At 65.9% G+C, this 55,175-nt stretch carries 53 protein-coding genes and 2 tRNA genes (1 of these 55 running past the window's edge); 16 read left to right on the forward strand and 39 right to left on the reverse strand.

What is annotated here, in order from left to right; translation table 11 throughout:
* Window positions 1-2: 2 nt before the first annotated feature.
* Both ACI0FO_RS13740 and ACI0FO_RS13745 read right to left on the reverse strand, forming a co-directional pair.
* A tRNA-Phe gene (locus ACI0FO_RS13740) sits at window positions 3-75 on the reverse strand.
* A gap of 105 nt (window positions 76-180) precedes the next feature.
* A tRNA-Phe gene (locus ACI0FO_RS13745) sits at window positions 181-256 on the reverse strand.
* A 307-nt stretch (window positions 257-563) separates the two neighbouring features.
* Here ACI0FO_RS13745 and hemA point away from each other — a divergent pair.
* The 5 genes from hemA (at window position 564) to ACI0FO_RS13770 (ending at window position 4,879) form a co-directional block, all read left to right on the forward strand.
* A complete protein-coding gene (gene hemA, locus ACI0FO_RS13750; RefSeq protein ID WP_006216078.1) occupies window positions 564-1,838 on the forward strand; it encodes a glutamyl-tRNA reductase in 1,275 nt (424 codons plus the stop codon).
* A gap of 84 nt (window positions 1,839-1,922) precedes the next feature.
* Window positions 1,923-3,005 (forward strand): peptide chain release factor 1, encoded by a 1,083-nt coding sequence (gene prfA, locus ACI0FO_RS13755; RefSeq protein ID WP_416027417.1) that lies wholly within the window; start codon window positions 1,923-1,925, stop codon window positions 3,003-3,005.
* 10 nt (window positions 3,006-3,015) lie between these two features.
* On the forward strand, window positions 3,016-3,849 hold the full coding sequence (gene prmC / locus ACI0FO_RS13760; protein WP_416027418.1) for a peptide chain release factor N(5)-glutamine methyltransferase: 834 nt from the start codon (window positions 3,016-3,018) through the stop codon (window positions 3,847-3,849).
* A gap of 132 nt (window positions 3,850-3,981) precedes the next feature.
* Entirely contained in the window at window positions 3,982-4,308 is a 327-nt protein-coding gene (gene grxD / locus ACI0FO_RS13765) for a Grx4 family monothiol glutaredoxin (RefSeq protein ID WP_006227137.1), read from the forward strand.
* A 7-nt stretch (window positions 4,309-4,315) separates the two neighbouring features.
* A complete protein-coding gene (locus ACI0FO_RS13770; RefSeq protein ID WP_416027420.1) occupies window positions 4,316-4,879 on the forward strand; it encodes a UbiX family flavin prenyltransferase in 564 nt (187 codons plus the stop codon).
* 106 nt (window positions 4,880-4,985) lie between these two features.
* Here the strand turns inward: ACI0FO_RS13770 and ACI0FO_RS13775 are convergent, their stop codons facing one another.
* From ACI0FO_RS13775 to ACI0FO_RS13790, 4 genes are read right to left on the reverse strand one after another with little or no spacing between them, the layout of a single operon-like run.
* Complete coding sequence (locus ACI0FO_RS13775; RefSeq protein ID WP_416027422.1) at window positions 4,986-5,801, reverse strand: SDR family NAD(P)-dependent oxidoreductase; 816 nt, start codon at window positions 5,799-5,801, stop codon at window positions 4,986-4,988.
* Window positions 5,798-6,589, reverse strand: a complete 792-nt coding sequence (locus tag ACI0FO_RS13780) for a citryl-CoA lyase (RefSeq protein WP_416027424.1) — start codon at window positions 6,587-6,589, stop codon at window positions 5,798-5,800. The genes ACI0FO_RS13775 and ACI0FO_RS13780 overlap by 4 nt, the downstream gene beginning before the upstream one ends.
* Window positions 6,586-8,121 carry a class I adenylate-forming enzyme family protein gene (locus tag ACI0FO_RS13785; RefSeq protein WP_416027426.1) on the reverse strand — a complete coding sequence of 512 codons (1,536 nt, stop codon included), beginning with the start codon at window positions 8,119-8,121 and terminating at the stop codon, window positions 6,586-6,588. Before ACI0FO_RS13785 ends, ACI0FO_RS13780 begins: the two co-directional genes overlap by 4 nt.
* 27 nt (window positions 8,122-8,148) lie before the next feature.
* Window positions 8,149-9,138, reverse strand: a complete 990-nt coding sequence (locus ACI0FO_RS13790; RefSeq protein ID WP_416027428.1) for a Bug family tripartite tricarboxylate transporter substrate binding protein — start codon at window positions 9,136-9,138, stop codon at window positions 8,149-8,151.
* Between the two features lie 102 nt (window positions 9,139-9,240).
* On the opposite strand from ACI0FO_RS13790, the gene ACI0FO_RS13795 reads away from it, so the two are divergent.
* Window positions 9,241-10,047 carry an IclR family transcriptional regulator gene (locus tag ACI0FO_RS13795; RefSeq protein WP_416027430.1) on the forward strand — a complete coding sequence of 269 codons (807 nt, stop codon included), beginning with the start codon at window positions 9,241-9,243 and terminating at the stop codon, window positions 10,045-10,047.
* Here the strand turns inward: ACI0FO_RS13795 and ACI0FO_RS13800 are convergent.
* From ACI0FO_RS13800 to ACI0FO_RS13815, 4 genes are all read right to left on the reverse strand, one after another.
* Window positions 9,995-10,540 (reverse strand): DUF934 domain-containing protein, encoded by a 546-nt coding sequence (locus tag ACI0FO_RS13800; RefSeq protein WP_416027432.1) that lies wholly within the window; start codon window positions 10,538-10,540, stop codon window positions 9,995-9,997. The two genes, ACI0FO_RS13795 and ACI0FO_RS13800, sit on opposite strands and share 53 nt — an antisense overlap.
* Complete coding sequence (locus ACI0FO_RS13805; protein WP_416028092.1) at window positions 10,533-12,275, reverse strand: nitrite/sulfite reductase; 1,743 nt, start codon at window positions 12,273-12,275, stop codon at window positions 10,533-10,535. The genes ACI0FO_RS13800 and ACI0FO_RS13805 overlap by 8 nt, the downstream gene beginning before the upstream one ends.
* 629 nt (window positions 12,276-12,904) lie before the next feature.
* Window positions 12,905-13,096 (reverse strand): DUF2970 domain-containing protein, encoded by a 192-nt coding sequence (locus ACI0FO_RS13810; protein ID WP_183015691.1) that lies wholly within the window; start codon window positions 13,094-13,096, stop codon window positions 12,905-12,907.
* Window positions 13,097-13,171: 75 nt separating this feature from the next.
* Window positions 13,172-14,107, reverse strand: coding sequence for a LysR family transcriptional regulator (locus ACI0FO_RS13815; protein ID WP_105558726.1), 936 nt, complete (start codon window positions 14,105-14,107; stop codon window positions 13,172-13,174).
* 256 nt (window positions 14,108-14,363) lie between these two features.
* Between ACI0FO_RS13815 and ACI0FO_RS13820 the strand changes: the two genes are divergently transcribed.
* Window positions 14,364-15,701 carry a DUF3100 domain-containing protein gene (locus ACI0FO_RS13820; protein WP_416027435.1) on the forward strand — a complete coding sequence of 446 codons (1,338 nt, stop codon included), beginning with the start codon at window positions 14,364-14,366 and terminating at the stop codon, window positions 15,699-15,701.
* A gap of 109 nt (window positions 15,702-15,810) precedes the next feature.
* Here ACI0FO_RS13820 and ACI0FO_RS13825 read toward each other — a convergent pair whose 3' ends face one another.
* The 11 genes from ACI0FO_RS13825 to ACI0FO_RS13875 form a co-directional block, all read right to left on the reverse strand.
* The gene (locus tag ACI0FO_RS13825) at window positions 15,811-16,398 is read right to left on the reverse strand and encodes a hypothetical protein (protein WP_416027437.1); all 588 of its coding nucleotides are present in this window, start codon (window positions 16,396-16,398) and stop codon (window positions 15,811-15,813) included.
* Between the two features lie 291 nt (window positions 16,399-16,689).
* Window positions 16,690-17,289: a glutathione S-transferase gene (locus tag ACI0FO_RS13830; protein ID WP_416027439.1), complete on the reverse strand. Its 600-nt coding sequence runs from the start codon at window positions 17,287-17,289 to the stop codon at window positions 16,690-16,692.
* A gap of 26 nt (window positions 17,290-17,315) precedes the next feature.
* Window positions 17,316-19,022 (reverse strand): FAD-binding protein, encoded by a 1,707-nt coding sequence (locus ACI0FO_RS13835; RefSeq protein ID WP_416027441.1) that lies wholly within the window; start codon window positions 19,020-19,022, stop codon window positions 17,316-17,318.
* A gap of 5 nt (window positions 19,023-19,027) precedes the next feature.
* Complete coding sequence (locus ACI0FO_RS13840; RefSeq protein ID WP_416027443.1) at window positions 19,028-19,756, reverse strand: SDR family NAD(P)-dependent oxidoreductase; 729 nt, start codon at window positions 19,754-19,756, stop codon at window positions 19,028-19,030.
* Between the two features lie 9 nt (window positions 19,757-19,765).
* Entirely contained in the window at window positions 19,766-20,521 is a 756-nt protein-coding gene (locus ACI0FO_RS13845) for an SDR family NAD(P)-dependent oxidoreductase (RefSeq protein WP_416027445.1), read from the reverse strand.
* Between the two features lie 20 nt (window positions 20,522-20,541).
* Complete coding sequence (locus tag ACI0FO_RS13850; protein ID WP_416027447.1) at window positions 20,542-21,261, reverse strand: ABC transporter ATP-binding protein; 720 nt, start codon at window positions 21,259-21,261, stop codon at window positions 20,542-20,544.
* Window positions 21,254-22,018, reverse strand: coding sequence for an ABC transporter ATP-binding protein (locus tag ACI0FO_RS13855; protein ID WP_416027449.1), 765 nt, complete (start codon window positions 22,016-22,018; stop codon window positions 21,254-21,256). The genes ACI0FO_RS13850 and ACI0FO_RS13855 overlap by 8 nt, the downstream gene beginning before the upstream one ends.
* Window positions 22,015-23,019 (reverse strand): branched-chain amino acid ABC transporter permease, encoded by a 1,005-nt coding sequence (locus tag ACI0FO_RS13860; protein WP_416027451.1) that lies wholly within the window; start codon window positions 23,017-23,019, stop codon window positions 22,015-22,017. The genes ACI0FO_RS13855 and ACI0FO_RS13860 overlap by 4 nt, the downstream gene beginning before the upstream one ends.
* Complete coding sequence (locus tag ACI0FO_RS13865) at window positions 23,016-23,918, reverse strand: branched-chain amino acid ABC transporter permease (RefSeq protein WP_416027453.1); 903 nt, start codon at window positions 23,916-23,918, stop codon at window positions 23,016-23,018. The genes ACI0FO_RS13860 and ACI0FO_RS13865 overlap by 4 nt, the downstream gene beginning before the upstream one ends.
* A 67-nt stretch (window positions 23,919-23,985) precedes the next feature.
* Window positions 23,986-25,200: an ABC transporter substrate-binding protein gene (locus ACI0FO_RS13870; RefSeq protein ID WP_416027454.1), complete on the reverse strand. Its 1,215-nt coding sequence runs from the start codon at window positions 25,198-25,200 to the stop codon at window positions 23,986-23,988.
* A gap of 81 nt (window positions 25,201-25,281) precedes the next feature.
* Complete coding sequence (locus ACI0FO_RS13875; RefSeq protein WP_416027456.1) at window positions 25,282-26,076, reverse strand: SDR family NAD(P)-dependent oxidoreductase; 795 nt, start codon at window positions 26,074-26,076, stop codon at window positions 25,282-25,284.
* Between the two features lie 203 nt (window positions 26,077-26,279).
* On the opposite strand from ACI0FO_RS13875, the gene ACI0FO_RS13880 reads away from it, so the two are divergent.
* Window positions 26,280-26,957, forward strand: coding sequence for a GntR family transcriptional regulator (locus tag ACI0FO_RS13880; RefSeq protein WP_105558713.1), 678 nt, complete (start codon window positions 26,280-26,282; stop codon window positions 26,955-26,957).
* Between the two features lie 24 nt (window positions 26,958-26,981).
* On the opposite strand, the gene ACI0FO_RS13885 is transcribed toward ACI0FO_RS13880, so the two are convergent.
* Window positions 26,982-27,632, reverse strand: a complete 651-nt coding sequence (locus ACI0FO_RS13885; RefSeq protein WP_416027457.1) for a carbonic anhydrase — start codon at window positions 27,630-27,632, stop codon at window positions 26,982-26,984.
* 208 nt (window positions 27,633-27,840) lie between these two features.
* Window positions 27,841-28,179 carry an FxLYD domain-containing protein gene (locus ACI0FO_RS13890; RefSeq protein ID WP_105558711.1) on the reverse strand — a complete coding sequence of 113 codons (339 nt, stop codon included), beginning with the start codon at window positions 28,177-28,179 and terminating at the stop codon, window positions 27,841-27,843.
* A gap of 395 nt (window positions 28,180-28,574) precedes the next feature.
* On the opposite strand from ACI0FO_RS13890, the gene ACI0FO_RS13895 reads away from it, so the two are divergent.
* On the forward strand, window positions 28,575-28,907 hold the full coding sequence (locus ACI0FO_RS13895; protein WP_105558710.1) for a PsiF family protein: 333 nt from the start codon (window positions 28,575-28,577) through the stop codon (window positions 28,905-28,907).
* A 346-nt stretch (window positions 28,908-29,253) separates the two neighbouring features.
* Here the strand turns inward: ACI0FO_RS13895 and ACI0FO_RS13900 are convergent, their stop codons facing one another.
* Genes ACI0FO_RS13900 through ACI0FO_RS13925 form a run of 6 tightly spaced genes read right to left on the reverse strand, consistent with a single transcriptional unit; the run spans window position 29,254 to window position 33,061 of the window.
* Window positions 29,254-30,294 carry a cyclase family protein gene (locus ACI0FO_RS13900; RefSeq protein WP_416027460.1) on the reverse strand — a complete coding sequence of 347 codons (1,041 nt, stop codon included), beginning with the start codon at window positions 30,292-30,294 and terminating at the stop codon, window positions 29,254-29,256.
* Between the two features lie 4 nt (window positions 30,295-30,298).
* Window positions 30,299-31,078 carry a 3-oxoadipate enol-lactonase gene (gene pcaD, locus ACI0FO_RS13905; RefSeq protein ID WP_416027462.1) on the reverse strand — a complete coding sequence of 260 codons (780 nt, stop codon included), beginning with the start codon at window positions 31,076-31,078 and terminating at the stop codon, window positions 30,299-30,301.
* Between the two features lie 52 nt (window positions 31,079-31,130).
* Window positions 31,131-31,427: a YciI family protein gene (locus ACI0FO_RS13910; RefSeq protein ID WP_006216052.1), complete on the reverse strand. Its 297-nt coding sequence runs from the start codon at window positions 31,425-31,427 to the stop codon at window positions 31,131-31,133.
* 12 nt (window positions 31,428-31,439) lie between these two features.
* Window positions 31,440-31,715 carry a muconolactone Delta-isomerase gene (gene catC / locus ACI0FO_RS13915; RefSeq protein ID WP_006227165.1) on the reverse strand — a complete coding sequence of 92 codons (276 nt, stop codon included), beginning with the start codon at window positions 31,713-31,715 and terminating at the stop codon, window positions 31,440-31,442.
* Window positions 31,716-31,730: 15 nt separating this feature from the next.
* Window positions 31,731-32,375, reverse strand: coding sequence for a 3-oxoacid CoA-transferase subunit B (locus ACI0FO_RS13920; RefSeq protein ID WP_054427033.1), 645 nt, complete (start codon window positions 32,373-32,375; stop codon window positions 31,731-31,733).
* Window positions 32,372-33,061, reverse strand: a complete 690-nt coding sequence (locus ACI0FO_RS13925; protein WP_105558706.1) for a 3-oxoacid CoA-transferase subunit A — start codon at window positions 33,059-33,061, stop codon at window positions 32,372-32,374. The genes ACI0FO_RS13920 and ACI0FO_RS13925 overlap by 4 nt, the downstream gene beginning before the upstream one ends.
* A gap of 194 nt (window positions 33,062-33,255) precedes the next feature.
* On the opposite strand from ACI0FO_RS13925, the gene ACI0FO_RS13930 reads away from it, so the two are divergent.
* Window positions 33,256-34,038 carry an IclR family transcriptional regulator gene (locus ACI0FO_RS13930; protein ID WP_416027465.1) on the forward strand — a complete coding sequence of 261 codons (783 nt, stop codon included), beginning with the start codon at window positions 33,256-33,258 and terminating at the stop codon, window positions 34,036-34,038.
* Window positions 34,039-34,091: 53 nt separating this feature from the next.
* Here ACI0FO_RS13930 and ACI0FO_RS13935 read toward each other — a convergent pair whose 3' ends face one another.
* From ACI0FO_RS13935 to ppc, 4 genes are all read right to left on the reverse strand, one after another.
* Window positions 34,092-34,820 carry an SDR family NAD(P)-dependent oxidoreductase gene (locus ACI0FO_RS13935; protein ID WP_046803263.1) on the reverse strand — a complete coding sequence of 243 codons (729 nt, stop codon included), beginning with the start codon at window positions 34,818-34,820 and terminating at the stop codon, window positions 34,092-34,094.
* Window positions 34,821-34,959: 139 nt separating this feature from the next.
* Complete coding sequence (locus ACI0FO_RS13940) at window positions 34,960-36,300, reverse strand: short-chain fatty acid transporter (RefSeq protein ID WP_105558703.1); 1,341 nt, start codon at window positions 36,298-36,300, stop codon at window positions 34,960-34,962.
* A gap of 176 nt (window positions 36,301-36,476) precedes the next feature.
* Complete coding sequence (locus ACI0FO_RS13945) at window positions 36,477-37,412, reverse strand: 3-hydroxyacyl-CoA dehydrogenase family protein (RefSeq protein WP_416027467.1); 936 nt, start codon at window positions 37,410-37,412, stop codon at window positions 36,477-36,479.
* A 568-nt stretch (window positions 37,413-37,980) separates the two neighbouring features.
* Complete coding sequence (ppc, locus tag ACI0FO_RS13950) at window positions 37,981-40,830, reverse strand: phosphoenolpyruvate carboxylase (protein WP_416027469.1); 2,850 nt, start codon at window positions 40,828-40,830, stop codon at window positions 37,981-37,983.
* A gap of 174 nt (window positions 40,831-41,004) precedes the next feature.
* Between ppc and queC the strand changes: the two genes are divergently transcribed.
* Together queC and ACI0FO_RS13960 are read left to right on the forward strand one after the other, a co-directional pair.
* Window positions 41,005-41,715 carry a 7-cyano-7-deazaguanine synthase QueC gene (queC, locus tag ACI0FO_RS13955; protein WP_416027470.1) on the forward strand — a complete coding sequence of 237 codons (711 nt, stop codon included), beginning with the start codon at window positions 41,005-41,007 and terminating at the stop codon, window positions 41,713-41,715.
* 161 nt (window positions 41,716-41,876) lie between these two features.
* Window positions 41,877-43,556 (forward strand): EAL domain-containing protein, encoded by a 1,680-nt coding sequence (locus ACI0FO_RS13960; RefSeq protein ID WP_416027472.1) that lies wholly within the window; start codon window positions 41,877-41,879, stop codon window positions 43,554-43,556.
* Here the strand turns inward: ACI0FO_RS13960 and ACI0FO_RS13965 are convergent.
* Complete coding sequence (locus ACI0FO_RS13965) at window positions 43,534-44,715, reverse strand: MFS transporter (RefSeq protein ID WP_416027474.1); 1,182 nt, start codon at window positions 44,713-44,715, stop codon at window positions 43,534-43,536. The genes ACI0FO_RS13960 and ACI0FO_RS13965 overlap by 23 nt on opposite strands.
* On the reverse strand, window positions 44,712-45,257 hold the full coding sequence (locus ACI0FO_RS13970) for a GNAT family N-acetyltransferase (protein ID WP_416027476.1): 546 nt from the start codon (window positions 45,255-45,257) through the stop codon (window positions 44,712-44,714). Before ACI0FO_RS13970 ends, ACI0FO_RS13965 begins: the two co-directional genes overlap by 4 nt.
* Window positions 45,258-45,373: 116 nt before the next feature.
* Between ACI0FO_RS13970 and ACI0FO_RS13975 the strand changes: the two genes are divergently transcribed.
* On the forward strand, window positions 45,374-46,264 hold the full coding sequence (locus tag ACI0FO_RS13975; protein WP_416028094.1) for a LysR family transcriptional regulator: 891 nt from the start codon (window positions 45,374-45,376) through the stop codon (window positions 46,262-46,264).
* On the opposite strand, the gene ACI0FO_RS13980 is transcribed toward ACI0FO_RS13975, so the two are convergent.
* Window positions 46,212-47,249 (reverse strand): 2-isopropylmalate synthase, encoded by a 1,038-nt coding sequence (locus ACI0FO_RS13980; RefSeq protein ID WP_416027478.1) that lies wholly within the window; start codon window positions 47,247-47,249, stop codon window positions 46,212-46,214. The two genes, ACI0FO_RS13975 and ACI0FO_RS13980, sit on opposite strands and share 53 nt — an antisense overlap.
* Before the next feature lie 347 nt (window positions 47,250-47,596).
* On the opposite strand from ACI0FO_RS13980, the gene ACI0FO_RS13985 reads away from it, so the two are divergent.
* The 3 genes from ACI0FO_RS13985 to ACI0FO_RS13995 all read left to right on the forward strand — a co-directional run bounded on the left by ACI0FO_RS13985 (window position 47,597) and on the right by ACI0FO_RS13995 (window position 51,988).
* Window positions 47,597-48,421: an AraC family transcriptional regulator gene (locus ACI0FO_RS13985; RefSeq protein ID WP_416027480.1), complete on the forward strand. Its 825-nt coding sequence runs from the start codon at window positions 47,597-47,599 to the stop codon at window positions 48,419-48,421.
* Window positions 48,422-48,522: 101 nt separating this feature from the next.
* Window positions 48,523-50,391, forward strand: coding sequence for a dihydroxy-acid dehydratase (ilvD, locus tag ACI0FO_RS13990; protein WP_416027482.1), 1,869 nt, complete (start codon window positions 48,523-48,525; stop codon window positions 50,389-50,391).
* Window positions 50,392-51,106: 715 nt separating this feature from the next.
* Window positions 51,107-51,988: a LysR substrate-binding domain-containing protein gene (locus tag ACI0FO_RS13995; protein ID WP_416027484.1), complete on the forward strand. Its 882-nt coding sequence runs from the start codon at window positions 51,107-51,109 to the stop codon at window positions 51,986-51,988.
* A 211-nt stretch (window positions 51,989-52,199) separates the two neighbouring features.
* Here ACI0FO_RS13995 and lpdA read toward each other — a convergent pair whose 3' ends face one another.
* The 3 genes in view from lpdA to ACI0FO_RS14010 are tightly spaced (at most 10 nt apart) and all read right to left on the reverse strand, a layout consistent with a single transcriptional unit that may run on beyond the window.
* The gene (gene lpdA, locus ACI0FO_RS14000; RefSeq protein ID WP_416027486.1) at window positions 52,200-53,597 is read right to left on the reverse strand and encodes a dihydrolipoyl dehydrogenase; all 1,398 of its coding nucleotides are present in this window, start codon (window positions 53,595-53,597) and stop codon (window positions 52,200-52,202) included.
* Between the two features lie 8 nt (window positions 53,598-53,605).
* Window positions 53,606-54,904, reverse strand: a complete 1,299-nt coding sequence (locus ACI0FO_RS14005; RefSeq protein ID WP_416027488.1) for a pyruvate dehydrogenase complex dihydrolipoamide acetyltransferase — start codon at window positions 54,902-54,904, stop codon at window positions 53,606-53,608.
* 10 nt (window positions 54,905-54,914) lie between these two features.
* Window positions 54,915-55,175 carry the 3' portion of a VOC family protein gene (locus ACI0FO_RS14010; protein WP_416027490.1) on the reverse strand. Its footprint extends 231 nt past the window's final position, so 261 of the gene's 492 nt are visible here — the last part of the coding sequence; its start codon lies off the right edge, out of view — the gene reads right to left on this strand; the stop codon is at window positions 54,915-54,917.

Genomic DNA, 55,175 nt, shown 5'->3' on the forward strand with positions numbered 1-55,175 from the left:
GGTGGCCTGGGGCGGAATCGAACCACCGACACAAGGATTTTCAATCCTCTGCTCTACCGACTGAGCTACCAGGCCAATACCTGAACAGGTACGCTTTGCAAAAAGCCCAGCGCGGGGCTGGGCTTTTTTTGGGGTTTGGTATTGGCTGCCTGTTGGCTACCGCAACCCCAATAATTCTTTTGGTGGCCTGGGGCGGAATCGAACCACCGACACAAGGATTTTCAATCCTCTGCTCTACCGACTGAGCTACCAGGCCAACGAAGTCCGCAACTATACACAAATTTCGGGCCGTGCGCCAGCCAGCGCGGAAAAATCCTCCATCCCTTTTGGCAGGCGCACTTGCGCCAAGTGTTGGGTGAATGGCACGGATGGGTGCGGCGCAGGGTCGCGGCAGGGGGGCAGATTGGCCTGGGGATAACCCGCAGGGGTATAATCTTGAACGGTCTGCTGTTACGAGCAGGGGCATGTTGCAGGTTCGCCTTTCGCACTCTTTCGCACCTATTTGCACGTAACGCATTGTTCTTGGTGGCAGTTCTCTTGGTGGCAGTTCTTCACGCTAACTCATGTCGGTAGCTGTCCTTGCCTTCGGTCTGAATCACACGTCCGCGCCGGTTTCGGTCCGCGAACGCGTGTCCATGCCCGTCGATCTGGTCAAGCCCGCACTGGAAGGCCTGCGTTCGGCCTTTGGCGGCTCGGTCCGCGAAGCCGCCATCCTGTCCACCTGTAACCGCACCGAAATCTACTGCGCCGCTGACGGCCACGTCGCCGATCAACTGCCCGCCTGGCTGGCTGAACACAACCGCCTGGACGCCGGCACGCTGCGCCCGCACCTGTACCGCCATCATCAAGACGACGCCGTCCGTCACGCCTTCCGCGTGGCCAGCGGGCTGGATTCCATGGTGCTGGGCGAAACCCAGATCGTGGGCCAGATGAAAGACGCCGTGCGCGCCGCCGGCGAAGCCGGATCGCTGGGCACCTTGCTGCATCAGATGTTCCAGCGCACCTTTTCGGTCGCCAAGGAAGTGCGGTCGCAAACCGCCATCGGTGCGCAGTCGGTGTCCATGGCCGCCGCCGCTGTCCGCCTGGCCGAACGCGTGTTCGGTAATCTGGACCAGGCCCGCACGCTGTTCATCGGCGCGGGCGAAATGATTGAATTGTGCGCCACGCACTTCGCCGCGCAACGCCCGCGCAGCATGGTCGTGGCCAACCGCACCGCCGAACGCGCCGAAATCCTGGCCAATCGCTTTTCGGCCAGCACCATGAAGCTGTCCGACCTGACCGAACGGCTGTCGGAATTCGACGTCATCGTGTCCTGTACGGCAAGCTCCTTGCCCATCCTCGGGCTGGGGATGGTGGAACGGGCCACGCGCCTGCGCCGCCACCGCCCGATGGTCATGATCGACCTGGCCGTGCCGCGCGATATCGAACCTGAAGTCGGCCGCCTGGACGACGTCTACCTGTACTCGGTGGACGACCTGGGCCGCCTGGTGCAAACCGGCACCGACGCGCGCCGCGCCGCCGTCGTGCAGGCCGAAGCCATTATCGAAACCCGCGTCCAGGGCTTCATGCACTGGATGCAATCCCGCGAAGTGGTGCCCGTCATCCGCGACCTGCACCAGGCCGCCGAAGACGTCCGCGCCGCCGAACTGGAACGCGCGCGCCGGTTGCTGGCGCGCGGCGAATCGCCCGAAGCCGTGTTGGAACAGCTGGCGCACGGGCTGACGCAAAAATACCTGCACGGCCCGCTGGCGGCGTTGAACCGCAGCGAAGGCGACGACCGCAAGCAGTTGCTTGCCTGGATGCCGCGCCTGTTTCCCGGCCGCGACTCCCGCCGTTAGCGAATCTGTCCCACGCCCCGCCTCCTGGCGGGCGTTCGTGTTGTGGGCGCCCGCGATTCCTGTCTTTTCTTTGGTCATTCCCCCATGAAATCTTCCATGCGCAGCCGGCTGGAGCATCTGTGTCACCGCCTGACCGAGGTGGACGCGTTGCTGGCCCAACCGGAAACCGCGTCCGATATGGACCGTTTCCGCAAGCTTTCGCGCGAACGCGCCGAACTGGAGCCTGTCGTCGAAGCCTTCACGGCTTTTGCCCGGACCGAGGAAGACCTGGCGACGGCCCAGGAAATGCTGTCCGATCCCGACATGAAGGCCATGGCGGAAGACGAGATCAAATCGGGTCGCGGCAAGCTGGAAAGCCTGGAAAGCGCATTGCAACTGTTGCTGCTGCCGCGCGACCCCAATGACGGCCGCAGCGTGTTCCTGGAAATCCGCGCGGGCACCGGCGGCGACGAAAGCGCGCTGTTCTCGGGCGATCTGCTGCGCATGTACACGCGCTACGCGGAAACGCGCGGCTGGCGCGTCGAACTGATGTCGGAAAGCCCCTCGGAACTGGGCGGCTACAAGGAAGTGATCGCGCGCATCGACGGCGACGGCGCCTATGGCCGCCTGAAGTTCGAATCCGGCGCGCATCGCGTGCAGCGCGTGCCCGCGACCGAAGCGCAGGGCCGCATTCACACGTCGGCCTGCACCGTGGCCATCATGGCGGAAGCCGACGCGATGTCGGAAATCGTCATCAACCCCAGCGACCTGCGCATCGACACGTTCCGCGCCAGCGGCGCCGGCGGCCAGCACATCAACAAGACCGATTCGGCCGTGCGCATCACTCACTTGCCCACGGGCCTGGTGGTGGAATGCCAGGACGACCGTTCGCAGCACCGCAACAAGGACAAGGCCATGCAGGTGCTGGCCGCGCGCCTGAAAGACAAGGAAACCCGCGAACGGCAAAGCAAGGAAGCCGCCGAGCGCAAGAGCCTGATCGGCACGGGCGACCGTTCCGAGCGCATCCGCACCTATAACTTCCCGCAGGGCCGCGTGACGGACCACCGCATCAACCTGACGCTGTACAAGCTGCAGCAGATCATGGAAGGCGATCTGGAAGAGCTGACCGGCGCGCTGATCGCCGAACACCAGGCCGAGCAGCTGGCGGCCCTGGGCGACGACATCTAAGGCGCGCGCCATGACCACGCCCCAGCTCAACAGTCTGCTGGCCGACACCCGGCTGCCGCGCCTGGAAGTGCGCATGCTGCTGGAGCACGTGCTGGGCAAACCGCGCGCGTGGCTGCTGGCGCACGACACCGATCCGCTGGATCCCGCGGTGGCGGCGGCCTACGAGGCATTGCTGGCGAGGCGTCTGGCCGGCGAGCCCATGGCCTATCTGCTGGGCCACCGCGAGTTCATGGGTCACCGGTTCCGCGTGACGCCCGATGTGCTGATCCCGCGTCCGGATACCGAGGTGCTGGTGGAGACCGCGCTGGAATGCGTGGCTGGCGTGGCGGGCCCCGCCGTGCTGGACCTGGGCACGGGCAGCGGAGCCATCGCGATATCGATCGCGCTGGCCCGCCGCGATGCGCGGGTGATGGCCTCGGACGTCAGCGCGGCCGCGCTGGCGGTGGCCGCCGGCAACGCCTGGGACCTGACCGCGTCGGTGCGTTTCGTGGAAGGCAGCTGGTACGGCGCCGTGCCTGCGGGCGAGGGCTTCGACCTGATCGTGTCGAACCCGCCCTATGTGGCCAGCGACGATCCGCACCTGGACCAGGGCGACCTGCGTTTCGAGCCGCGCGGCGCGCTGACCGACGGCGCGGGCGGGCTGGAAGACCTGGGCCGCATCGTGGCGGGGGCTGGCCGGCACCTGAAACCGGGCGGCTCGCTGTGGCTGGAGCACGGCTGGGACCAGGCGCAGGCGGTGCGTGGCCTGCTGGCCGAGGCCGGCTTTGAAGACGTGCGCAGCCGGCAAGACCTGGCCGGAATCGAACGGATTTCGGGCGGGCGCTGGCGGTCCGCCGGACGTTGATCCGCGCGCTCTGTTACAGATTCTGCCCCTGAATTTCCGGCATAGGCCGGCGCCGCATCCGGGTAATCCGGGCGGTTTCGCCGGCTGTACCTATAATTGGCGTATTCCGTTATGCCTGTCCAAGAGACCACCATGAGCGACGTTCAAGAATTCATCCGCGAAACCGTGACCCAGCACCCTGTCGTGCTGTTCATGAAGGGCACCGCCCAATTCCCGCAATGCGGCTTTTCCGGCAAGGCCATCCAGATCCTGAAGGGCTGTGGCGTGAAGAAGCTGGTTACCGTCAATGTGCTGGAAGACGACGAAGTCCGCCAGGGCATCAAGGAATTCTCCAGCTGGCCCACCATCCCGCAGCTGTACGTGGCGGGCGAGTTCATCGGCGGCTCGGACATCATGAACGAGATGAACGAATCCGGTGAACTGAAGACGCTGCTGGAGCAATCCGGCGCCACGGCCTAAGCCGCCCATGCGGCGACTGGTCATCGGCATCACGGGCGCCACCGGCGCGCTCTACGCGGTGCGCATGTTGCAAGCGCTGCGCGGCGTGGACGATGTCGCGACGCATCTGGTGGTGTCGGCATCCGGCGTGCTGAACATCAAGCATGAATTGGATGTCGGCCGCCACGACATCTACGCGCTGGCTGACCACGTGCACTCCGTGCGCGATGTGGGCGCCACGCTGGCCAGCGGCGCGTTCCAGACGGCGGGCATGGTGATCGTGCCCTGCTCGATGCGCACGTTGGCGGCCGTGGCCCACGGCCTGTCCGATAACCTCATCACGCGCGCCGCCGACGTCACCTTGAAGGAACGCCGGCGCCTGGTGCTGATGGTGCGCGAAACGCCCTTCAACCTGGCGCATCTGCGCAACATGACGGCCGTGACCGAAATGGGCGGCATTGTGTTTCCGCCGCTGCCCGCTTTCTACCACCGGCCGGCTTCCATCGAAGAAATGGTGGACCACACGGTGGCGCGGGTGCTGGAACTGTTCGACATCGTGGTGCCCGGCCCGCACTGGGAAGGCATGAAGTAGGGATCCCGCGGGATCCCTGTTGCGCCGCTTTGCTGCGCCAGGCCCCAAGGTTCGGGCCCGAGCGTCAGGCCCGATGCGCCAGGCCCGATGCGTCAGACCCGATGCGTCAGGCGTATTTTCCGGTCAATCCGCCGTCCACGACCAGTTCGGTGCCGGTGATATAGGACGCCTCGTCCGAGGCCAAAAACGCCACGGCATTCGCGACCTCCCAGGGGGTGCCCATCCGGCCCATCGGCACTTGCTTGTCGCGCGCGGCCAGGGCCGCGTGAAGGTCGTTCGGGTCGAACATCCGCGCCACGTTTTTCGCCACGCGCGGCGTGTCGATCAAGCCCGGGATGACGGTATTCACGCGGATGCCGTCGGCGGCGTATTGCTGCGCCGCCATGCGCGCGAAGTGAATCACGGCGGCCTTGCTGACGCTGTACGCCAGGTGCGGATAGCCGGTGTACCGGATGCCCGCGATGGACGACACCGTGACGATGGCGCCGCCACCCTGCGCGCGCATCAGCGGCGCGAGCAAGCGCGTGGCGATGAGCAGGCTGGTCACGTTCACTTGCTGGATGCGGTCCCAATCTTCCAGCGAGATCTCTTCCGGCCCACCCACTTTGCCGATGCCGGCGTTGGCTTGCAGGATGTCGATGCGCCCGTAGCGGCGCAGCGCGGCATCCACCGCGGCCTGCATCGCGTCGGGATCGGCCACGTCCGCCTGCACTGGCAAGGCGCTGCCGCCCGCCCGTTCCACTTCATGCGCGGCGTCTTCCGCGGCGGCCAGATGGGCGTCCAGCGCCACGATGGCCGCGCCTTGCCGCGCCAGGGTCACGCAGCTGGCCTTGCCGATGCTCCAGCCGGCGGCCGACGCGCCGGCGCCGGCCACCAGGGCGATCTTGCCCGCCAGGCGCGTGTCGGCAGCGGCCGCCGTCATGCGGATTCCCCGCCGTCTTGTTGATGGGTCTTGCCCTTGCCCACGTATGGGATGGCGTGGTCGATGGTTTCCCAGATATAGCGGCCCGACGGGCTCTGCTGTTCTTCCGCCACGTGCGACACCAGCCCGGCCGCGCGTGAGATCACGGCGAAGCCACGCATCAGGTCGGTCGGCACGCCGATCTCGCTAAGCAGCGCCGCCACCGCGCCCGTGGCGTTGATGGTGATGTGTTTGCCATAGATCTCGTCCACGGCCGCGGCCAGCAGACGCAGGGCCTTCACCGACGCGCCGTCCAGGTCCGGCTCGGCTTCGGCCAGCGCCAGCAGCTTGATCGAACGCGGGTCATCGGGCTTGTGCAGGTGGTGCCCGAAGCCGGGCAGCGCGCGGCGCTGTTCGCGGAATTCGCGCGCGATGGCCAGCGCTTCCGTCCGGCCATCCGCCGCCTGCTTGATGCGGTCCAGCAGCCGTGAGCAGTTTTCCATGGTGCCGACGAACTGGCTGCCCACCGCCATCAGGCCCGAGGCCACCGCGCCTTGCAGGTTTTCCGGCGCGCTCATGTAGATCAGGCGCGTGGCGATGGCGCTGGGCGTCATGCCGTGCTCCATCAGCGTCACCAGCACGGCGTCCACGATGCGCATGTCCACCGGGCGCGCGTCGCGGCCCAGGATCTGCATGATCATGACTTCGGTAAAGGTCTTCTTGCCGATCAGGTCTTCAACCAGGTCGACGTCGCGGTACGACATCCCGGTCAGGTGATGCGCGCAGAGGCGGGTTTCGGGGGTGTTCATGGCGTCTCCTTTTGCGCGGCGTCGCGCACGGCGTTTTTCAGGACCTTGCCGACGCTGGAGCGCGGCAGGCTGTCATGGATGTGGAATTGCTTGGGCGTAGCCACCGGGCCCAGCAAGGCGCGCACGTGGGCCTTGAGCGCATCAGCGTCGGCTTGCGCACCGGGGTGGAACTGCACGGCGGCGTGGACGGCTTCGCCCCACTTGTCGTCCGGCAGCCCGAACACCGAGCATTCATACACGGCGGGGTGCGAGGACAGCGCGTTTTCGACGTCGACGGGATAGACGTTGAAACCGCCGGTGATGATGACGTCGCGCAGGCGATCCTTCAGGAACAGGTAGCCGCGCGCATCGATCAGGCCGGTGTCGCCGGTATGCAGCCAGCCGTCGACCAGCGTTTCAGCGGTCTTTTCCGGAAGGCGCCAATAACCCGTCATCGTCAGGTCGCCCTGCACCACGACTTCGCCGATTTCGCCGCGCGGCAGCAGCGCGCCGTCGGGGCCCATGATGGCCACGTCCGACAGCCAGGTCGCGCGGCCGACCGACGCGCGGTTCTGCGGCGCTTCCAGGTCGGCGGGGCGCAGCACGGTGGCGATCTGCGGCGCCTCGGTCTGCCCGTAGGTCGTGCCCAGCACGGGCCCGAAGAAGTCGCGCGCGCGGTCGATTTTTTCAGGCGGCATCGGCGCGCCGCCGTAGATCAGGTTGCGCAAGGCGGGAAAGTCCGCGCGCGACACGCCATCCTGCGCCATGATCATGTAGATCAGGGTGGGCGGCATGAAGCTCAACGTGCCGCCGCGCTCGCGGAACGCTGCCGTGATGGTCGCGGGGGTGACGGTGTCCAGCAGCAGGTGCGCGCCGCCGCAGGCCAGCACGGGCAATAGGTACGTGCCCGTGCCGTGGGTGATGGGGGCCGACACCACGTAGCGGTCGTCGCGGGTCAGCGCCCAGCTGGCGATCTGGTTGATGATGCCGGCGTTCCAGGCGCGGTAGGGCTGCATCACGCCCTTGGGCAGGCCCGTCGTGCCGCCCGTGAACTTGATGGCTTGCGTGGCGTCGCGGGACAGCGAGTGGCGCACCGGCTCCTGGCCGGCGTGTTGCCGCAGCAAGGCGTCCAGGCGCAGACCGCCGCCGTCATCGCCGCCACTGGGTGGGATTGCGCCAGCCGCTTCCAGGTTGATCCGCGCGCTGTCCGACGGCGGCGCCAAGGGCTCGCCAGCGTGGTCGACGATGACGATGGAAGGTTCGGTGGCATCCAGGATGCGCCCGATCTCGCGCGCGGTGCTGCGATAGTTCAGCGGCACCCAGATTTTGCCGCTGGCCAGCACGGCCAGCAGCGCCAGGATATGCCGCGCCGAGTTGCCGGCGCAGATGGCGACCCGGGTCTGCGGGTTGGGGTCCAAGCCTTGCAGCGCGGCGGCCAACGCCCGCGTGTCGGCCGCCAGCTGCGCATAGGTGACGGCGCCCTCGGGGCCATCCAGCGCGACGCGTTCGGGATACTGCTCGGCCGCGCGGAAAAAGAAATCGATCGGGTACACCTGTGCTCCTTGGGGTATTGGCAGGCCTTAGTTGGCCTTGAGGTCGGCGCGCTTGACGACGGCGCCCCATTTGCCGATTTCGCTGTCGATCTTTTTCGCGAAAGTCTCCGGCGTATTGGGCTGGGCGGGCGTATAGAAGCCTGACTGCTGGTAGGAGGCCTGCAGCGCCGGGTTGGCCAGGGCCTGGTTCAGCGCTTCGTTCAAGCGCGCGATGACAGGCGCGGGCGTGCCGGCGGGCGCCACCAGGCCAAACCACGATTCCACGTCGAAGCCGGGCAGGCCGGATTCGGCCAACGTGGGCACGTCGGGCGTGGACGGCAGCCGCTGGAGCGATGTGACGCCAATGGCGCGCAGCTTGCCGGCCTGCACGTGAGGCAGCGACGACGGCAGGTTGTCGAACATGGAATCCACCTGGCCGCCCAGCAGGTCGGCCACGGCGGGGCCGCTGCCGCGGTACGGCACATGCAGGATGTCGGTGCCCGTCTCCATCTTGAACAGTTCGCACGACAGGTGGATGGACGAGCCGCTGCCAGACGATGCGCACGTCAGCTTGCCGGGATGCTGCTTGGCGTAGGCGATGTACTCCTGCACGGTCTTGACCGGCACCTTGGGATTGACGGCCAGGATGTTGGGAATGGTCGCCACCAGGCCGACGGGCTTGAAGTCTTTGATGAAGTCGTAGTTCAGCTGGCTGTACAGCGTGCGGTTGATCGTGTTGGCGATGGACCCCATGTACAGCGTGTAGCCGTCGGGCGTGGCGCGTGACACGATTTCCGCCCCGATGTTGCTGTTGGCGCCGGTCTTGTTTTCGACCACGAACGTCTGGCCCAGCGCTTCCGACAGCGACTTGGCCATCAGGCGGGCGACGATGTCGGTGGCGCCGCCTGCGGCGTAGCCCACGACAAGAGTCACGGGCCGTTCGGGATACGGCTTGGCCGCAAGGGCAGGGGTGCCGAGGGTCAGCGCGCCGCCCAGGGCCGTCGCCAGGGCCGCCAGCCGTCTGGTAAGTGTCTTCATTGTTGTCTCCGTCCTGTTTGTCTAATATTTGGACAGATCTTTGTCTGCCCGATTTCATATTGGGCTTTGATAGCGCGGTCATCAACGCAACGTGTCCAAAATATGAACAAGCCGGATTTGGAAGCATCGGGGCCCGTCGTGTTGCGACGCGGCCTGCGGGTGCTGGGCGTACTGCGCCAGGCGGGGGCTGCGGGCCTGCATGTGGTGGACATCGCGCGTGCGGCGGGCATGCAGCGGTCCACTGCCTATCGCTACCTGGATGTGCTGGTGGCAGAGGGGTATGCGCTGCGCGAGTCCGAGGCGCCGCGTTGGCGCATCGCGGAACTGGGTGTGATGATGGCGGGCGATCCGCACGCGCAGGCGGTGCGCGGGCTGCGTCCGGTGCTGCGCCAGATCAGCGATGTGACCGGCGATTCCGCGTTCCTCATCTGCCGGGCGGCGAACGATTCGTTATGCCTGCACCGTGAAGTGGGCAACTATCCGGTGCAGGTGCTGGCGGTGACGGTCGGGCACCGTCAACCGCTGGGCGTGGGGGCGGCGGGGCTGGCGCTGCTGGCGGCGTTGCCGCCGGCCGAAGCCGATGAGGTCGTGGCGCAAAACGAGCAGGCGCTGCGCGCCTACGGCGGCATGACCGGCGTGCAGATGCGGCGGCTGGTCGAGAACACGCGGGATCGGGGGTGGTCGGTGGTGGGCAACGCCGCGGTGCCTGGGGTGCTGGGCGTAGGCGTGGCGTTATGCGACGCGGGCGGCTACCCGCGCCTGGCGGTCAGCGTGTCCAGCCTGATCGACCGGATGCAGGCGCCGCGCCAGCGCAGCATCGCGGAATTGATCCGCGGCCAGCTGGCGCAGGACGAGGTCAGGCGGCTGCCGGGGGCGGCGCCCGGTACGTCTTCTGGTAGTGCACGGTGAAGGTGTTGAACGCGTCCAGCGCCTTCTTCGGGTCGTGTCCGGCCTTGACCAGGAAGCTGTTGAAGCCCACGCGCGCTTGATAGTGGATGGTGTCGATCATCACGTCGCCGACCGCGCGCAGTTCGCCCGTCCATTGGTATTGCGTGCGCAGCAGCTGGGCCAGCGAATAGCCGCGGCCGTCGGTGTAGTTGGGAAAGTCCACCGCGATGAAGGCGATGCCGGCAGGGTCCAACGTGCCGTCGGGCTCGGCCAGGTCGCGCAGGTCGGCATCGGGTTCCAGCCGCACGGCGACGGGATGCCGGTGGCGGCGCAAGGTCGCGCGGGAGGCTTTCCAGACAGAAAGGGGCACGATCCAGCCAGGTTCGTCGCTAGGCACCTGGCCTTCGGCGGCGACTTCCGGTTCGGGAACGAACGGCCGCGCCGTGTCGGCTTGCAGGCGGCCGTCAAGGATCAGGTGCGGGCCGGGAGCGTCGTGGGCGTACAGGTCAGGCATGGGCGGGCTCGGCGCTTTGTGTGGGTTTGGCGAAGGCGGGATCGGCGTAGACGTCTTGCTTGAAGGGGTCGATGCCGACGCGGTCCACCACGTCGATGAAGCGTTCGATTTCGCTGTCGCGCAGGCCCAGATAGGTGCGGATCAGGCGGTCGACCACGCCGGGTACCTGGTCGCGGGCGAACGACGGCCCGATGATGCGGCCCACGGCGGCACCGCCGCCGCGCGTGGATTCCAGGTCGGGAAGGGGCTTGGCGGCGCCGTTCTGGCGGCCCCCCAGCGTGACCTGATACCACTCTTCGCCTGCCTTATCGACACCCAGGATGCCGATGTGCCCCACATGATGGTGGCCGCACGAATTGATGCAGCCCGAGATGTTCAAGTCCAGTTCGCCGATCTCGAACAGGTAATCCAGGTCGTCGAATTGGCGCTGGATGGCTTCGGCGACGGGGATGGACACTGCATTGGCCAGGGCGCAGAAGTCCCCGCCCGGACAGGCGATGATGTTGGTCAACAGGCCAATGTTGGGCGTGGCCAGGTTCAGCGCTTCCAGCTTTTGCCAAAGCTCGTGCAACTGCGCGCGGCGCACGTCGGCCAAGATCAGGTTCTGCTCGTGCGAGACGCGAAGTTCGCCGAAGCCATAGGCGTCGGCCAGGTCGGCCACGGCGTCCATCTGGTCGGCCGTGATGTCGCCGGGCGGCACGCCGGTGGGCTTGAGCGAAACGGTGACGGCGGCGTAGCCCGCGACTTTGTGCGCGTGCACGTTGGTGCGCAGCCAGCGCGCAAAGCGCTTGTCGCCGGCGGCAAGCGCGTCGGTGTTGTCGGCGTCGGTGGCGGCGGCAGCGTCGTATTTCGGCCAGACGAAGCGCGCCTTGATGCTGTCGACGAATTCCTGGGTGATGGTGTCGGGGCCGCCCTTGATGAGCTGCCACTGTTCATCGACCTGCTGTGCGTAGACTTCGGGCGTCAGGTCCTTGACCAGGATCTTGATGCGCGCCTTGTACTTGTTGTCGCGGCGGCCGTGCAGGTTGTAGACCCGCAGCGCGGCCTGCATGTAGGTCAGCAGGTCTTGCCATTCGACGAAGGGGTTGATCAGTTTGCCGACGATGGGCGTGCGGCCCATTCCGCCGCCCACCCAGACGCGGAAGCCCAGCTTGCCGTCGCGTTCAACGGCTTGCAGGCCGATGTCGTGCACGCCGACCGCCGCGCGGTCTTGCACGGCGCCGCTGACGGCGATCTTGAACTTGCGCGGCAGGAAGGCGAATTCCGGGTGCAGCGTGGACCATTGGCGGATGATCTCGCACCAGACGAGCGGGTCGACCAGTTCGTCCGGCGCGACGCCGGCGAAGTGGTCGGTCGTGGTGTTGCGGATGCAGTTGCCGCTGGTCTGGATGGCGTGCATCTGGACGGTGGCGAGTTCCGCCAGGATGTCCGGCACATCTTCCAACTTGGGCCAGTTGAACTGGATGTTCTGGCGGGTGCTGAAGTGCCCGTAGCCGCGGTCCCACTTGCGCGCGATATGCGCCAGCGTGCGCAGTTGGCGCGACGCCAGCATGCCATAGGGGATGGCCACGCGCAGCATGGGCGCGTGGCGTTGGATGTACAGGCCGTTCTGCAGGCGCAGAACGCGGAATTCATCTTCGGTAAGCTGGCCGTCGAGGAAGCGGCGCGTCTGGTCGGCAAACTGCGCCACACGCTGCTCGACAAGCTGCTGGTCGACGGGGTCATACACGTACATGTCTACTGCCCTTGAAGTCTTCTCGGTCTGAGTCCCTTCAAGCCCGGCGCCGTGCGGCGGGAAAAGGGGATTCATAACCGTAACAGGCAGCAGACAAGACCGTCTAAGTCATTCTCGTAATAAGGAAATAAGGCCCCCACGCTGCGCACGCTTCGCGCGCTTGCTGCCCCCCGAGGGGGCGCTTCCCCCTTGGGGCGGCCCGGCGGGGGGAAGATGCCCCCACGCTGCGCACGCTTCGCGCGCTTGCTGCCCCCCCGAGGGGGCGCTTCCCCCCTTGGGGCGGCCCGGCTGGGGGAAGGAGGCCTCGCGCTACGGGCACTGCATAAGCTCAGCAGGGGACGTAGGATGGGTGGAGCGCGAGAATTCTTAAGCAAGAATATTGTTGCCTAGCGCGCGCAACCCATCAAGCGGCGGTGATTTCTTGGCAACTTCAGCTACAACGCAACCGCAGCTTGATGGGTTGCGCGCGCTAAAGGCGTTCTTTCTAATAGAGCCCTACTCGCGCTCCACCCATCCTACGTTCTAGCGGGGGGCGCACCACACCGGGGCGCGGAACGCCGGGGCGCAGCACACCGGTGCCGAGAACGCATTTTTCCGGTCGTGGGTTGTAGTGCGAATCGCGCTCGGCGCTATAGCGCCGCATTCACTGCCCAGCGCGCGACGAAGACCAGGATGATCACCAGGCAGGCGGCCAGTAGCAGGCCGGTGGCGATCAGGGGGCCGGGTTTGTTGTGGGCGATGTCGGCCTGGTAGCCGCGACCGCGGCGGACGCCGAAAAAACCCCAGAGCACGGAGCGGACCGTGCGCAGGAAACTAAGCATATGCGCCTCCTGGCGGAGAAAGGGGAGTGGGCACTGTAGGCTGTGCCGTCCGTGCCAAACAGAGGCAGATCCGCGTCAACCGACCATATCAGATGACGGCGCTCCGGGCGCGCCGATGCCCCGGACGATATGGTCCAAAAGTTCGCGGGCGGCGGGCGAGATATGGCGTCCCGCGCGGCTCAGCACATGCAGGCTGCCCTGGTTCAGGATCGGGTTGGCCAGCGGCAGGCTGGCCAGCCGTTGCGCCCGCATGTCCGCAGTGACGGCGATGGGCGGCGTCAGCGCATAGCCGATGCCGGCCGCGGCGAACTGCCATAGCGCCTTGAAGGAAGACGTGGTGAGCACATTGCGCAATCGCACCTGTTCGCTGATCTCGGCGGCCTGTATATGTTGGCGCACGCCAAACCCCTCCTGCATGGACGCGCCCGGATGGTCAGCCAGATCGGTCAGCAGCAAAGGGCGGTTCAGCCGGGTCAGCGGATGGTCTTGGCGCACGATGGCTCGGATGGGCTCGGGGCGCGAGTAATGGGTGCGCAGCCGCGCGTCGTTGGGCGGCTGGAACACCAATCCTATATAGGCGCGGTCGTCCACGATGCGCTGCACGATCTCGGAGGTGCGGGCCACGTCGATATCCAGCGTGACCTCGGGGTGGCTGCGCCAGTAGCCGGGCAGCACGCGGTCGAACATCAGTTCGACGAAGCCTTCGCCCAACACCAGGTCGATATGGCCTCGTTCGGCTTTGCGCAGGCTGTCGATCTCGGAAAAGAAGCTCTCTTGGATGTTCTGCTGGCGTTTCACGTAGCGGGCCAGGATGTGGCCGGCGTCGGTGGGCACCACGCCGCGTCCGCGGCGCTCGAACAGCGCCATGCCGCAGTCGCGTTCCAGGGCGGCGATGGCGCGGCTGACGGCTGACGGGTCCATGTCCAGCACCTCGGCGGCGCCGCGCACGGAGCCGCGGCTCATGACCTGCATGAAGTAGTGGGTGCGGCGGGCGTCGAGTTTTTCATCCATGGCGGGGCTCTTTAAAGCGGAGTGCGGCGGGATACCCACAGCGTCGACCTGGGGTTTACCCGTAAAATATCGGATACCTTGCAAAATTTTCCCAGGAAAAGGCTGTCCATTGCATTTTACGCAACGCTAATGCGCAGGTGGTGTCATGGTTGCCCGCAAGGCCGCCGGGCGAAAATCGCGCCTGCTGCCCGCGCCGCCGGCGTCATGCGCCGCAGCGCCGCTACGAAAACTTATTCACGTTCATCAGGGGAATTCGATGTCTCACGCCAGCGCCAGCCTGGCCGCGCCCTCCATGCCGCTATCCGCCCGCATTCGCATGCTGGCCGCCATTTTGCTGGTGGTCGTCATTTCCGAAGCGATCGGCAGCGTCACCTTTGCGGTGGGCCCGGGCAAGATCGTTCTGCAACCGATGCTTTGGGCGATCTTCATCGGCGCCATCGTGGCCGCCTTCGGCCAGCGCCTGCCGGCAGGTTCGGGCATCGACAAGGCCATGCAGACCCGCATCAGCGGCTATCTGCAATACGCCCTGCTGCCGTTCCTGGCGAAGCTGGGCCTGATGGTCGGCGGGTCGCTGCCGCAGGTGCGCGAAGCCGGGTGGGCCCTGGTGTTCCAGGAATTCGGCCACTTCTTCGGCACGATGGCCATCGGCCTGCCGCTGGCGTTGTTGCTGGGCATCAAGCGCGAAGCCATCGGCGCCACCTTCTCGGTGGGCCGCGAGCCCAGCCTGGCCATCATCGGTGAACGCTACGGCATGAATTCGCCGGAAGGTCGCGGCGTGATGGCCGAGTACATCACGGGCACGGTGATCGGCGCGCTGTTCGTCGCGCTGATGGCCGGCTTCATCACCAGCCTGAACATCTTTGATCCGCGTTCGCTCGCCATGGGCGCCGGCGTGGGCTCGGGCAGCATGATGGCGGCCGGCGTGGGCGCCATCGCCTCGCAGCAGACGCCGGAAATGGCGCATCAAGTGGCCGCGCTGGCCGCTGCCGCCAACCTGCTGACGACCGTGGTCGGCGTGTACTTCACGCTGTTCATCTCGCTGCCCACGACCATCTTCCTGTACGGCAAGCTGGAACCCGTGCTGGGCCGCTTCTCGCGCGGCAAGGCCTCGGAAGCCACCGTTGACGACAGCGTGTCCGAAGACGTGCCGGCGCATGGCGCAAAAATGGGCTTCGGTGACCGCCTGACCGCCTATCTGGTCTGCGGCCTGTTTGCGCTGGTGGGCAACCGCCTGGGCTACAACGTGCCGTTCATGGACGCGCTGCCCGGCATGGGCATCATCATCCTGCTGGTGGTCCTGACCGACCTGATCCTGCGCGTGGTGCCCAAGCTGCCGGCCGTGGCCGTGCTGTCGCTGATCGCCATGACGGCGGGCTGCCCCGGCGTGCTGCCGTACTCGGACCAGATCATCGCCGCCGTCGGCAAGGTGAACTTCCTGCCGTTCACGACCGTGATCCTGGCCATGGCCGGTCTGTCGATCCTGAAGGACCTGCCTGCGTTCCGCAAGCTGGGCTGGAAGATCGTGGTCGTGTCGCTGGCCGCCAACGCCGGCACGTTCATGGGCGCAACGATGATCGCGGAATTCTTCCACTGATCGTGCGGGCCTGAACGTCGGCCGACAAAAACGAGCCGCCTGGAAACAGGCGGCTTTTCCTTTTGGGGCGCCGCGCCGCGATGGCGGGCGCGGTGGGCGGCAAGGGTGATCAGCGCGTGTCGGGTGCGAAGCCGGACCGGTAGCGGGCGTTGTCGGTGACGTTCTCGGTGGCGCCGATGTTGGCCACGGCGGGCACGGCGGCGCTGGCGGCCTTCATGGCCACGGCGGCTTGCCATTCCTGCACCTGCGGATTGCCCATCGCCACCCGGTAGGGTTGCAGTGGCGTCAAGCCTTCGATGGTGCCCAGGTCGTTGGCGCTGCCGGCGCGTTGCGCCAGCGGATCCGGCTGTGCCGAGAAATCGTCGACGGCGCGACGCATGCGCGCATCGGCGTATTGATCGCGTAAGGCGTCCACATTGGCTTGCGGCGCGGGCGGCAGGCGTGGCGCATCGGCGCCCACTTGGGCATTTCGGGCGAAGACGCCAAAGGCGGCGGGCGGGTCGGCGTCGCGCAGTCGGGCGACGCGCTGGGCTTCCCAGGCCGTGGCGGCCTGCGCGGCGCGCTGGGCCTGGCGGGCGGCGGCATTTTGCGCCACGCGTTCGGCGTCCCACGCGGGGCGAGTGTCTTCCAACATCGGGATGCGCGCCGGATAAGGCGCGGCGACGCGAGGAATGGCGGAGATCGCAGCAACGTCCATGCGGGGCTCCCTGTCGTGGTGGGCCAGAAGTTTGGTCTGTCCAGCGGGTGACAAGTTCACTGTAACAGCATGGAAAAGCCAAAAAAAGCCCCCACGCTGCGCCCGCTTCGCGAGCTTGCTGCCCCCCAAGGGGGCTTTTTTTGCCTTGGGGCGGCCCGGCGGCCAAAAAAAAAGCCCCAGGCCGAAGCCTGGGGCCGAGCGGCGCCGTGTTTGGGGCGGCGCCGTACTAGACGGGCGGCGGGACGGGACTCCGGCGGGATTTCCCGGCCATGCCGCCTGCCCGAAAAACGATCAGGGCTTGGTGGCCTGCATGGACGGGCGTTGGCTAAACGCTTCGTACCAGGCTGCGGTGGCGGGGTGCCCGTCGCGCCAGTTCAGGTCGGGGAAGCGGAAGTCCAGGTAGCCCAGCGCGCAGCCGATGGTGATGACGCCGATGTCCAGGCGGCCTTCCAGCGACGCGGCGTGTTTTTCGATCAAGGCCAGGCCGTCGCGGACCTTGCCCAACTGGCCCTCGATCCAGCCGTCCCAGCGCAGCGCTTCGGGGCGCAGCGCGGTTTCATAGCGCGCCAGCAAGGCGGCGCCCATCATGCCGTCGGCCATCGATTGCTGCGTCAACACCTGCCAGCGGGTGCCGTCGGCGGGAAACAGCGCGCCGCCGCCCAACGCGTTCAGGTATTCGCAGACCACGCGGCTGTCGAAGATCGACTGGCCATCGTCGGTGATGAAGGTCGGCACCTGGCCCAGCGGGTTGCTGGGAATGATCGTCTGGTCGCGGGCGACGGGGCCGGCGGCGCTGGGCAGTTTTTCGATGCGGTCGGCCAGGCCGAGTTCATGCGCCACGACCATGCATTTGCGGACGAACGGCGAAGCGGGCGAGTGGAAGATCTTCATTGGGAGTCCTTGTCGGTAGAGAGGCGTCAGTGTTGTGCATGGGCCAGGTGTTGTCCAGCCACCCAACCGAACGTCAGGGCGGGGCCCAGCGTGATGCCGGGGGCCGGATAGGCGCCGCCCATGACGGAGTGCATGTCGTTGCCGGCCACATACAGGCCGGGGATGGGCGCGCCCGTGGCGTCCATGGCCTGGGCGTTGGCGTTCGCCGCGATGCCGCACGCGGTGCCGATGTCACCGGCGTAGACCTTGACGGCGTAGCAGGGGCCGGCGGCAAGCGGGGCCAGGCAGGGGTTGGGCTGATGGTCGGGGTCGCCCAGATAGCGGTTGTAGGCGGTGCCGCCTTTACCGAAATCGGGGTCCTGGCCTTGTGCGGCATAGGTGTTGTAGCGTGCGACCGTGGATTCCAACGCCTCGACCGGCACGCCGATCTTCGCGGCCAACGCGGCCAACGTCGGCGCCTGGACCAGATAGCCGGCGTCGATCAAATGCTGGCGGGGGCGGCCGCCCGGCAATGCCAGCCCCAGGCCCCAGGTGTCGACGAAGCGTTGGTCGCAGACGAGGAACGCCGGAATGCTGGGCACGGTCTCGTTGCTGCGGTACATGGCCTGCACGAACTCGTGATACGACGTGGATTCGTTCACGAAACGCTTGCCCGCGCCGTTCACGGCAATCAGGCCGGGCTTGGCGCGGTCCCACACCAGATGCGGGTAATGCAGGCGCTTGCCATCGGCGGATTCCAGGACGGATATCGGCGCCCAGAACGCGGGGCTGGCATAGCCGGCGCCCAGGGCGGCACCCGCCTGTTCCGACATCCGGATGCCGTCGCCAGTGTTGTCGCGGGGCGACATGGACCAGTCGCCGCTGGGTTGGGGGTAGGTGCGGGCGCGGCGTTCGCGGTCCCAAGGGAAGCCGCCTGTCGCCATCACCACGCCGCGCCGCGCACGGACGTTCAAGGTTTTTCCGTCCCGCTTGACCGATGCGCCCAGCACGCGGCCCGCGGCGTCGCGGTGCAGGACATGCACAGGCGCGTCCAGCCAGTATTCGACCCCGCGCGTGATCACGCCATGGAACAGTTGCGCGGCCAATGCGTTGCCCAGCAGCAACCGGGTGCCCCGGTGGTAGCCGCGCGCGCGGTCCGCCACGAAGCGCAGCACCAGCTTCATGCTGTGGCGCCAGGCGGCGATGGAACGCGTGGCGCGAAGCAAGTGGCGCACATCGGTGATGTTGACCATCATGCCGCCCAGCACGGTGAATTCCTTTAGTGGGTCGCGCAACATGCGGAAGTGGCGGCCCAGTTTTCGTCCGTCGAATTCCACCGGGTCCAGCGACCGGCCGCCCATCGCCGCACCGGGCAGGTCAGGGTAGTAATCGGGCGACGCGGTGCGCGCCGCGACGTCCAGGAAACCGCGCGACACCAGGTAGTCCATCATGCGCGGACCAGCGTCCAGATACGCGCGCTTCATGTCGTCGGACGCCGCGGCGCCGACGGTCTGAGCAAGATAGGTCCAGACCTTGTCGAAGCTGTCGGGGTGGCCGGCGGCGTCCGTCTGGGCATTCAACGGGATCCACAGCGCGCCGCCGGAAATCGCCGTCGAACCGCCAATGCGGTTGGTCTTCTCGACCAGCAAAACGTCCAGCCCTTCCGCGTGCGCGGTCAGCGCCGCCGCCATGCCGCCCGCGCCGGAACCGACCACCAGCGCGTCGACTTCCTTGTCCCACTTGATGCTGTCCATGCTGCTTATGCTCCCGACCCGCCCAGCGATTTGCCGCCATCCACGAAGAGGACCTGGCCTGTGATGAAATCCATATGCGGCGCGGCCAGGAAGGACACGGCATTGGCGATGTCTTGCGGTTGGCCCGCGCGGCCGGTCGGCTGCAACGCCAGTTGCGCGGCCAGGCGTTCTGGCGTCAGGTTGCGCAAGAGCGGCGTGTCGATAAGGCCCGGGGCAATGGCGTTAACCAGGATCCCGCGCCCGGCCAGCTCCATGGCGGCGGCGCGGGTGTAGCCGACCAGCGCAGCCTTCGAGGCCACGTAGTGTGGATGGTTCTTCGCGCCCAGATAGGCGCGCGATGCGATGTTGACGATCTTGGCGCCCGCCGCCATGGTGCGCGCGGCTTCCTGTGTCAGCGTTGCCACCGCCAGCAGGTTGACGTCGAACGCACGGCGGTAATCGTCTGAATCGACTTCGAAGAACTTGCGCTCGTCGAACAGGCCGGCGTTGTTGACCAACGCGGCCAAGGGCGGAAGCAAGCGGACCAGCGCGCGCGTGGCGGCTTCGTCCGTCAGGTCCACCACGCGGTGCGTAACCGTCAGCCCCTGCGCTTGCAGCGCTTCGGATTCCTGCTTCGCCAGCGCACCGTTGCGGTCTGCCATCACGACGCTGAAGCCGTCGCGCGCCAGGCGCTCGACGATCGCCAGGCCCATGCCGCTGGCGCCACCCGTGACCAATGCCGTGCCCAGATCCATGATGTCTCCTTATACGGCCAGATAGCCGCCGTCCACCGGCAGCACCACGCCGTTCACATAGCTGGCCATGTCCGAGGCCAGGAACAGGACGGGGCCGACGATTTCGTCCGCGCGGCCGGCGCGTGCCAGCGGAGCGCGGCTCATGTACCAATCGGTGCCGTGGGCTTGCGCGCGCTGGCCCGCCGTCATCTCGGTCTCCATCAAGCCGGGCGCCACCGCGTTCACGCGCACGCCATGGGGGCCGAGGTCGCGGGCCAGCACTTCGGTGAACGAGCGCACGCCGCCCTTGGACACCACGTAGCCCGCGGTCGAAATGCCGCAGCCGTAGGCCACGATGGAACACAGGTTGACGATGACGCCGCGCGTGGCCTTGAGCTGCTCGACAAAAGCGTGCGTGACGTTGAATGTGCCTTGCAGGTTGACCTGCATGACGCGGTCCCAGATGGCGGGCGTTTGCGGGTCGTCGAACGGCGCGCGCGCCGAGATCCCGGCGTTGTTGATCAGGATGTCCAGATTGCCGTGGCGCGCCGCGCAATGGGCCGCGAAGGCGCGGACGGCATCGGCATCGGTCACGTCCAGCACGGCGTCCGACGCCCGGCCGCCCGTGTCGCGGATCGCCTGCGCGGCGCTGGCAGCCAGCGCCGGGTCGATATCCGCCACGATGACCGCCGCGCCCTGCCGGGCAAAGCCCTGCGCGATGGTGGCGCCCAGGCCGCGCCCGGCGCCTGTGACGAGAACCCGTTTGTCTTGCATCATCGATGTCATGGTCTGTCCTTCGCGGCGCGTCACGCGCCCAGATAGGCGCGCTGCACGCCTTCGTCGCTAGCCAGCCGGGCGGATTCGCCTTCTAGCGCGATCTCGCCGTTTTCCAGGATGTAGGCGTAGCTGGACACCGACAGCGCCAGCTTCACGTTCTGTTCCACCAGCAGGATGGTGATGCCCTGTTCGCGGTTCAGCCGCAGCACGATGTCGAAAATCTGCTCGACCACCAGGGGCGAAAGACCCATTGATGGCTCGTCCAGCAGGATCATGCGCGGCCGTGCCATCATGGCGCGGCCCGTGGCCAGCATCTGCTGTTCGCCGCCGGACAACGTCGCGGCCTTTTGCTCGAACCGTTCCCGCAGGCGCGGGAAGGTGTCGCAGACCATGTCCAGGTCCTGCTTCACCGCGGTGCGATCGCGGCGCAGGTAGGCGCCCATTTCCAGGTTCTCGCGCACGCTCATGTCGCGGAAGATCTCGCGGCCTTCGGGCACCTGCACGATGCCGCGACCCACCACGGCGTCGGCCGCCAGGCGGTGGATGGCCTCGCCTGCAAAGCGCACGCTGCCCGCGGTAGGCGTGACCAGGCGCGAGACGACGTTGAGCGTCGTGGACTTGCCCGCGCCGTTGGCGCCCAGCAGCGCAACGATGGCGCCTTGCGGTACTTTCAGCGACACGTCCTGCAGCGCGCGGATATTGCCGTAGGCGGCCGAGACCGCGTCGATTTCCAAGAGAATGTCAGCCACCTGCGGCTCCCTTGCCCAGATAGGCTTCGATCACACGGGGGTTGCTGCGCACCTCCGCGGGCGTGCCTTCCGCGATCTTCTCGCCGAAGGACATGACGGTGATGCGGTCGGAAATGGACATCACCAGTTGCATCACATGCTCCACCAGCAGCACCGTGATGCCGTCGCGTTCGCACAGTTCGGTCAGCAGGCGGTCCAGCGTTTCAATCTCTCGGTTGCGCAGGCCTGCGGCCGGCTCGTCCAGCAACAGCAGCTTGGGCGAGATCGCCAGCGCACGGGCCAGCTCCAGCATCTTCTGGCGGCCGAAGTCCAGGCTGCACGCCGGCGTGTCCAGGAAGTCCGCCAGGCCCACGCGTTCCAGCAGATGCTCGACGCGCTCGCGCGCTTCGGCCGCCGCCGGGCGCAGCAGCTTGCCCGGGGTGGCGGCGCCATGCGCATAGGTGCCCAGCAGCGCGTTTTCACGCACGCTCAGCGCGCCGAACAGTTCCAGGTTCTGGAACGTGCGGGCGACGCCCAGCGCGGCCATTTCGTGCGGTTTCTTTGTCGTGATGTCCGCGCCGTTAAACCGGATGCTGCCACTGCTGGGGCGGTAGTAGCGGGAAATGCAATTGAAGGTCGTGGATTTGCCCGCGCCGTTGGGGCCGATCAACGCGTGGATGCGGCCGCGCTCCACCTGCATGGACAGGCCGTTGATAGCGGTCAGGCCGCCGAACTTCACGGTCAGGCCCTGCACGTCCAGATAGGGATGTTCGCTCATGCCGCGCTCCTTTGCGCGCCTTTGGCCGCGCCTGCGCCAGAACGCGCGGCAGCGGGCAGCGGGGCTGCCGGGGGCGGTGCGCGGCGGCGCGCGTCACGGCCGGCGAACAGGCCTTTTGGCGCAAACATCATGAAGCCCATCAGGATGACGCCGTAAATGATCTCCTGGAACGACAGCGCCTGGCGCAGCAGTTCCGAGATCAAGCCGAACGCCAGCGCGCCCGCGATGGCGCCGCGGACCGAGCCGATGCCGCCTACCACCACCATCGTAAGGATCAGGATGGTGGTCTGGAAACCCAGGCTTTCCGGATGGATGAACGACGCGAAGGTGGTGTACATGCCGCCCGCGATGCCGGCGTAGGCCGCCGACAGCGTGAAGGCGGTGCGCTTGATGGCGTTGACGTTCACCCCCATCGCCTGCGCGGCCACATCGCTTTCCCGCACCGCGCGGAAGGCGGATCCCAGCTGCGAGCGCGACAGGGCGATGGTGGCCCACAGCAAGAGCGCGGCGATCAGCACGACAAAGGGATAAGCCTTCAGGTCCGACACCAGTTCGTACCCGAACAGCGTGGCCGGAGATATCCGGAAGCCGTTCGATCCATGGGTGACCGACTGCCAGTTCAAGAACACCCATTGCATGGCTTCGCCGAACGCAAAGGTCGACAGCGCCAGGTAGATGTCGCGCATGCGCAGCGCCAGTGCGCCGATCAGATAGCCCAGCGCCGCAGCCAGCAGGCCGCCCGCGATGATCGAGATGAAGAACGGCGGATGCCACAGATTGTTGATGAGGCCGGCGGTGTAGATGCCCACGCCGTAGAACGCGGCATGCGACAGCGCGAATTGCCCGGTTTCGCCGATGACCAGATGCAGGCCCAACGCCAGCACGACGAACACCATCAGCAGGTTGACGACGTAGATGACATAGCCGCTGGCCACGAAGGGCAGGGCGGCAAGCGCCACGGCCATCAGCGCCAGCAAGGTGCGATCGATCTTGTTGTTCATACTTTCTTCACCTGCAATTTGCCGCCCAGCAAGCCTTGCGGACGCAGCAGCAGCACGACCATGATGGCCACGAACGGGGCGACCACGATGGCATTGGTCGAAATGAACAGCCCCACCAGGTTCTCGGCCACGCCGATTATGAAACCGCCCACCACCGCGCCGGGCAGGCTGGTGATGCCGCCCACGATGGCGGCTGCGTAGGCCAGGATGGCGATGTGGCCGATGTCCGGGGTGATGAGGATCTTGGGCGTGATCAGCAGCGCGGCCACGGCCGAGATCAGTCCCGACAGCGCCCACACCATCATGCGGATGCGCGTGAGGTTCACGCCCGTCAGCCGCGCGGCCTTGGAGTTCATGCCGACGGCGCGCATGGCACGGCCGACGCGGGTGTAGGTGAACATCGCGAACAGCAGCAGCATGACGCCCACCGCCACGGCGAAGATCACCATGTCCAGCTGCGTCAGCACGGCGTCGCCGATGATGACGGCATCGGTCGGGGCCAGCGGCGGCAGCGAGCGCGGCGTGTCGCCCAGCCCGGTCTGCCGCACCAGGCCCTTCAAGGCATAGGCAAGCCCCAGCGTGGCGATGACCATCTGCACGCCCACGCCTTTCGAGGCAATAACGCGTTCCATCACGACACGCTGGAACAGGCCCGACACGATGGCGACGGCGGCCAGCGTCACGGGGATGACGGCCAGGTACGGCCAGCCCATCACCAGCGTCAGGAACAGGGCGATGTAGCCACCCACCATGAAGATTTCGCCCTGGGCGAAATTGGGCACGTCGGTGGTCTTGAAAATGATGACGACGGCGACGGCCAGCAGCGCGTACACGCTGCCCGTCACCAGTCCTGACAGCACCCCTTGCTGCAGGAACAACCAGAAATCGGCAAAGCTCATGATGTTCTCCGGCGGCCCGCGCGGTGCTGCGCCACGGCGCGGGCTCGGTCTGTGACAGGCCGCAGGCCTATTTCTGGTATTGCCAGACGCTCTTGAATGCGCCGGGAACAAGCGTCATGGCGGTGCCGTCGAACTTGATGTAGATGGCGGATTCCTGCGCGGCGCGGTCGGTCGGGCCGAACTCGATGGGGCCGGCCATGACGCCCGAGTCGAACTTCATCGTTTCCAACGCCTGCAAGACCTTCTCGCGCGTGGGCTGCGGGCCGGCGGCCTTCAGCGCATTCACCACCGCCATCGCGGGCGGCAGGCCATAGGGCATGTAGGTCTGCGGATGGCCGGGCTTGGCGGCCAGGTCCGGGTAGGACTGCTTGTACATGTCGTACACCCAGGTCAGCTTGGGGCCGCCGGGCACGTCGGACAGCACGTCCTGGATGTAGACGTTCTTGAAGGCGTCCTTGTTGCCCACGTTCTCCACCAGCTGCTTCAGGTCGGCGGTGCCATTCACGGCCAGCACGATGGGCTTGTTCCAGCCCAGCTCTTGGGCCTTCTTGATGATCAGCGCGGCGGGACGGGCGTAGGTGGTCAGCAGCAGCACGTCCGGGTTGCCGGCGCGTATCTTCAGCATGGGCGCCGTGACGTCGGTGATGTTTGGGTTCACCGATTGCACCTGCAGGCCCAGGTCGCCCAGCTGCTTGGCCTGGGCTTGCGCCGCTTCCAGGTTCCAGCCGCCGTAGGCGTCGTCGTGGTTGATGTAGCCGATCTTCTTGGCCTTCAACTGTTCAGACGCGAACTGCACCATGGAGCCGCCCACGGCGTGTTGCGAAATCGAGAAAGCGCCGTAGATGTACTTGGACGGCGGATACAGCGCGCCGTCGCCCGAGGCGTTCAGCATGACGAGCGGCACCTTTTCGCGTTCGATGTATTCACGCGAGGCGACGACGGCCGCCGAGCACGAACCGCCGTTCAGCAGGAACACCTTGTCCTGCTCGTTCAGCTTCTTCACGGCGGCGACCAGGTCGTTGGCGTTGCAGCGGTCGTCCTCGATGACGAGTTCGATCTGACGGCCATGCACACCGCCTTCCTTGTTGACCTTGGCGTACCACATCTTGGCGGCGTTCAGTACGTCGAAACCATAGGCCATGCCGCTGCCGGACAGCGGCGCGAACAAGCCGATCTTGATGGTTTTGTCCGTGATGCCCGGCTCTTGCTGCGCTTGCGCGCCTGTCGTGAAGGCCCACGCGCAAAGCGCCGCGGCGGCCGCGTAGCGACTACGTTGATTCATGTTTTGTCTCCCGTTTTTTTTGAAATACGCGCCTGTGTGTGCGGCGCTTTGCTGCATAGGCCGGCGTGCCGCCGGATTGCCTTACTGCATGCGGTAGCCGCCGTTTACGTCGATGACGCTGCCGGTGATGTAGCCGGCTTCTTCAGATGCCAGGAAGCGCACCGCGGCGGCCACGTCGTCCACCGTGCCGATGCGGCCCAGCGGGATGGCTTGCGCGGCGGCGGCCAGCGCGCCGCTGCTGGTGACCGTACTGCGCAGCATGTCGGTGTCGATCAGGCCCGGCGCGATGCCGTTGACGGTGACGCCCAGGTGCGCGGATTCGCGCGCCATGGCTTTGGTCAAGCCCAGCACGGCCGACTTGGCGGCGATATACGACGCGCTGGAGCGGTAGCCGCCAAGCTGGGCGGCGACGGACGTGAAGGTGACGATGCGGCCATGCGCCAGCGGCGCGGCTTCGCGGCGGCGCAGATAGGCGCGGCCGCACAGGAACACGCCGCGTGCGTTGACGGCGAAGCTGCGTTCCCAGATGTCCAGCGTTGTGTCTTTGATCAAGGGGCGTTCGCCGTCGGGCTGGAACAGCAGCAATCCTGCGGCGCTGACCAGCACGGCGATCGGGCCGTGCCGGGCTTCGATGGCATCGAACGCGCCTTCCACCGCGGCTTCGTCGCTGACGTCGAAGGCGTGGGCGGCATGCGGCGCACCCAGTTCATCGGCCACGCGGCCGGCGCGCGCCGCATCCACATCCGACACCACGACGCGGTATCCCGCGCGCGCCAATTCCTGGCAGATCGTGGCGCCGATGCCGCCGCCGCCGCCGGTCACAAGCGCAAGACGGGAAGCCGCCGCGGGCGCGGCAAGCGTGGATACATTGGACATGCTGTCTCCTGATTGGCATGCCGTTTACCTGGGGAGGCTCGGCCGCTGATTTGAATTTTTTGCGATTATGTATACATGGCGGATTCGCAGGTATAGGGGCTTACCCGCATCATCCTTTGATTTAGGACATAGACACTAGGGAAAGCACGGATGTAGGGACGCGATCAATTCCCGCATGTATTCTTCATGTATACAATGTGGGTATGGACACGCTATCTCAACACGTTACCGATACGCTGCGGGACTGGGTGCTGCACGGGCAATTCAGCCCGGGCGCGCGCCTGGAAGAAATTCCGTTGGCCGAGAAACTGGGGGTGTCGCGCACACCGGTGCGCGCGGCGCTGGCGACCTTGGGCAACGAAGGCTTGCTGGAGCATCTGCCCAAACGCGGCTATACGGTGCGCGCCTATGACATCGGCGAGATCGTGGCGGCCTATGAGGTGCGCGCCGCGCTGGAAGGGCTGGCCTGTCGGCAGGCGGCCTTGCGGGGGCTTACGAACGATGCGGTGGCCGTACTGAAAAACTGCCTGGACGAGGGCGACCGGATCCTGGCGAAAGGGGTGCTGTTGGCCGAAGACCATCTGCCGTACCAGAAGGTGAACATCACCTTGCACAACGGCATCCTGGAAGCGGCGGGCAACCCGTGGGTCAAGCGCTTCGCCACGCAGGCGCAGGCCATTCCCTATGCGTCGGATCGCATCATCCTGTGGGAAGACCACGGGATCATCCTGCGCTCGCACGATGACCACCACCGGATCGTCAGCGCGATCATCGCGCGTGACGGGGCGCGCGCCGAAGACCTGATGCGCGAACACGTGTACTACGCGGGGATCATCCTGAAGAACAACTACGAGCGGCTGGCGCAGGCTTATCGTGTGTAAGCGCCGCGCCGGCCGCGGCGGCGTTTAGCCGTTGATGCCGGTTTCCAGGCAGGGTTCGAATTCGCCGGTTTCCGGGTTGCGCAGGAACAGCACGCCGGTAGCCACGCCGAAGTAGGTGCCATGCAGTTCCAGGTCACCCTTTTCCACGCGGCGGCGGATGGACGGGAACGTCATCAGGTTATTCAGGCTGTGTTCGACCACGGCCAGTTCCAGGCGCTTGAGCTTGGTCTGGCGGTCGCCGGTGCCCGGGCCCAGGCGTTCGGCCACGGGCTCGATCTGCGACATCCACTTGCCGATGAAGTCGCCCTTGGACAGGGGCTTGGCGTCGTCGAAGAACGACCGGATGCCGCCGCAGGACGCATGGCCCAGCACGACGATGTGCTTGACGTTCAGCCCGTTGACCGCGAACTCGATCGCGGCGCTGGTGCCGTGATAAGACGACTCGGAGTCGGGCTCACAGGGCGGCACCAGGTTGGCCACGTTGCGGACCACGAACATCTCGCCGGGCCCGGCGTCGAAGATCACTTCAGGCGACACGCGGGAATCGCAGCAGCCGATCAGCAGGATTTCGGGGCTTTGGCCCAGTTCGGCCAGTTTCTGATAGCGGCTGCTTTCCGAATGGAAACGGCCGTCCAGGAACGATTGGTAGCCTTCGGTGAGTCTTTTTGGGAACATGATCTTCGCTTCCTAGTAACAAAGCCAGGCCTGCTGGCACGCCGACAGACGCAATAAGGGGCTTCGTGTGGAAGCCCCTGTTATCGAGTCGACAAGCCGAATTTTCCCATACTTGTCCCCACAGCCACCTGTCTAAACCCTGATTTCAGAAGGGTTTTTTGCTTCGTATGAAGGCAGAGCGAGCGCAGCGTGCGAAGCGTGGGGGCCCCTATTGGGCTCTTACGTCCAACACCGTGACCCGGGTGAATTGCAGCGGCGTGATCGCTTTCACCAGCCGGATCTGGCCCGGCGCCATGGGGCCGATGACGTCGTCGTTGACTCGTCCGACTTCCCGCCCTTGCGCGTCATACAGCACAAAGGTCAGGACGGCGCTGGAAATGGGGCGGCCTGACTGATTGGCGAGCGATCCCGTAATGGTCGACAGATTCATGTTCGTGTCGCGCACCGCCTGCACGTTGCCCAGGGTGACGCCGTAAGCCAGGCTTTGGGCGCCAGCGGCGCCGGACAGACCGGCAAGCAAGACGACAGAGGCAAGGGCGAGTTTCATGGAAGGTCTCCTGGGACGCTGGCGTCGGGGCGCCTGCTTGTCCGCGCCGCCGTCTTCGCCACCCGCATATCGCGCGGATAGCGGTATCTCACACCTTTCCGCACCCACGCACAACGGGTCAAAAGGATGAATGGGTAACAGGTTGCGCGGCTTGTTCCCATATTCGATAGGGGATGGCACAAATGCATCGGAATGTCTCTGGCTTGAGCCTTTCTGTCGTCGAAAAGCTGAATGGGGGCGCCCGATTTCCTGGCTTTTCTTAACCTTTCCGCGCTTGCGAAGCCTGACGGTTTGTTCGATGATGGCCGGGCCGGCAACTGGCCGGCAGATCGTGCCGTCCGCTGTCATGTGCGCCTGTGCGCCAAGCGGACGCTTAACGCCCAAGGGAGAAACTCATGCTTTCCCGTACTAGCCAGCTGGCCTCGGCCATCGTGTTGTCCGCATGTTTTTTCGGGGCGTATGCGCAAACCCCCGCCGCGCCCGCGCCCGCCAAGACGCCCACGCCGCAACAGCAGCGCATGGCGGACTGCAACAAGTCGGCCACCGGTAAGACGGGCGACGACCGCAAGACCTACATGAGCAGCTGCCTGAAAGGCGAAGCCCCCGCGCCCGCCAAGCAACTGACGCCGCAGCAACAAAAGATGAAGGACTGCAACGCCACCGCTGGCGAACAGAAGCTGACGGGCGACAAGCGCAAGGCCTTCATGAGCACGTGCTTGAAGGGCTGACCGGTTTTGATGAGATCGTAGGATGGGTGGAGCGCGGGAGTCCTTAGCCGAGGGGATTGCTGGTCAGCGCGCGTAACCCATCGAGCAGCGGTTGCGTTGAGGTGAAGTCACATGAGAACGGGAATGCTGCTTGATTGGTTGCGCGCGTAGCCCATCAAACGCCGGTTGCGTTGTGGCCGAATCGGCCAAGAACCGACCGCTGCCTGATGGGTTGCGCGCGTTGAACGATGGCGTCCTTGCTTAAGGACTCTCGCGCTTCACCCATCCTACGGTTTGACGGCCTTACGGCCCCAGTCCCTTGTCGACGGCTTCACAAAAAAGCCCCCTTTCGGGGGCTTTGCGCATCCTAGACGGTAGCGATCGGCGTGACCGGTGAGCCGATCGCGTGCGGCAGTCGCAGCGGAGGGGCCGTCAGCATGAAGTGATGGCGTCCGTTCGTGTGCAGGAAGTCCGCCAGATCCTTCAGATACCACAGCTCGGCAAGGGGCAAGCCCAGCTTGAACAGGCAATGGTGGTGCAGTGGCAGCATGGCGCGCGGGCCGGTCTTTTCGCGGGCGGGGTAGGCTTCGACCGCGTAGTTGTCCGCGCAGATGGCGGCGATGCCGCTGTCCGTGATCCATTGCAGCAATGCGGCGTCGGTGCCGTCCAGCGCGGCGCCGTAGGTGTGCAGCACGTTGGGGTCCGGCGTGCCGTTCATGGCCACGACGGCTTCGGCGTAACCGGTGCGCAGCACCAGCATGTCGCCGCTTTCGACCGTGATGCCATCCGTTTGCAGCACATGCATCAGTTCGGCGTGGCCGATCAGCGTGCGGCCGGGGCCGTAATGGCGGAACAGGTCCACCAGCACGCCGCGTCCTTGCATGCCTTTCTGCGCCAGATGTTCCACGCCCAGCTTCAGCGCGGCCGACGGGCCGCCGCTGTTGCAGCCGCAACCCGTGTGGTCGCCGTCGGCCGGCCCCACGACGTCGACGCCGGCCTGGAAGCCGTTGTAGTAGCGCAGCTCGGGCTTGCCGTCGCCGTCGGCGTCGAACAGCGCGCCCACGTGCGCCAGCGCGTCCCACTGCGTGGAGTACTGCATGGACAGCAGCACCTGGTCGTCGCTCAGCACGTCGACGGCATCCGGGTTGACGTTCTTCAGCGGGAAGTTCAGATACGGCGTGTCCGCAAGCCTGGTAGGGCTGAGCTGCGGCGGATGGCGGCGCGGGTTCAGCACGTTGCCACCGGGAAGGTCCAGGGGCAACGACAGGCAGAACGTCTTGCCGGCACGGATTTCTTGCGCGCCTTTCAAGACTTGCGCCTCGGTGATGAGGTTCAGGCGGCCAAGTTGGTCGTCGGGCCCGAAGTCGCCCCAGTTGGAGCCTTCGGGCCGGTGTTTCCAGCGCTGCATGCGGTTACTCCGCCAGGAAGTCGACGACCGCGCGGGTGAAGGCTTCCGGTTGCTCCCAGTTGGAAATGTGGGAGGTGTTCAGTTCGACATAACGAGCGCCCGGGATGGCGGTGGCCAGCTCCTTGCCCTGGGCGGGCGTGGCGGCCAGATCGTGCGTGCTGCTGATGACCAGCGTGGGCGCGGTGATCGCCGACACTTGCGCGCGGTAATCGGCGTCGCGCAGCGCTGCGCAGTTGGCCGAGTAACCGGCGTCGGGCGTGCGGCGCAGCATGTCGATCAGCACTTGCGTCAGGCCCGGTTCGCCCGCGCGGTAGCCGTCGGTCAGCCAGCGTTCGACGAGCGTGGGGGCCATCTTTTCCAGGGTCTGATCGGCCACGGCGGCAATGCGGGTGCTCCAGCCTTCGGCCGAGCCGATGCGCGCGGCCGTGTTGCACAGGATCAGCTTGGTGACGAGCTGCGGGTGTGCCAGCGCCAGCGCGATGCCGGTGGGGCCGCCCATGGACAGGCCGCAGAAGTGGGCCTGCGTGATGTTCAGGTGCGCCAACAGTTCCGCGACGTCGCCCGCCAATTGCGCGAAGGTGTATTCGCCATCGGGGATGGAGGACTTGCCGTGGCCGCGGGTGTCGTAGCGCAGTACGCGGAAGTGCTTGGTCAGTTCGGGGATCTGGCGGGCCCACATGTCGGAGCAGGTGCCCAGCGAATTGGAGAGCACGAGCACCGGCGCGTCGGCAGGGCCATCGATGACGTAGAACAGCCGTGCCTGGCTGAGTTCGGCGTAAGCCATGTGGGATACCTCGGATGAAAACGCGGCCGCGCAAAAGGCGGCCGCGACAGGATTACAGGTGGCAGGTGCCGTCGACGTAGGCTTTGCGCCAGCGCGTGATGGTCACGCGGTCGAAGAGGTTGGCCTGCGAAAACGGATCGGCGTCGATGAACTGCTGCGCGGCTTCGCGCGTGTCCAGGTCGACGATGTACAGGCCGCCGCCTGCGTCCTTGCCGTCATCTTGCAGCTTGGCGCCGCACGCCAGCAGCAACTGCTTGTTGGCGTCCAGGTATTCCAGGTGCGCCGCGCGATGCTGTTGGCGCACTTCCTGGTGGTTGGGCTTGTCGAACGTTTCGATGATGTAGGGCATGAAGTGCTCCTGTCAGATCGCCGAGGGATGGCGCGCCAGCGCCGTGACGTTGATGTCCATGTACGGGAACAGCGGCAGCGACGCCAGCAGCGTGTGCAGCTCGTCGTTGCTTTCGACGTCGAAAATGCTGACGTTGGCGTAGCGGCCCACCACGCGCCACAGCTCTTTCCACTTGCCGTCGCGTTGCAGTTGTTGGGCCAGGGCCTTTTCGTCCGCCTTCAGCTTGTCGGCGCGTTCGGCCGGCATGTCGACGGGAAGATTGACTTGCATTTGAACCATGAACAGCATGATGGGGGCTCCTGATTAGCGGGAAAACTTCAGCGGCAGGCCGGTCAGGGCCAACAGCTCGTCGGCGGTGACGTCGCCGAACATGTCGATAACGGTCACGCCGTCGGCGCGGATGTCGAACACCGCCACGTCCGTGTACACGCGCGACACGCAGCGCACACCGGTCAGCGGGTAAGTGCAGGCTTCGACCAGTTTGCTCTGGCCTTCGCGGGTTTGCAGTTCCATCATCACGAAGACGTCCTTGGCGCCGATGGCCAGGTCCATCGCGCCGCCGACGGCCGGGATGGCGTCGGGCGCGCCCGTGTGCCAGTTAGCCAGGTCGCCGTGCTGCGACACCTGGAAGGCGCCCAGCACGCAGATGTCCAGGTGGCCGCCGCGCATCATGGCGAACGAATCGGCGTGATGGAAGAACGAGCAGCCCGGCAGCTCGGTGACGGGCTGCTTGCCGGCGTTGATCAGGTCGTAGTCTTCTTCGCCCTTGGCGGGCGCGGGGCCCATGCCAAGCATGCCGTTTTCGGTATGCAGGATGACTTCGCGGTCGGCCGGCAGGTGGTTGGCGACGAGCGTGGGCAGGCCGATGCCCAGGTTCACGTAGGCGCCTTCAGGGATGTCCTGCGCGACGCGGGCGGCGATCTGGTCGCGGGTCAGTTTGGTGCTCATTGCTGCTCCTTGGCGGCCGGCGTGGCGTCGATCTGCACGACGCGTTGCACGAAGATGCCGGGGGTGACGACGGTTTCGGGGTCCAGCGTGCCCAGCTCGACCACTTCACGCACTTGCGCCACGGCCACGCGCGCGGCGCTGGCCATGATGGGGCCGAAGTTGCGGGCGGTCTTGCGGTAGACCAGGTTGCCCCAGCGGTCGCCGCGTTCGGCCTTGATCAGCGCGTAGTCGGCATGCAGGGGATATTCCAGCACGTAGTGGCGGCCGTTGATTTCGCGGACTTCCTTGCCATCGGCCAGCGGCGTGCCGTAGCCGGTGGGCGAGAAGAACGCGCCGATGCCGGCGCCGGCGGCGCGGATGCGCTCGGCCAGGTTGCCTTGGGGCACCAGTTCCAGCTCCAGCTTGCCGCTGCGGTACAGGCCGTCGAAAATCTGCGAGTCGGCCTGGCGCGGGAACGAGCAGATGATCTTGCGCACGCGGTTCGCGCCAAGCAGGGCGGCAAGGCCGGTGGTGCCGTTGCCGGCGTTGTTATTGATGATGACCAGGTCTTTCGCGCCCTGTTCGAGCAGGGCGTCGATCAATTCCATGGGCTGGCCGGCAGTGCCGAAGCCGCCGATCATGACGGTGGCGCCGTCGGGTACGTCCGCCAGGGCGGCCGCCGCGCTTGCAACAAGCTTAGAGATCATGATGTTCGCTCATAGGTGGCGTGTCATAATTTGTTCTTCATTAGAACTTTCGTTCTTCTGAAGAACATCGTTTCATGGGGACCGCATAGCGTCAAGGCAAGCCGGCGCAGCGCGATCCTCCATCGTTTTGCGTTGCCTTCAAGGGCAACGGACGGCTCGCCAGTGGCGAGCTTTTTTCTCGTGAGACCGGACGGATGGCCGAGCAAGACACCCAGCAACCCAGCGACAGTTACGTGCAATCGTTCGCGCGCGGCCTGTCGGTGATCCGGGCTTTCGGCCCGGACCGCTCGCAGATGACGCTGTCCGAAGTAGCCGCGGTGACGGGACTGACCCGTGCCGGCGCGCGCCGCATTCTGCTGACCCTGGAACACCTGGGCTACGTCACCGCCTTCGACCGCAAATTCGCGCTGACCCCGCGCATCCTGGAACTGGGCTACGCCTACCTGTCGGGCACGCCGTTGTGGAACCTGGCGCTGCCCTACATGGAAGAAGTGGCCGAGCTCACGCGGGAGTCCTGCTCCGTGTCGGTGCTGGAAGGGGCGGATATCGTCTATATCCTGCGCCTGTCCACGCACAAGGTCATGACCATCAACCTGGCCGTGGGCAGCCGCCTTCCGGCATGGGTGACGTCGATGGGGCGCGTGCTGCTGGCTGGCCTGCCGGAAGCGGAGTTGGACCGGGTGCTGGCCATGAGCCAGATCCAGTCCTATACGCCCGATACGGTGACCGACATCGCCGAGCTCAAGCGCGTGCTGGCTGGCGTGCGCGCTGACGGCTACGCCTGCGTGGCGCAGGAACTGGAGCCGGGCTTGCAGTCGGTTGCCGTGCCCATCATCGATCGCAGCGGCCGGGTGATCGCCGCGATGAACGTCAGCGGCCATTCCAATCGCTTCTCGCGCGAGGCCATGCTGGAAGCCTTCTTGCCGCCCTTGCGGCACGCCGCCGACCAGATCAACCACGCGCTGCTGCGCCGCTAGGCGAACCTGGCGGCAGGGCAGAAGGCAAGGCTGGGCGTGCATGGCGGCCGGGCTCAGATCGGGGCGACGCCCAGCGTCGTGCCGCCGCACACGTACAGCATCTGGCCGGTCACGAAACCATTGTCGGGCGACAGGAAGAACATGGCGGCGCGCGCCACGTCTTCCGGCGTGCCCAGGCGCTTGACGACGATGCTGTTGATGATGCGTTCGGTCTGCGGAGCGCCTGCCGGATTGCTCTTCGTGAAGAGATCCGTGGCGATGGGGCCGGGGCCGATGGCGTTGACGGTGATGCCGTCGCCGCCCAGTTCCATGGCCAGCGTGCGGGTCAGACCCACCAGGCCAGCCTTGGTGGCGGAATAGACCACGCGGTCCGGCTTGCCCAGCGCCGCGCGCGACGACATGTTCACGATGCGGCCGAAGCCGGCTTCGCGCATGGCGGGCAGCGCGGCCTGCACCAGGATCAACGCCGTGCGCAGATGCAGGTTCACCACATAGTCCAGATCCGCCAGCGTGGCCGTATCGGCCGTGCCGGGACGGGTCGCGCCGGCGTTGTTCACCAGGCCCACGATGTTGTAGGCGGCGGTGACTTCGGCGGCGACTTCCTTGGTACGCGCTTCGTCGGTCAGATCGGCCTGATACGAGACCAGCCCGGCCGGCGGATTCTCGGGCAGGCGGTAGTCGATGTTGACCACCTTGTGGCCCGCATCCAGCAGCATGCGGATGATGGCGGCGCCAATGCCGGCGCTGCCGCCGGTGACGAGATACGCTGTCGGTTTGCTCATATCAGTTCCCGTTTGGTTTAGAAAAGCACTGCCCCAAAAATTAAAGCCGGTTTCCCCGTCTGGGACACCGCCAGATCCGGCTTTGCCGGTCTGCAGGTGTTGCCCCTGGGGGCGCGCGTGAGCGCGTAGGGGGGGCCTATCAGTGCGTGGCGTAGCCCCAGGCCAGCACGGCGGTGATGTGGATCACACCGACCCACAGCATCATGATGACGGTATAGCCCATCACGTCGCGCAGCTTCAGCTTCGACAAGGCCAGCGCCGGCAGGATCCAGAAGGGCTGCACCAGGTCGTTCCAGGCGTTGCCCAGCATGACGGCCATCGTCGTCTGGTTCAACGCGCTGCCGATTTCCTTGGCGGCGTCAATCATGAACGGACCCTGGATGACCCAGTGGCCGCCCGCGGACGGCGCAAAGAAGTTGATGAAGAACGAGCTGATCAGACCCCAGAACGGCAGCGTGGCCGGCGTGGCGAAGTCCACGAACACTTGCGAGATCGACGTCACCAGGCCGGATGCGGCCATGATGGCCATGATGCCGGCGTAGAACGGGTATTGCAGGATGATGCCGGAGATCGTCTTGATGCCTTCGGTCAGCTTGGCCACGTAGGCGGCCGGCGTGCCCAGCAGGATGATGCCCAGGAACAGGATGATGAAGTTGATCAGGTTCAGGTCCAGCGAGCCGCCGTCCATGAAGTGGAACGTCACATAGGCAATGCCCAGCGCGCCGATCAGCAGGCTCAGGATGCGGCTGTTGTTCAGCTTCGAAGCAATGGTGCCCTTTTCCAGCATGTCTTCGCTGGCGTTGGAGGCATTGGCGTCGCGGTCGATGGCCGGGTCCACTTCAACGATCTTCTCGCCCTTCTTGGGGTGCAGCCAGGCGTTCAGCAGCGGCAGCGTGATGATGATGACCAGGCTGGTGATCAGCATGGGCACCGAGAAAATGGTTTCCGACAGCGGGATGGTGCCCATCTGCTTGGCGGTGGGGTGGCCGGGGGTGGCGACCAGCACCGGGATGCTGGCGGACAGGCCCAGACCGTACATCGTGAAGCCGCTATAGGCGGCCGCGATGATCAGGGGGTAGTGCACGCCCTTGACCTTCAGCGCCAGTTTCTTGGCGACGATGCCGCCGATAACCAGACCGAAGCCCCAGTTCAGGTAGCTGCCCACGCCGCCGACCAGCGTCGCGACGATGATGGCGGTGTGCGGCTTGTGCACATGGCTGACGATGCGGTTCAGCAGGCGGTCGGTCAGCGGTGCGGTGGCCAGCACGTAGCCCATGGCCAGGATCACGGCCATCTGCGTCGTGAAGGCCAGCAGGCTCCAGAAGCCCTTGCCCCAGGCGCGGGTGACGTCGCCGATGCTCTGGCCTTCGATGCCCATGGCCAGCAGCACGGTCAGCAGAGTCAGCGCAATCGCGAAGACGAAAGGATCGGGCAGATACTTGCGCATCAGCTCGGTAAAGAATGAAGCGAGTTTATTCATGGTGCCTCCAATAACTCCGTAGGCGGGTTCTTTAGTGTCTTGCCCTGCCCGCGGCCGGGTAACGGCGCGGGCGGGTGCAACGTTTGGTTTTCTTTGTGTGGTCGGGCTCGTGGCCCGTTGACGCGATGGGCCACGAGCCCCCGCGCCTTATTGGTCTTGAATTCGAGGAAACGCCGTCAGGCGTCGCCGGCCTTGCTGTTCAGCCACGCGGCCAGTTCGCCCAGCGTGGCGCTTTTTTCGCGCAGTACGCGTTCGCGGCGTTCGGGGCTCCAGGTGTAGAAGCCCTGCCCGCTCTTGGCGCCGATCTGGCCGCTTTCGACCTTGCTCTTTAGCAGCTCGGACGGTTCGGTGCGGTTTTCCAGGTCTTTGTACAGGTAGCTGGCAATCGCGTAGTGCACATCGATGCCGTTCATATCGCGCTGTTCCAGCGGGCCGGACAGGGCCAGGCGGATGCCCAGGCTCCACTTGACTACTTCGTCGATGTCTTCAGCGCTGGCCACGCCCTTTTCCAGGAGCGAGATCGCTTCACGGGCCAGCGCGTGCTGGATGCGGTTGGCAATGAAGCCGGGAATGTCCTGGCGCACCAGCACCGGCCGCTTGCCGGCGAAACGCAGCGTGGCCATGACCCGGGCGACGGTGGCTTCCGAGGTGTCGTCGTTGCGCACGACCTCCACCAGCGGGATGACGTCGGCCGGGGTGAAGAAGTGGGTGCCCACGAAGCGGTCGCGGCGCGTGACCGCGCTGGCGATGGCGTTGATGGACAGGCCCGACGTATTGGTGGCGAACAGCGTGTGCGCGGGGCACAGGGCATCCAGCTTGGCGAAGATGCCGCGTTTGAGTTCCAGGTTTTCCGGCACCGCTTCAATGACGAGGTCGCTGCCCGCGGCGGCGTCCAGGCTGGGGTCGAAGCGGATGCGCTGTATGGCTTCTTGAACGCCGTCGGGGGCGTAGACGTTCAATTGCCGCTCGATGATTTTCAAGGCGCGATCCAGGGCGCCTTCCATCGGGTCGATCAGGACGATGTCGAGTCCCTTCGAGGCGAACAGCGCGGCGATGCCGCTGCCCATGGCGCCTGCGCCGATGACGGCGAGATTCTTGAGGGGAGTATCCATGATGGTTCGCTCGGTGCTGTCTTGCAGGCTGCCGCGGTTCAGTCGGGCACGCAGGCGAATCAGGGTGATCTCTGTCTCATCCTAGGGTGCCTTTCTGTGCGGCGAGGCCAGAAAAATCGTTTTGTTCTATATACGAACATTTGTGCGTATATAGAATTTATGATGGGAATAGTACTAAAAGTCACCGAGGATGGACAAATGGGGATTTTTTGGCGTTCATCTGGTGGACAGGCGACCCGTAGGATGGGTGGAGCGCGGGAGGGCGTCGCCTGGAACACGGCTATCCAGCGCGCGTAACCCATCGAGCAGCCGTTGCGTTGTAGCCAAACCGGTCAAGAACCCGACGCTGCGTGATGGGTTGCGCGCGTTCAAGAACGGTCATCTTGCGCCCGCCCTCCCGCGCTCCACCCATCCTACGTTGATCAGGCAGCAACGAGGCCCAGGCAGCAGCGATATCAGGCAGCAGCGACGCCAGTCACGCCCAGGAGCGCCAAAAGGCGGTTCGTCCCGCGCAAACCGCCGCGGGACGCGTCTGACCCCTCACCGCTCGCAAAATCGCTCGCCGGCGTCAGCCCGAGTTGCGCAGGCCCGCCGCGATGCCGTTGATCGTCAGGTGGATCGCGCGTTGCACGCGTTTATCGATCTCGGCGTCCGGGTGTTTCTGCGCCGCGCGATGGCGGCGGATCAGATCGATCTGCAGGTAGTTCAGCGGGTCGATGTAGGCGAAGCGCTCGCGCAGGGAGTCTTGCAGGGTGGGGTTGTCGGCCAGCAGTTCGCGTTGGGTCAAGAGCTTCAGCATGGCCAGCGTGCGGGCGTGTTCGGCGCTGATGGCGCCGAAGATGCGGTCGCGCAGGGCGCGCTGGGGCACCAGTTGGGCATAGCGGGCGGCGATGGCCAGGTCCGACTTGGCCAACACCATTTCCATGTTGGACAACAGCGTGCGGAACGCGGGCCAGTCCCGCGCCATCTCGCGCAGCTGCGCCAGCCGGCCGCGGCGCGAACGCGGGGCCTCGGGAGCGCCGGTTTCCAGATAGGCCTCGATTGCGGAGCCCATGCCGTACCAGCCCGTCAGCATCAGGCGGCATTGCGCCCACGAAAAGCCCCACGGAATGGCGCGCAGGTCTTCGATGCGCTGGCCCTTCTTGCGCGACGCGGGGCGCGAACCGATGTTCAGGCCGGCGATCTCGGTGATCGGGGTGGCGGCGAAGAAATATTCCGCGAAGCGGGGCGTGTCGTAGACCAGGCCGCGGTACGTGCGCTGCGCCATGTCCGACATGAACGACATGGCCGGCCCGTGATGCGCCATGTGCGCGTCTTCGGCGCTGGTGGCTTCGGCGCGCGCGGCCAGGCTGGATTCCAGCGTGGCGGCCACCAGCAGTTCAAGGTGCCAGCGGCCGACCTCGGCGTCTTTGTACTTGCTTTGGATCACTTCGCCTTGTTCGGTCAGGCGGATCTGCCCGGCCACGGTGCCCGGGGGTTGGGCCAGGATCGCGTCGAAGCTGGAGCCGCCGCCGCGGCCCACCGAACCTCCGCGCCCGTGGAACAGGCGCAGGCGCACGTGGCGGGCCGAGAACACGTCGACCAGCGCGCGTTCAGCTTGGTAAAGCGACCAATTGGAAGTCAGGAAGCCGCCATCCTTGTTGCTGTCCGAATAGCCCAGCATGACTTCCTGCGCGCCATTCTGCGCCAACTTCACGCGCTGGCGTATTTCGGGCAGGTCCAGCCAGGCGGCCATGATCTCGGCGCCGCGCTGCAAGTCGGGGATGGTTTCGAACAACGGCACGACCATCAGGCCGTCTTCGGCCGCGATGTCCTGGCCGGCGGGCGCGATCAGGCCGGCCTCTTTTTGCAGCACCATGACTTCCAGCAGATCGCTCAGGGTCTCGGTATGCGACACGATGGTCTGGCGCACGGCCTGCTTGCCGTAGCGGGCGCGGCCGGCGGCGGCCGCACGCAGCACCGCCAGTTCGCGCGTGGTGTCTTCGCTGTAGGCGATCCAGGGCGATGCCAGCGGGCGCGCCTGCGCCAGCTCGGCGCGCAGCAGTGCCACGCGTTCGTCTTCGCTCAACGCCAGATAGTCCAGCGTCTGGCCGTTGTGCTGGGTGCCGGCCAAGGCGAACAATTCGGCCAGCGCGCGCTCATGCACGTCGGAGCTTTGGCGCAGGTCGACCGTGGCCAAGTGGAAACCGAAGACCTCCACGGCCTGTTGCAGCCCTGCCAACCGTAGCTTGCCAAGGGGCGCGCCATGGTGGGCGGCCAGTGATGCGGCGATCACGGCCAAGTCGGCCGACAGTTCTTCAGGCCCGCTGTACGGGGGCGCCGCCACCGTGCTGCGGCGGGCCAGGTCCTGGCCGGTGAGGCCTTGCGCGGTGGCGGCCAGGCGCGCGTAGACGCCGACCAGCGCGCGGCGGTAGGGCTCGTCCCTGCGATGTGGGGAGTCGTCGCCGCTGCTGTCGGCCAGTGCCAGCAGTTCGGGGTCGACCGAGATCAGCAACGTGGTGATCGACAGTTCCGCGCCCAGCGCGTGGACCTCTTGCAAGTAGTGTTCGAACAGTACCGTGGCTTGGCGCAGCAGCGCGCGTTCCAAGGTGCTGGCATCCACGTTCGGATTGCCGTCGCGGTCGCCGCCGATCCAGCTGCCCATGCGCAGGAAGGGCTCCAGCGGCGGCGGCGGCGCGGCGAAAGGCTTCGCGGGTTCGCGGTTCAGCAGCCGGGACAGGTCCGCATACAGGCGCGGGATGACCTGCAGGAAGGTGCTGCGGTAGTACGACAGCGCGTTTTCGATTTCGTCGGCCACTGTCAGGCGCGTGTAGCGCAGCATGCGGGTCTGCCACAGCGTGGCGACGCGGCCAAGCAAAGAGGCGTCCAGTTGCGCCAGCTCTTCCGGCGTCAACGGGCCGTCGCGCTGCGTCAACGCCAGGGCGATTTCGCGGTGGACGTCCAGGGTGCTTTTGCGCTGCACTTCGGTGGGGTGGGCGGTCAGCACCGGCATCACGCAGGCTTCGGCCAGCAGGCGGCGGATGCGGGCGGCGCCCACGCCATGCTTGGCCAGCGTCTGCACGGCGTCACGCAGGCTGCCGCGCGCGGCGGTGTCGTCGGCCAAGGCGCGGGCGCGTTGGCGGCGGTTCTGGTCGCGGTCTTCCGCGATATTGGCCAGATGCAGGAAGTAGCTGAAGGCGCGCGCGACGGAGTTCGGGTCGTTGCCTTGCAGGCGCTTGACGCGTTGCTCCAGCAGTTTGCTGTCTGCTTCATTGCCTTCGCGGCGGAATTTCACGGCCGTGCGGCGCAGCGTTTCGATGGTGTCGAAGACGCGCTTGCCTTCGCATTCCTCGATGACCGTTCCTAACAGGCGGCCTAACAGCCGGATATCGTGACGCAAGGGTTCTGCTGAATCGGACTTCGTGCGGATGGCATTCATCGGGCGGGGATCCGTCGGGCGGCTGGAAAGGGAAGGGGAAGGGGAAGAAAACGTCGCGGCTGAAAACTACGAGAGGGGAAACGGATCCGATTTTACGCAGGCTTGCTTACGGGAAAGGCGCCGGGGCTGCGTTAAAGTTCGCCTGTTCCCTTCGTCTTTCTAGAAGCCCCCTTTATGCAAAATCATCAACGCCGCGCGCTTGTCCTCTTTTCGGGTGGGCAGGACTCCACGACCTGCCTGGCCTGGGCGCTGGACCGTTATGCCCATGTGGAGACGGTGGCGTTCGATTACGGCCAGCGGCACCGCATCGAACTGGACGCCCGCCTGAACGTGCTGCGCGACATCCGCGAGCGCTTTCCGCAATGGGCGGCGCGGTTGGGCGAGGATCACCTGCTGGACTTGAAGGTGCTAGGCCAGGTTGGCGATACCGCCATGACCAGCGACCGTGCCATCGAGATGCAGGCCAATGGCTTGCCCAACACCTTCGTGCCCGGCCGCAATCTGCTTTTCCTGACGCTGGCGGCGGCGCTGGGCTATCGGCGCCAGCTTGATGTGCTGGTGGGCGGCATGTGCGAAACCGACTTCTCGGGCTATCCCGATTGCCGCGACGACACGATCAAGGCGCAGCAGGTGGCGCTGGGTCTGGGCCTGGGAAGCCGCGTCACGATCGAGACTCCACTGATGTGGATCGACAAATCCGAGACCTGGGCATTGGCCCAAACGCTGGGCGGCGACGCGTTGGTCCAGACCATCGTCGAAGAAAGCCACACCTGCTATCTGGGCGAGCGCGGCGCGCGCCATGCCTGGGGCTACGGCTGCGGCACGTGCCCGGCGTGCAAGCTGCGCCGCGCCGGCTGGGAAAAGTGGACGGCCGCGCAGGCCTGACGCCTGTCTTTTCTGCCGTGCGCAGGCCGATGACGCGTATCGCTATGTTTCGCTGATTTTTGAGGTTTGTTTTGATATGTTGAGTATTTTTCATATAAATATGAAAAATACTCAATAAAAAATGACTTAAAACCGCCCTTTTCGTATTCAGGCCCCTTTTTTTGCGACTCTGTTCCAGGTATGGAAATGCGTCCAGACATTTCGATACCGTTCGTTGGAACGGCATTATCAATCAGGGCTTAATCATTATGAATCGGTCGCGGATTATTCTCGTTTTCGACAACGAGTTTGCAAAACGGGGAATTTCCAATTCCCTCGAGCAAATCGGTTTTATTTTGAATTCCGTCTCGCTGCTGGATGGGTCGGCAACTCGCCTGTCCGGCGAGATCCTGGTGCATTTGTGCCTGCCCCGGGACCTGGACATCACCATCGGCCAGTTGCGGGCGAATTTTCTAAGCGCCACGATCATCGCGATACGCGACATCGAGAGCCCCACGGTGCGGATTAATGCGTTGCTGGCGGGGGCCGACAGTTGTTATGGCGCCAGCATCAGCTATAGCGAAGTCGCGGCCGCCATTCAATCGGCGCAACGCAAGCAGACCCTTTCCTATGCACCCGCCAGCCATGCCATGCGCAGGCAGGACCCGGCGGCCGGCCCGGTGGCGGCCAGCCCGCCGCCTTCGGAAAAAGCGTGGCGGCTGGGGGACAACGAATGGACCCTGATCTCGCCGGGGGGCGTCGGCATCAGCCTGACGCGAATGGAAAGATCGATTATGAAAGCCATGCTTCGGCACCCCGAGAAAATGGTCGGGCGAGGCGATTTCATGATCGAAAGCGCGGACATTGCCGGCAACGGGCGCTCGCTGGATCTGATCGTCAGCCGCCTGAAGCGCAAGGCGAATATCGCGGGCGCTTCCATCCCGATACGAAGCATGCGCGGCAAGGGATACTCGTTTTCGGGCGAGTTGCGCCTGGACGGCGGGCAGGAAGACACGCCGGAACCGGCGGCTGTGCGGCCGTTGCTGCCGAAGGCCGACGCGTCCCAATATCCGCTGCTGGCCGCGATTCAGGACGAGCGGCTGCTATTCCATTACCACGCAATCGTGTCGGCGCAAACGCGGGAAATCGTCGGGGCGGAGGCGCTGCTCCGGAGCAAGGACGCCAGCGGCGGGGTCGCCGACATCGATGGCCTGCTAAGGGAGGCGTGCGCATCAGAGGCCGCGCATGCGCTGGTCGGCTGGGGGCTGCGGAGCATCTCGGCGGACCAGGCGCGCTGGCGGCAGGCCGGAGACGGTGCGGGCATGGTCGTCAACATCAATGTCTCTCCCCAAAGTTTTGCTCGCCGGGATGTGGTGGACGCGATTCTGCTGGGGGTGTTTTCGCACGGCCTTTCGCCCCGGGACCTTCGCCTTGAAATCACCGAAGAGGCCACGTCCCAGATCCGCTCGGCCGATATGCGCGCCATTCTCGAGGAGTTCACGAGTTTGGGGGTGCAGGTCTGGCTGGACGATTTCGGCAAGGGCAGCAACAACCTGGAATGGTTATCGACGCTGCCGTTAGCTGGCCTGAAGCTGGAAAAGAATATCGTCTGGAACGCCGCTCGCAATCCGGATTCTCATAAGGTGCTGCGGTCCATATGCCAATTGGCGAAGGACCTTGGCATTACGACCGTGGTCAACGGTATTGAAACGGACGCGCACTATCGGGCCGCGCTGGATGCCGGCTGCGAACTGATGCAGGGCTTACTGTTTTTCAAACCGGTCGCAAGCGACGAATTCGCCCGCGCCCTGGCCGGACAGCGGGCGCGCCGCGCTGCCGTCATGCCCGAGTCCGGGCGATAAAGCGCCACCGCAGCGCGAATGCGGCCGCCAGGATGGCCGCGGCCAATCCCACAGATATCCCCATCGCCGCACGCGCGCTGTACTGCTCAAGCACAAAGGCATAGGCGACAGGCGCCGTGGCGGTCAGCAGAAAGCTTGGGATCAATAGCGCGCCCACCAGCGTCCCGTAACTGCGGAAATCGAACAAGGCCAGCGGCAGCGTGCCGCGGGTGATGGTCATCAGCCCGTTGCAGGCGCCGTAGAGCAATGCGTATGCGGCGGTGGCGTAAAGATTGCCTTGCGACAGCAGGGCCAGCAAAAAGCACAGCGGAAGCAATAGGCTGACGGCCAACGTGAGCGTTAACGGATGTAGCCGCGACCCCAGGGCGACATCCGCCATGCGGGCGGCGAATTGGCCCACCCCCCACAGGGCGGCGACGCTGACGGCGGCCGTCGTCGCCAGGCCCAACCCCGCGAGCAAAGAAATCAGGTGGGCGGCGTTGCCGGCGGCCAGGAAGTTGGTCAGCATCACGATGACCGCATACAGCGTGCCGGCCTGTCGGCGTTCGTTGGCTGTGTGGGTCAGGCCCGCGGCGTGCCGGGCAGCGGTGGCGCTGGCGGCGGCGTAGCGTTGACGGGGCAGCGCCAGATACAACGGCACCGTCGCCAAGGCCAGCGCGGCGTAGACCAGCGCCGCGCCGCGCCAGCCCAGCCAGCCGGATAGCGCGTGGCCGACGGGCCACATCACGGTGGAAGCCAAACCGCCGAACAGCGTGATTTGCGACATGGGCCGGCGCGCGGCGGGACCGGCGGCGCGGGCCAGCGACGCGAAAGCCGCGTCGTACAGGCACAGGCGCATGCCGATGCCCAGCAGCAGCCAAGCCAGGAAATACACGGGAATAGCATGCGCGGCGGCCAGCAACGCGCAGCCGGCGGCGGCGGCCACCGCGCCCAAAGGCATGACGCGGTGGCCGCCCCAGCGGTCCACCGCCATGCCCGCCAGCGGCGATACCAGCGCCATCGTCACGATCGCCGCGGAAAAGCCGCCGTAGACCGTGGCGGGGCTCCAGCCCAGGTCGGCCGTCATTGCGGGACCCAGCGCGCCGATCAGATAGAACGTCACGCCCCAGCCGACCAGCTGGGTCAGGCCCAGGCAGACAATCGCGCGCGCCGGGATCACGGCCGCTGCGGCGGGGTGGCGTCGCCATCGCCCAAGGCGCGTTGCATCAGTACCGTGTCGCGCCATTCACCGTGCTTGTGCCCCACCGACCGCAGGGTACCGACCGGATGGAAACCTTGGCTGGCGTGCAGCGCCAGGGACGCCGCGTTACGGCTGTCGCCCACCACCGCCAGCATCTGGCGCCAGCCTGCGGCGGTGCAGCGTTCGATCAGCGCGGCCAGCAGCTTGCCGCCGATGCCAAGGCCGCTGCGGCCCGCCTTTACGTACACGGAATCCTCTACCGTGTGGCGATAGGCCGGACGCGGCCGGTAGGGAGTGACGTAGGCGTAGCCGACGACTTCGCCGTTGATTTCCGCCACCAGATAGGGCATTTCCTTTTCCAGCACGGCGCCGCGGCGTTGGCGCATTTCGGCGATGGACGGCGGTTCCAGCTCGAACGAGGCGGTGCCGTGCTCCACATGGTGGGCATACAGGGTTTTGATGGCGGGCAGGTCCGCGTCCGCGCTGTCGCGGATCAGAACGGTAGGCTGGGAGGGCGGCATGACGGGGGCAGAAAGCTCGATGGGTGGAAAACAAGCTGCCAGTGTCGCGCAAGGCAATTCATTAATAAAGCTTTGGTTTATTATGGTTTTCATAAGCAAAACTTTGGATGAAAGCGATGCGTGGCTTGAATCTGGACCATCTGCGCACGTTCGCCCAGGTCGTCGAATTGGGTAGTTTTTCCGCAGCCGCCGAGCGCGGCGGCGTGACGCAGCCTGCCGTCAGCCTGCAGATTCGCCAGTTGGAACGGCGCTTCGGCCTGAAGCTGGTCGAGCGCATTGGCCGCCGCGCGGGGCCGACCGCCGCCGGGCGCGAATTGCTGATCCATATCCGCGTTATCGATACCGCGCTGGCGCAGGCGGAACAGGCCATGTCGGCCCATGCTTCGCAGGTGTCAGGGCGGATCCGCATGGGTACGGGCGCCACCGCATGCACTTACCTGTTGCCGCCGGTGCTGGCCGACCTGCGCCAGCGCTTTCCCGCGTTGGATATCGTGGCCAGCACAGGGAATACATCCGACATGCTGCGCGGGCTGGAGAACAACACGCTGGACATGGCGCTGGTCACCCTGCCTGCGCCGGGCCGCATGTTGCAGGTTACGCCGGTGCTGGAAGACGAATTCGTGGCGATCTTTCCCGCCCGCGATCCGGCCGCCATTCCCGCCGTCGTGACGCCGCTGTCGTTGGCGAAGCTGCCGCTGGTGCTGTTCGAACCCGGCGCCCGAACCCGCCGCCTGGTCGATGACTGGTTCGAAGCGGCGGGCGTGGCGGCCAAGCCCGTCATGGAACTTGGCAGCACCGAAGCCATGAAGGAAATCGTGGCTGCCGGTTTGGGTTGCGCGGTGCTGCCGAAACTTGCCGTGTCGGGCGCGGGGCAACGCGACGCACTCGTCGTGCGTTCGCTGACGCCGCGCCTATCGCGCGACCTGGCCATCGTGCTGCGCCGAGACAAGCCGCTTAGCCGGGGGCTGCGCCATCTGCAAGAGGCGCTGCTGGCGTTGCGTGCGTGAACGCGTAAGGGTGGAACACGTCCACGGGTAACTGGTTGCAATCCTGGACGCATTCGCGCACGGCGGCCATGTCGGAGAAGTCCAAGCCGCTGCGCACGCCTTGCAGGTCCAGATTCATGGCCAGGGTCACCAGGTCCACATTGCCGGTGCGTTCACCGTTGCCGAAGAGGCAGCCTTCGACCCGGTCGGCGCCTGCCAGCACGGCCAGTTCGGCCGAGGCGACGGCGGTGCCGCGGTCATTGTGCGGATGCACGCTCAGCACGATGCTGTCGCGCCGCGCCAGATGGCGGTGCATCCATTCGATCTGGTCGGCATACACGTTGGCCGTCGTGCATTCGACCGTGGAAGGCAGGTTGATGATCATTTTGCGCGCGGGCGTGGGGCCCCAGATGGCGCTGACCGCATCGCAGACCTCCAGCGAGAAATCCAGCTCGGCCAGGCTGAACGTCTCTGGCGAGTATTCGTAGATCCACTCCGTTTCGGGGTGGGCATCGGCCAGGGCCCGGATCTGCCGGGTGCCTGCCAGCGCGATTTCCTTGACTTCGGCGCGCGTCATGCCAAATACGATGCGCCGCCATTGCGGCGCAATGGGCGCATACAGGTGCACGATGGCTCGCGGCGCCCCGCGCAGCGATTCGAAGGTGCGTTCGATCAGGTCGGGACGCGACTGCGTCAGGACCTCGATCGTTACGTCGGTCGGTATGCGGTGCTCTTCGATCAGCTTGCGCACAAAGTTGAAGTCCGTGTCCGAGGCCGATGGAAACGCGACTTCGATCTCTTTGACGCCCACCGCCACCAGTTGCTGGAACATGCGCAACTTGCGCGCGCTGTCCATGGGTTCGATCAGCGCTTGATTGCCGTCGCGCATGTCCGTGCTCATCCAGATGGGCGGCGCAAGCAGACGGCGCGTGGGCCAGGTGCGTTCGGCGTAATCCCGCGTGAAAGGTTGGGGGGGGCGGTATTTGTGTTGGGGTTGTTCAAGCATGGAAACCTCCGGCCACGGGCAGGCGCCGCAGCATCAGACAGCCATGGCCGCGTGGCGCGGCGACGGCAAAGAAATCGGGGAGGTGGCTTCAGGGCCTGTCAGCGGGCCCCGGGCTGCCGGGCGGCCACGGGGCGCAAGGCCCGGCAACCGCGCGCTAGTCGCAAGGCTAGGAGGGGGGCGGCCAAGCCGGTCGCTTGCCCACGGCCGGCGGCCGCAAAAGCGGCGCGGGTGGGGTGAGGGGCGATCGGCGGGGGCATGGAGTCGTCAGAAGATTCAGCAGGGATTCGGGGATGGTAAGTACACTGGGAAAGACCGTCTAACGCTATCCAGGCAGCAACCATCGCAAAATGGACATTCCATCCTCTCCGCCGACCGGAAATACGCGCGCGCCCACCGATGTGGATTTATTCCCCTATGAATCGTCGCAGCGCCCGGTGGCGGGGCTGGCGGTGGATTACGAAGACGGCCATCGCGTGCGGCGGCATCGGCACCGCCGGGGGCAGTTGCTCTACGCGATCTCCGGAGTGATGGTGGTGGATACCGATGCCGGCATCTGGATCGTGCCGCCTACGCGCGGCGTGTGGGTGCCCGCCTGGGTGCCGCATGGCATCCGCATGAGCGGAGAGCCGCGCATGCGCACGGTGTTCGTCGAACCCGGCGCCGCCGCGCATCTGCCCGAGCAATGCTGCGTGCTGTCGATTTCGCCGCTGTTGCGCGAATTGATGGTGGCCGCGGCTGATGTGCCGCTGGATTGGGCGCCCGACACGCGCGACGGCCGCTTGATGATGCTGCTGCTGGACGAACTGCGCCAGGAACCGGTGTTGCCGCTGCATTTGCCGCAACCGTCCGAGCCGCGGCTGGCGCGCATCTGCCGCGCCATCGTGCGCCATCCCGAGCGGCAGGCGGGGGCGGCGGAATGGGCCCGCGAATTGGGGGTGGACCCCAAGACGGTGCATCGCTTGTTCCTGCGCCACACCGGCATGACGTTCGGCCGCTGGCGCCAGCAGGCGCGCCTGCTGGCGGCCATGGAGCGGCTGGCGCGGGGCGCGCGGGTGCTGGACGTGGCGCTGGACCTGGGCTACGACAGCCCCAGCGCGTTTGCCGCGATGTTCCGCCGCGCCGTGGGCGAACCGCCCAGCGTGTTCGCAGCCCGAGGCGGGGCGTCCGCCTGATGGCCACGAACGGCTTCGGGGGCGGCGGCCGGGCAGCGCCGCCCCGATCCAGCGTATTATTTACCGTTTTGCCGCCACGCTAACAGCACTCGAGACAAACCATGCCGCACTACCGTTCCCGCACATCGACCCACGGCCGCAACATGGCCGGCGCCCGCGCCCTGTGGCGCGCCACCGGCATGAAGGACGGCGATTTCGGCAAGCCGATCATCGCGGTAGTGAACTCGTTCACGCAGTTCGTGCCGGGCCACGTGCACCTGCGCGATTTGGGCGCGCTGGTGGCCAAAGAGATCGAAGCCGCGGGCGGCGTCGCCAAGGAATTCAACACGATCGCCGTCGATGACGGCATCGCCATGGGCCACGGCGGCATGCTGTATTCGCTGCCGTCGCGCGAACTGATCGCCGACTCGGTGGAATACATGGTGAACGCGCACTGCGCCGACGCCATGGTCTGCATTTCGAACTGCGACAAGATCACCCCGGGGATGTTGATGGCCGCGATGCGCCTGAACATCCCGGTCGTGTTCGTGTCCGGTGGCCCGATGGAAGCGGGCAAGGTCAAGTCGCCCACCGATGGCACGGTCATCGCCAAGATCGACCTGATCGACGCCATGATCAAGGCGGCTGACCCGAAGGTTTCGGACGCCGAAGTGGCCGAAGTGGAACGCAGCGCGTGCCCCACCTGCGGCTCCTGTTCCGGCATGTTCACCGCCAACTCGATGAACTGCCTGACCGAAGCCATCGGCCTGGCGTTGCCGGGCAACGGCACCATCGTGGCGACGCATGCGTGGCGCAAGGGCCTGTTCGAGCAAGCCGGCCGTCTGGTCGTGGACCTGTGCCGCCGCTATTACGTGGAAGAAGACGAATCGGTCCTGCCGCGCAACATCGCCACGAAGAGCGCGTTCCAGAACGCGATGGCGCTGGACGTGGCGATGGGCGGCTCGACCAATACCGTGCTGCACTTGCTGGCTGCGGCGCAAGAAGCGGGCGTGGATTTCAAGATGGCCGACATCGACCGCATTTCGCGCAAGGTGCCTTGCCTGTGCAAGGCGGCGCCCGCCACCGACAAATACCACATTGAAGACGTGCACCGCGCTGGCGGCATCCTGGGCATCCTGGGTGAACTGGCGCGCGCGGACCTGCTGGACTTGTCTTGCGGCAACGTGCATAGCGGCACGCTGGGCAATGCGATCCAGCAATGGGACGTGGCGGGCGATGCCAGCGAGGAAGCGCGCAAGTTCTACCGCGCGGCGCCCGGCGGCATCCCGACGACGGTTGCGTTCAGCCAGGACGCGACGTTCCTGACGCTGGATACGGACCGTAAGACGGGGTGCATCCGCAGCAAGGAAAATGCGTATTCGAAGGATGGCGGTCTGGCGGTGCTGTACGGCAATCTGGCCGAGAAGGGCTGCATTGTGAAGACGGCTGGCGTGGACGAGTCGCAATGGGTTTTCACCGGCCGTGCGCGCGTGTTCGAAAGCCAGGACGATGCGGTGGAAGGGATCCTTGGCGACAAGATCGTGGCGGGCGATGTGGTGGTGATTCGCTACGAAGGCCCGAAGGGCGGTCCGGGCATGCAAGAGATGCTGTATCCGACGTCGTATCTGAAGTCCAAGGGTTTGGGAAAGACGTGCGCGCTGTTCACGGACGGGCGTTTTTCGGGCGGTTCGTCGGGGCTGGTGATCGGGCACGCGTCGCCGGAAGCGGCGGAAGGCGGCATGATCGGCCTGGTGGAAGAAGGCGATGTGATCGAGATCGATATCCCCAACCGCAAGATGCATCTGGCGGTGTCGGACGAAGAACTGGCGCGTCGCCGCGCGGCGATGGATGCGCGGGCGGACGGCTGGGAGCCGGTGGGCCGCGAACGCGTCGTGTCGCAGGCGTTGCAGGCTTATGCGGCGTTGGCGACGTCTGCGGATCGCGGTGCGGTTCGGGATTTGTCGCAGCTGAAGCAGAAGGGCAAGCGTTGATTTTCTGATTTTCTGGCTGGGAAGAAGCGGCGCTTTATGCGCCGCTTTTTTTGCGCGGAGGGCGGGGTTTGTGGGGGAGATTTGCGGCGTGGCGGGTGGGGGGCGCGTCTTTAGATCTTCGTGGGGCGTCCTTGGATCTTCGTAGGACTTCCGTAGATCTTCGTGGGGCGCTCGCCGCCGGGGTCGGGTGGGGTGGCGCGCGCCCACGATTGCGGTCCGGAGCCTTCGCTCCGGACTGCCCTCTCGTCATCTTCGTCCAGGCCTGCGGCCTTCCCTTCAGATTCCCTCGGGCGCATCAAGGTTGCGCGCCACCCACCCGACCCCGGCGACGAGCTGTGCCGTCTTGGTTTGCGCGCTGCTAGGGGGCGGTTTACTGACGAGTTTGCGTGGCCCGCTTCAAGCGGCCGCATTCGGCATACGTGGCGGTGATGCGTGGTTGGCAGGGCGCTTGCGGTGATGGATTTTCTCGCGCGGGTCTTCATCGTAGGATGGGTGGAGCGCGGCGGACCCGGGATAAGGATGAGGGGCCAATCGCGCGTAACCCATCACGTCTGCATGCCTCGATGATGGGTTACGTGCGGCACACCTTCGTGTGCTTGGCCCTGCCGGAACGCACTGCACCCATCCTACGGGGCGAAGCAGCTGCGTTGCGGCGCTGGACGCCGATCGGGGCGGGCCTGCCATAAAATGCAGCCAACCCCGTCTGGAGCCATTCATGTCCCTTAACTCTGATGCACTGCGCCTGTTCCTTGGCGTCGTCGACGCGGGCTCCATGAGCGCTGCGGCAGAAATGCTCGGCCAAACTGCGTCCGGCGTCAGTCGCGGGCTGTCTCGGCTTGAAGAGGATCTGGGTGTCATTCTCTTGAACCGGACAACCCGGCGGATGGAATTGACCGAAGAAGGCGCTCACTTTCTGCCCAAGGCGCGTCAGATCGTGGCGGCGCTGGAAGAGGCCGAGGAGTGCATGCGGATGGTGCATCAGCGGCCGGCGGGGCGGTTGCGGGTGGATGCGTCGGTGCCGGTGATGCTGCATTGCGTGGTGCCGCATGTGGGGGAGTTCCGGCAGCAATATCCCGAGATTACGCTGGAGCTGACCAGCAACGACCGCATCGTCGACTTGATGGAGCATCGCACCGATATCGCTATTCGCATGGGGCCGCTGACGGACTCGACGTTGCATGCGCGGCCGTTGCGGCCCGCGCCGCGCTGGATGATGGCCAGCCCTGAATACATCGCGCGGCGCGGAGCGCCAGAGACGGTGGAGGATCTGGCTGAGCACGAGGTGTTGGGGTTCACGCACCCCGAGAGCCTGAACGTGTGGCCGCTCAAGCATGCTGGCGGGTCCAGCTATCTGGCGACGCCCACGCTGGCGACATCCAGTGGCGAAACCCAACGGCTGCTGGCGCTGCGCGGGGTGGGAATTGCGTGCCTGTCGGACTTCGTGGTGCGTGAAGACATCGCGGCGGGGCGATTGGTGAAGGTGATGGAAAGCGTGTACAGCGATTACCTGCAGCCGATGCACGCGGTGTATCACCGCAACACGCAGCTGTCGCGGCGCATTGCCTGCTTCCTGGATTTCTTTGCGGGGCGCGTGTAGGGCGATGGGTTGCGCGCGCTGAATGCTCGTTCCCTTGCGGACGCGTTCGCGCGCTCCACCCATCCTACGAAGGATCGCGCTTCAACCATACGACGGAGGATCGCGCTTCAACCATCCTACGGTTGACCGCCGTACCCTGTAGGATGGGTGGAGCGCGCGGTTCGAAGCAGAAGAACGCACAATGCGCATCGCGCGCAACCCATCATGCCGCCTACGCGTGCAGCGCCTTGCCAAACGCCGACAACACCGATTCGTGCAGCGTTTCCGACAAGGTCGGGTGTGCAAATACCGTCTGCATCAAGTCCTCTTCGGTCGCTTCCAGCGAGGCGGCCACGCCGTAGCCTGTGATCAGCTCGGAGGCTTCCGGATGGATGATGTGGGCGCCCAGCAGTTCTCCGGACTTTGCATCGAACACGGTCTTCACCAAACCCTGGTCTTCGCCCATCGCGATCGCTTTGCCGTTGCCGGCGAAGGTGAATTTGCCGACGCGGACCTCACCGCCCGACCGTGCGGCATGTTCGCGCGCGCGGGCTTCGGTCATGCCGATGCTGGCAACTTGCGGGTGCGAATACGTGCAGGCGGGGATGCGCAGCGGGTCGATGGCGTGGGCGGGAAGGCCGGCGATGGCTTCCACGCACATTACGCCTTCGTGGCTGGCCTTGTGGGCCAGCCAGGGGGCGCCGGCCACGTCGCCGATGGCATAGACGCCGGGTTCGCCGGTGCGGCATTGGGCGTCGGTGACGATGTGGGTCTTCTCGACCTTCACGCGCGTGTTCTCCAGGCCCAGGTTCTCGACGTTGCCGACGATGCCGGCCGCGACGATGACGCGTTCGACTTCCAGTTCGGATCGCTTGCCTTGCTGCTCCAGCGTGACGTTGACGCCGGTAGCGGTAAGGGACGATGCCGTGACGGCGCATTGCGTCAGCACGCGAATGCCTTGTTTTTCAAACGCCTTGCGCGCCAGTTGCGAGATCTCGGCGTCTTCTTGCGGCAGGATTTCCGGCGTCATGTCGATCAGGGTGACGTCGGCGCCGATGGCGCGGTAGAAGCTGGCGAACTCCGCGCCGATCGCGCCCGCGCCCACCACCAGCAGCGACTTCGGAATCCCGGTGGGGGCCAGCGCCTGGCGGTACGCCCAGATGCGTTCGCTTGTCGGCAGCGCAGGCAGTTCGCGGGCGCGCGCACCCGTGGCCAGGATGATGTGCTTGGCGGACAGCGTCGTGCCGATGTCCAGCGCCAGCTTGCCCGATCCCGCCAGCTTGGCGCTGGCGGCGTACACGGTCACGCCGTTCTTCTTCATCAGGTGTACCACGCCCTGGCCCAGGCGGCCCGCCACCTTGCGGGATCTTGCCACCATCGCGGCCAGATCGGGGCGGGCCTCGCCCGCGCCGGTCACGCCGTAGTGGGCGGCTTCGCGGCAGGCGCGTAGCACGGTGGCGCTGTGCAGCAGGGCCTTGGTGGGGATGCAGCCCCAGTTCAGGCAGATGCCGCCCAGTTCGGCGCGTTCCACCAGGGCAACCGACATGCCTAGCTGCGCGCCGCGGATGGCGGCGACGTAGCCGCCGGGGCCGCCGCCGACGATGATCAAGTCAAACACGGTTTTCGTCATGGTCGGGCTCACAGCAGGATGCGCACGGGGTTTTCGATCAGCGTGCGGAACGCAGCCAGCCAGCGGGCGCCGACCGCACCGTCCACGGCGCGGTGGTCGGCCGACAGCGTCACGGTCATGACGGTGGCGGCGGCCAGTTCGCCGTTGTCGCCCACGATGGGGCGGCGTTCGGCCGCGCCCACGGCCAGGATGGCGGCCTGCGGCGGGTTGATGATGGCCGCGAACTGGCTGATGCCGTACATGCCCAAGTTACTGACCGTCAGCGATCCGCCTGTGAATTCTTCGGGCTTTAATCGATTGATCTTGGCGCGTCCGGCCAGCTCGACGATTTCGCCCGCGATGGCCGACAGGGACTTGATGTCGGCGTCGCGCACGATGGGCGTGACCAGGCCGCCATCTGTCGCGACCGCTACCGAAATGTCGGCGCCCGCGTGGTATTCGATGGCGTCTTCGTGCCAGCTGACATTCACTTCGGGCACTTCGCGTAGCGCCAGCGCGGCGGCGCGCACGATGAAGTCATTGACCGACAGCTTCACCGCGCCGCCCTGATTGGCTTGCGCGCGCAGCGCCAGCAGGGCGTCCATCCGGCAATCCACCGACAGGTAGAAGTGCGGCACGTTCTGCTTGCTCTCGGTCAGGCGGCGGGCGATGGCGCGGCGCATGCCGGTATGCGGCACGCGGCGCGCGGCGGGGCGGCCGGCCAAGGGCGCGGCCGCCACCGGGGCACGGTCGCGCGCGGCTTCGACGTCGCGGCGGACGATGCGGCCATGCGGGCCGGTACCCGCCACGCCAAGCAGGTCCACATGCCATTGCGCGGCCAGCCGGCGCGCCAGCGGGCTGGCGAACAGGCGGCCGCCCGGAACAGCGGCGGTGGAAGGGAAGGGGGCCGATGCTGCAGCAGCCGATGCTGCGGCAGCCGGTGCTGCGGCAGTCGGCGCTGCCGCACTGGACCCCGCGACAGCCGGCGCTGCGGCGGCCGACACCGCAGCAGCAGCCGGCGCTGCCGTCGTCGCCGACGGTCCGCCGTGTTCAGCCAGCGCGCGGTCTATCGCCGAGGCGTCGTCGCCGTCGGCCAACAGCACGCCGATCACGGTGTTGATCGGCACTGACGCGGCGCCGGCCTGGACCAGGATGCGGCCCAACACGCCGGCGTGTTCAGCGTTGATCTCGACGATGGCTTTTTCGGTTTCGATTTCCGCCAGCGCGTCGCCGACGGCGACCTTGTCGCCTTCTTTCTTCAGCCATTGATGCAAGTTGCCGCCTGCCGTATCGGCGGCGACGGAGGGGAGCTTGATGAGGTGTGCCACGATGTTCGTCCTAGTTTGCGGCGGCGACGGCCAGGTCGGGCCGGTAGGCGGCGGGATCGTCGTATTCGACCAGTTCCAGCACATTGCCTTCGGGGTCGCGGAAGAACGCCAGCCAGGTGCCGGGGCGCACTTCCATCGGCGCCGGCGCGCTGTCGAACACGACGCCCTTGGATTGCAGTTCGCGCACCACGCCAGCCAGATCACGCACGATAAAGGTCAGGTAAGTGGCGCCCTGGCGATCCAGGATCGCCGCACCGCGCACGGCAGCCTC

It is taken from the genome of Achromobacter marplatensis (assembly GCF_049060505.1).
GTDB lineage: Bacteria > Pseudomonadota > Gammaproteobacteria > Burkholderiales > Burkholderiaceae_B > Achromobacter > Achromobacter marplatensis_A.

Coding starts and splice junctions, on each gene's coding strand:
- hemA (WP_006216078.1), top strand. CDS start 564: ATGTCGGTAGCTGTCCTTGCCTTCGGTCTGAATCACACGTCCGCGCCG.
- prfA (WP_416027417.1), top strand. CDS start 1,923: ATGAAATCTTCCATGCGCAGCCGGCTGGAGCATCTGTGTCACCGCCTG.
- prmC (WP_416027418.1), top strand. CDS start 3,016: ATGACCACGCCCCAGCTCAACAGTCTGCTGGCCGACACCCGGCTGCCG.
- grxD (WP_006227137.1), top strand. CDS start 3,982: ATGAGCGACGTTCAAGAATTCATCCGCGAAACCGTGACCCAGCACCCT.
- ACI0FO_RS13770 (WP_416027420.1), top strand. CDS start 4,316: ATGCGGCGACTGGTCATCGGCATCACGGGCGCCACCGGCGCGCTCTAC.
- ACI0FO_RS13775 (WP_416027422.1), bottom strand. CDS start 5,801: ATGACGGCGGCCGCTGCCGACACGCGCCTGGCGGGCAAGATCGCCCTG.
- ACI0FO_RS13780 (WP_416027424.1), bottom strand. CDS start 6,589: ATGAACACCCCCGAAACCCGCCTCTGCGCGCATCACCTGACCGGGATG.
- ACI0FO_RS13790 (WP_416027428.1), bottom strand. CDS start 9,138: ATGAAGACACTTACCAGACGGCTGGCGGCCCTGGCGACGGCCCTGGGC.
- ACI0FO_RS13795 (WP_416027430.1), top strand. CDS start 9,241: ATGAACAAGCCGGATTTGGAAGCATCGGGGCCCGTCGTGTTGCGACGC.
- ACI0FO_RS13800 (WP_416027432.1), bottom strand. CDS start 10,540: ATGCCTGACCTGTACGCCCACGACGCTCCCGGCCCGCACCTGATCCTT.
- ACI0FO_RS13805 (WP_416028092.1), bottom strand. CDS start 12,275: ATGTACGTGTATGACCCCGTCGACCAGCAGCTTGTCGAGCAGCGTGTG.
- ACI0FO_RS13810 (WP_183015691.1), bottom strand. CDS start 13,096: ATGCTTAGTTTCCTGCGCACGGTCCGCTCCGTGCTCTGGGGTTTTTTC.
- ACI0FO_RS13815 (WP_105558726.1), bottom strand. CDS start 14,107: ATGGATGAAAAACTCGACGCCCGCCGCACCCACTACTTCATGCAGGTC.
- ACI0FO_RS13820 (WP_416027435.1), top strand. CDS start 14,364: ATGTCTCACGCCAGCGCCAGCCTGGCCGCGCCCTCCATGCCGCTATCC.
- ACI0FO_RS13825 (WP_416027437.1), bottom strand. CDS start 16,398: ATGGACGTTGCTGCGATCTCCGCCATTCCTCGCGTCGCCGCGCCTTAT.
- ACI0FO_RS13830 (WP_416027439.1), bottom strand. CDS start 17,289: ATGAAGATCTTCCACTCGCCCGCTTCGCCGTTCGTCCGCAAATGCATG.
- ACI0FO_RS13835 (WP_416027441.1), bottom strand. CDS start 19,022: ATGGACAGCATCAAGTGGGACAAGGAAGTCGACGCGCTGGTGGTCGGT.
- ACI0FO_RS13840 (WP_416027443.1), bottom strand. CDS start 19,756: ATGGATCTGGGCACGGCATTGGTCACGGGTGGCGCCAGCGGCATGGGC.
- ACI0FO_RS13845 (WP_416027445.1), bottom strand. CDS start 20,521: ATGACATCGATGATGCAAGACAAACGGGTTCTCGTCACAGGCGCCGGG.
- ACI0FO_RS13855 (WP_416027449.1), bottom strand. CDS start 22,018: ATGAGCGAACATCCCTATCTGGACGTGCAGGGCCTGACCGTGAAGTTC.
- ACI0FO_RS13860 (WP_416027451.1), bottom strand. CDS start 23,019: ATGAACAACAAGATCGATCGCACCTTGCTGGCGCTGATGGCCGTGGCG.
- ACI0FO_RS13865 (WP_416027453.1), bottom strand. CDS start 23,918: ATGAGCTTTGCCGATTTCTGGTTGTTCCTGCAGCAAGGGGTGCTGTCA.
- ACI0FO_RS13870 (WP_416027454.1), bottom strand. CDS start 25,200: ATGAATCAACGTAGTCGCTACGCGGCCGCCGCGGCGCTTTGCGCGTGG.
- ACI0FO_RS13875 (WP_416027456.1), bottom strand. CDS start 26,076: ATGTCCAATGTATCCACGCTTGCCGCGCCCGCGGCGGCTTCCCGTCTT.
- ACI0FO_RS13880 (WP_105558713.1), top strand. CDS start 26,280: ATGGACACGCTATCTCAACACGTTACCGATACGCTGCGGGACTGGGTG.
- ACI0FO_RS13885 (WP_416027457.1), bottom strand. CDS start 27,632: ATGTTCCCAAAAAGACTCACCGAAGGCTACCAATCGTTCCTGGACGGC.
- ACI0FO_RS13890 (WP_105558711.1), bottom strand. CDS start 28,179: ATGAAACTCGCCCTTGCCTCTGTCGTCTTGCTTGCCGGTCTGTCCGGC.
- ACI0FO_RS13895 (WP_105558710.1), top strand. CDS start 28,575: ATGCTTTCCCGTACTAGCCAGCTGGCCTCGGCCATCGTGTTGTCCGCA.
- ACI0FO_RS13900 (WP_416027460.1), bottom strand. CDS start 30,294: ATGCAGCGCTGGAAACACCGGCCCGAAGGCTCCAACTGGGGCGACTTC.
- pcaD (WP_416027462.1), bottom strand. CDS start 31,078: ATGGCTTACGCCGAACTCAGCCAGGCACGGCTGTTCTACGTCATCGAT.
- ACI0FO_RS13910 (WP_006216052.1), bottom strand. CDS start 31,427: ATGCCCTACATCATCGAAACGTTCGACAAGCCCAACCACCAGGAAGTG.
- catC (WP_006227165.1), bottom strand. CDS start 31,715: ATGCTGTTCATGGTTCAAATGCAAGTCAATCTTCCCGTCGACATGCCG.
- ACI0FO_RS13920 (WP_054427033.1), bottom strand. CDS start 32,375: ATGAGCACCAAACTGACCCGCGACCAGATCGCCGCCCGCGTCGCGCAG.
- ACI0FO_RS13925 (WP_105558706.1), bottom strand. CDS start 33,061: ATGATCTCTAAGCTTGTTGCAAGCGCGGCGGCCGCCCTGGCGGACGTA.
- ACI0FO_RS13930 (WP_416027465.1), top strand. CDS start 33,256: ATGGCCGAGCAAGACACCCAGCAACCCAGCGACAGTTACGTGCAATCG.
- ACI0FO_RS13935 (WP_046803263.1), bottom strand. CDS start 34,820: ATGAGCAAACCGACAGCGTATCTCGTCACCGGCGGCAGCGCCGGCATT.
- ACI0FO_RS13940 (WP_105558703.1), bottom strand. CDS start 36,300: ATGAATAAACTCGCTTCATTCTTTACCGAGCTGATGCGCAAGTATCTG.
- ACI0FO_RS13945 (WP_416027467.1), bottom strand. CDS start 37,412: ATGGATACTCCCCTCAAGAATCTCGCCGTCATCGGCGCAGGCGCCATG.
- ppc (WP_416027469.1), bottom strand. CDS start 40,830: ATGAATGCCATCCGCACGAAGTCCGATTCAGCAGAACCCTTGCGTCAC.
- queC (WP_416027470.1), top strand. CDS start 41,005: ATGCAAAATCATCAACGCCGCGCGCTTGTCCTCTTTTCGGGTGGGCAG.
- ACI0FO_RS13970 (WP_416027476.1), bottom strand. CDS start 45,257: ATGCCGCCCTCCCAGCCTACCGTTCTGATCCGCGACAGCGCGGACGCG.
- ACI0FO_RS13975 (WP_416028094.1), top strand. CDS start 45,374: ATGCGTGGCTTGAATCTGGACCATCTGCGCACGTTCGCCCAGGTCGTC.
- ACI0FO_RS13980 (WP_416027478.1), bottom strand. CDS start 47,249: ATGCTTGAACAACCCCAACACAAATACCGCCCCCCCCAACCTTTCACG.
- ACI0FO_RS13985 (WP_416027480.1), top strand. CDS start 47,597: ATGGACATTCCATCCTCTCCGCCGACCGGAAATACGCGCGCGCCCACC.
- ilvD (WP_416027482.1), top strand. CDS start 48,523: ATGCCGCACTACCGTTCCCGCACATCGACCCACGGCCGCAACATGGCC.
- ACI0FO_RS13995 (WP_416027484.1), top strand. CDS start 51,107: ATGTCCCTTAACTCTGATGCACTGCGCCTGTTCCTTGGCGTCGTCGAC.
- lpdA (WP_416027486.1), bottom strand. CDS start 53,597: ATGACGAAAACCGTGTTTGACTTGATCATCGTCGGCGGCGGCCCCGGC.